This is a genomic window from Pseudorhodobacter wandonensis (genome assembly GCF_001202035.1).
GTDB classification, from domain to species: Bacteria; Pseudomonadota; Alphaproteobacteria; order Rhodobacterales; family Rhodobacteraceae; genus Pseudorhodobacter; species Pseudorhodobacter wandonensis.
Genome location: NZ_LGHT01000036.1, coordinates 228073 through 284029 on the forward strand (window position 1 = coordinate 228073; position 55957 = coordinate 284029).

Here is a 55957-nt window from a genome sequence, read left to right on the forward strand (position 1 = left end):
GCCAAAGCCCGAGGTAAAGCGAAAGGCGGTTTTGATCGGAATCGCAAAGGGTGCTTTTGCCGCCGCCAGTTGGTACAGGTTCATCCGGTCAAGCCCCTGCAAAATCGCATTGGCGCGGATTTCGTCATTGCTCAGAACTTGGTTCTTGGTCGACAGCGAGAAGGGTGACAAAGGCCCGCCTTGGCCCGAATACCCCCGCTTGACCGATTTCAACAGCGTATCGGGCGACAAACCTGCCGAGCGGAACATCTTGTCCAGCGGCTCCATCGAAATGGTCATCGCTTCTTCCAGCTTAGAGAAAATCACGTCATTCTTGGCTTCCATTGCCCGCTTTTCGGCGGCCAATGCATCTGTTTCATTCTTGGCAGCCAGCGCGGCCACTGCCATGCTGTCGCGCTGCTCTGCGGTGCCGCTTAGCGCGCTCGATAATATCTCAACGGTTTTTGCCGCATCGTCGGCGCGGCCCTCGCCTGTACGGACAGAGCCGGTCTCGGCCTGCAAAGAGGCGGTCAGCGCTGCGTTCTCGCCGCGTGCCTCGTCCCGTTCCTTGATTGTGCGGCGCAGTGTGTTCTGGATCACCTCAATGCCGGTTTCCATTTCGCGGCGGCCATCTTCGGATGACAAAAGCCGCCCCTGCATGTCGCTGACTTCTTTCAGTGCAAGGTTAAAACGTTCTTGCGCCCGTGCGGCTTCTTCGGCCCGCAAATCGCGGTCGGCTGATAGCGCGTTCAACCGCGCCTCATACAAGCTTTGCTGGCGTTGCGCTTGGTCGCGCCCCGATCCGGCCGAAATTGATTCCATCAACAGAATTGATGTCGCAAGAATCGTCCAGCCCAGAAACAAGGCTGCACCGGTAACCGCCACCGCCTGCGTCAACGGCGGAAGCCGGATGTAGCGCGTATCGGAATCGGATTTCAAAAACAGTCTCTGTTCCGGGAAGTATCGCCCTACAAACCCATTAATCCGATAAGATAGTCGCTTCAGCACTGAACAATTCCGGTCTTGTTTCCCCACACGATGCCGCCACCCGAAAAAAATTCGGGCCACAAGACATCCCGGCATGGATACAAAGCCAGGTCCAAGCGTGCAAGAAATTTGACCCGCCCTGCCAAAACCAAGCGGAAATCCGAGCAAAACAGGCAGAAAGCCGCCGATAAACCGGATTACTCCGGCTTACCGACATAGCTTTCCATGCTGTCGTCCCGCTCGGTCAGGGGCCAGTAAAAATCGGGGGGAATCCCTGCCTCGGCGCGTTTTTCCTCATTGAATGGCGGTTTTAGCACGCCATGAAAATAGCGCCGCACAAGGCTGTGAAAGGCATCTTTCGGGTCCAACCCGTCGCGCCCGCACAGCCAGTTGAACCATTTGGACCCATAGGCCACATGGCTGACCTCTTCGGCATAGATGGTTTTCAGCGCGGCAATCGGCTCTGCCTCACCGGCCTTTTCAAACACCTCGATCATACCCGGCGTCACATCCAGCCCCCGCGCCTCCAGCACCATTGGCACCACAGCCAAACGGCCAAACAGGTCGGTCGCGGTGTCTTCGGCGGCGCGCCACATGCCTTCATGCGCGGGCAGGGCGCCGTAATGACTGCCCATTCCCTCCAGGCAATCGCACATCAGGTTGAAATGCTTGGCCTCATCATCGGCGGCGCTGACCCAATCGTCATAAAACCCCAAGGGCATCGGCACATCTGTAAACCGCGCGATAATATCCCAATGCAGATCAACGGCGTTCAGCTCAATATGCGCCACCGCATGCAGCAGCGCGATGCGGCCTGTGGGTGATCCGGGTCTGCGCCGCGGCATATCGCGGGGCGACAGCAGTTCCGGCGCATCCGGGCGGGCAGGGCGCATCGGTGGCAAGGCTTGCCCGACCGGCAAAGGCGTGCCCGCCTTGCGTGCGGCCTGCCAAGTTGCAGCATGTTGCCGGCCAAGCGCGGTTTTGCGACGGCCATCGGCGGTGGTTAGCACCTCAACCGCCATCTCGGCCAGCGTTGGGGCCTCCGTCACGCTTTTGCCGTTGCGGCTGCCAGTACTTCCTCGGCGTGGCCCTTGGCCTTGACCTTACGCCAGACTTGCTGCACCCGACCATCGCCGCCAATCAGGAACGTCGCGCGCTCTATCCCCATATAGGTTTTGCCATACATCTGCTTTTCAACCCAGACACCATAATCCTCAACCGTTTTTCCGTCTTCATCCGCGCCAAGGATCACACCCAACCCGTGTTTGGCGACGAATTTATCATGTGATTTGACGCTGTCTTTGGAAATGCCGATAACTGTGACGCCCGCCGCTGCAAATTCGGCGGTCATTGCGGTGAAATCCTTGGCCTCAATCGTGCAGCCGCTGGTATCATCCTTGGGGTAAAAGTACACAACCACGCGGCCGGGCCGCAGGTTGGACAGTGTAACAGTCTCGCCACCATCGCGTGGCAGTGTGAAATCGGGGGCCATATCGCCAATGTCGGGCATTGTATCAATCCTTCTTGCAACACGCGGCTTTGTGTTTGGGTTGCCTTTGGGCTTAGATAAAGGCAATCCCCCCCAACACAAGCCTTTTCAGGGCAAACATGCAAATCGCAATGGGCAGTTGATTTATGGATGATCCGAAGCCGGATCCTATCGGCCCGCCAGTTGCAGATGGGCGGCCACCTGAACCGCCACTGGTGCTGACCGCACCTATCCTGGCCGATTCCGATGCAGAAGGGCCAGATGGGCCGCCACTTGGCATCAAACCTGCCCGCATCAAACGCTATCACCGGCCGCACCGGTTTGGCACCTATTGGCTGGTGCCTGCGGTGCTATTCCTTTCGCTAGCCCTACTATTTGCAGGGCTTGCACTGTCAGAGAAAAATATTCGCATTCCGGTTTGGGCGGTGGTCGAGGCAGAACAGCGCGTCAACCGAACCTTGCAGGAAATCACGGGCGACGCCACCTCGCTGTCGATTGGCAGCGCTGTGTTTGTGGTTGATAAAGATTGGGTCCCACGCCTGCGCCTCGAAGATATCCGCCTGATCGAAGCGAATGGCGCGACGTTGCTATCCTTGCCCGAGCTGCGCGTGGCGATCGATCCGGGCTCGCTTGTCACTGGCAAAATCCGCCTGCGCAGCTTGCGGCTGATCGGTGCCAATATCAATCTGCGCAGGCTAGAGGACGGGCAGTTTGACATCGCGCTGAACTTGAACATGAAGCCGCGCCCCATCGTCGGCCTGTCGGACGTGCTGTATACACTTGTCACCTTGTCCAACCACTCGGCGCTGTCCAGCCTGCGTGTGATCGAGGCGCAGGCCCTTACCCTGACCATCGACGACCGCAAATTGGGCCGCGTCTGGGAATTGGGCGACGGCCGTTTGCAAATGACCAACCGCCCCGATCAGCTTGCGGCAGAACTGGGCGTCTCGGTCAGCGGCGGGGTCAGCGACTCTGGAACCGCGGTTGTTACCCTGATTGCGGCCAAGCCGGATGCCAGCGCCAGTATCTCTGTATCCGTAGACCGCGTTGCCGCCGCCGATATCGCGGTACAGGCAGCCCCTTTGGCATGGCTTGGCGTGCTGGATGCGCCCATCTCTGGCCAGTTCACCACCACGCTGGCGCAAAACGGCGGCTTGGCCGCGATTGAAGCCTCGCTGACTTTGGGGGCAGGGGCGCTGCAACCCACACCGCAAACCGAACCTGTGCCGTTTGAAGCGGCGTCGCTGTTCTTTGGCTATGACCCCGGCCGTGAACGGCTTGACCTGCGCGAAGCCACAGTGACCAGCAAGGAAATCTCGCTCAAAGCGTCCGGCCACGCCTATATGCCGGGGGTAAGCAGCCGGATGCCGACGGAAATCCTGTCCCAGATCCAAATCGACAACCTGCAAATCGACCCCCCCGGTGCGCTAGAAGGGCCGGTGCTGTTTGAACAAGGCGCGCTGGATTACCGTGTGCGGCTACAGCCTTTCGGTATCGATATTGGTCAGGCCACGCTGACCCACCAAGGCCAGCATCTTGTCGCCTCGGGGCGGGTGGATGCCGGGCCTGATGGCTGGACCGTCGGGGTCAATGCCCAGCTTGACCAGATCGACCGCGACCGGTTGATGGCAATCTGGCCGTCTATGATCGTGCCCAAAACCCGCCTGTGGGTTTCGGAAAATGTGCAATCGGGCAGCCTGTCGAACGTGCGCGCAGGCTTTCGGCTTGCCCCCAAGGCAGATCCACTGTTTTCCCTTGGCTATGATTTCACCGGTGCTGATGTGCGGTATTTGAAATCTCTGCCACCGATAGAGGGTGGGCGCGGTTATTCGGTCGTCCAGGGCAAATCCTATACGATGGTGCTGGAACAAGGCCATGTCACCGCGAAAACGGGTGGGCAAATAGATGCCGCAGGCACCGTATTTTCCGTTCAGGACGTGACGCAAAAACCGGCGCAAGCCAAAATCGCGCTCAGGGCCAAGGGCGGCATGACGGCGGCGCTGTCGATCCTTGATGAGGCACCGTTCAACTTTATGACCAAAGCAAACTTGCCCGTCGACCTCGGGCAAGGTCAGGCCGATGTCACCGCGACCATACACACACCCCTGCGCAAAGGGGTGAAAATTCAGGATGTCGATTTTGATGTCAAAGGCATCGTGACCGGCGTTTCATCTGACCGGCTGGTACCGGGCCGCGTCATGCGCGCCGATCGCCTAAACCTGCGCGTCACACCAAAGGGGATGGAAATCGGCGGCAAAGGCTTTTTGCAAGATGTGCCTTTCGATGGCAGCTTTACCAAACAGTTCGGCCCCGAATTCAAAGGCCTATCGCAAGTCAAAGGCAGTGCCGAGCTCAGCCCGAAAGCCGCCGCAAATTTTGGTATCAACCTGCCTGATGGCTTGCTGGGCGGCAAAGGCAAGGCGCAGGTCACGGTAGATCTGAACCAAGGCACAAGCCCGCGTCTGGCGCTGCGGTCCGATTTGTCGGGGGTGTCGATGGAAATCCCCTCGCTTGGCTGGTCAAAACCTGCATCTGGCACGGGCCAGCTTGCCGTTGATGTCACCTTGGGCAAACCCGCCGCCGTTGATGCGATCACGCTTGACGCAGCAGGCCTGAAAGCCAGCGGCGCGATCAGCTTGAATCCCGATGGCAGCATGAACGAGGCGCGGTTTTCTTCGGTCAAGCTTGGCACTTGGATGGATGTCGCGGCCACGTTGACCGGGCGGGGCAAAGACCAAACACCCGCCATTGCCGTCACGGGGGGGCGCGTTGATCTGCGCGGCTTGCCCTTAGGCGGCCCCGGCGCAGCGGGCAGCACAACTTCCGGCCCTACGATCTCGCTTGCGCTTGACCAGTTGACCGTCGCCCAAGGCCTTGACCTTACAGCGTTTCGCAGCAACATCACCCCCAACGCAGGCGGGGTGCTGGGCGAATTCAGCGGCCGTGTCAACGGGCAGAAATCTGTCGCGGGCATTCTTGCCCCTACGCCATCAGGCACCGCCGTGCGCCTGCAATCGGATGACGCCGGCGCGGTATTTTCCGCCGCCAAAATCTTTCCCAATGCCCAAGGCGGCGCGATGGATCTGATCTTGAACCCCACCGGCACCAAGGGCAGCTATGACGGCAAGCTGACCATGGGCGATATCCGCATCCGGAAAACCCCAACGGTGGCTGGCTTGATAAACGCCATTTCCGTCGTCGGTCTGCTTGATCAGCTGAACGGCTCTGGCATCTTGTTCAACACGGTCGAGGCCAGCTTCCAACTTGGCCCGCAGGCGGTCGCAATCACCCAAGGCTCGGCGGTTGGCAACTCGTTAGGGGTATCACTGACGGGGCTTTATGTGTTTAACGGCGCGCGGCTTGATCTGCGCGGTGTGGTCTCGCCGGTGTATTTCCTGAACGCGATCGGCTCGCTGTTCACCAATAATAACGAGGGGCTTTTCGGCTTTAACTATTCAATCACCGGTACCGCCAAAGAACCGTCTGTCTCGGTGAACCCTCTGTCAATTCTTACCCCCGGAACGTTCCGCGACATCTTTCGCAGCGATCCCCCAAAACTGGAGCCAAGCGAGTGAAGCTTGACGATTTCGACTTTGATTTGCCTGAAACCCTGATCGCAACGCGCCCCGCGCGGCCCCGTACTGCTGCCAGGCTGCTGGTCGTCCAAGGCGATGCACTGTCTGATTTGCATGTGTCCGATTTGCCCGGCCAGCTGCGCGCAGGCGACCGCTTGGTGCTAAACAATACCCGCGTTATTCCCGCACGGCTGATCGGCCAACGCCACCGCGACAGCGCCCAAGGCCCGGTTTCCGCCAAAATCGAAATTACCCTGATGGAACCTCACGCCGCAGGCGGCTGGCGGGCACTGGCAAAGCCCTTGCGCAAACTGTTGGTGGGCGAAGATATCCTTTTCGCAGGCGGGCTGACCGCCACCGTGGCCGAGAAAACCGAAACCGACCTGCGCCTAGCCTTTAACCATGAGGGCAAAGCGTTTGAAACAGCGCTTCTGGCTGCAGGCACCATGCCGCTGCCGCCCTATATCGCCGCCAAACGCGCGCCCGATGCCCAAGACAATGACGATTATCAAACCGTATTCGCCCGCACCCCCGGCGCCGTTGCCGCCCCCACAGCGTCACTGCATTTCGATGCCGCGCTGCTGGCCCAGCTTGCCGCGATGGGCGTAGAAACCACCGAAGTTACGCTGCATGTCGGCGCCGGCACCTTTCTGCCCGTCAAGGTCGAGGACGTTACCACCCATAAAATGCACGCCGAATGGGGCGAGGTCACACCCCAAGCCGCCGCCGAAATTGCCGCAACCCGTGCCGCAGGCGGGCGTATCATTCCGGTTGGCACAACGGCCCTGCGCCTGATCGAATCTGCGGCCCGCGCCACAGGCAAAGTAGAACCTTGGGTGGGCGAGACCGATATCTTCATCTATCCTGGTTTCAAATTCCAAACCACCGACGCGCTGATGACCAATTTTCATCTGCCAAAATCGACACTTCTGATGCTGGTCGCGGCACTTATGGGCCAGAAACGGATGCAAGCCGCCTATGCCCACGCTGTCACAGAAAATTATAGATTCTTCTCTTACGGTGACGCATCTTTGCTGATACCTGACAGCGCTTGACCGACAGGATTTGTCGTTAAATTGCTGCCCCGGGCGGAAAGGTTGGACCAGATGCTAACAGTATTGCGAAACTCTTGGGCGCTGCTTTTGGGCATGATGCTCTTGATGCTTGGCAACGGGATGCAGGGCACGCTGCTCGGTATTCGCGGCGGGCAAGAAAACATGTCCACCTTCCAACTGTCGATCGTCATGTCCTGTTACTTCCTCGGCTTTCTCTTTGGCTCGCGGATGGTGCCCGATATGATCCGCCGCGTCGGCCATGTGCGGGTGTTTGCAGCACTCGGGTCGATGATTTCGGCTGTGCTGATCCTGTATGCTGTCGCCCCGAACTGGATTGCTTGGTCCCTGATGCGCGTCGTCATCGGTTTTTCGTTCGCGGGGGTCTATATCACCGCCGAAAGCTGGCTGAATGACGCGTCGAGCAATGAAAACCGCGGGCAGGCGCTGTCGCTATACCTGATCGTGCAAATGATCGGCATCATCGCCGCCCAAGGCCTGCTGAACCTTGGCGATCCGGGCGGGTTTATCCTGTTTATCATCCCCTCGGTGCTGGTCTCTATCGCCTTTACACCGATCCTGTTGTCTGTGGCCCAAGCGCCGGCCTTTGCCTCGACCAAACCGCTTAGCTTTAAGCGGCTTTATCAAACCTCGCCTTTGGGCTGCGTGGGCATGTTCTTGCTGGGCGGCATTTTCTCGGCGCAATTCGGTATGGCTGCGGTGTGGGGCACCCAAGCAGGGCTTTCGGTAAAGGAAATCTCGATCTTTGTTGCAGGCATCTATGTCGGCGGCATGGTTTTCCAATACCCGATCGGCTGGCTGTCGGATCGTATCGACCGGCGTAAGGTGATCCTGGGCGTGTCGGCGATGGGTGCGCTGGGGCTGTTGATACCGGTGTTTTGGGATGTTCCGTTCTGGGTGCTGTGCGGGGTAGGGGCGCTTGGTGGCGCAGTGTCGAACCCGCTCTACTCCCTGCTGCTTGCCTATGTGAACGACTATCTGGACCGTACAGATATGGCTGCCGCTTCGGCAGGGCTGCTGTTCATTAACGGGCTTGGCGCGATCAGTGGCCCAGTCATCACAGGCTGGATCATGGGTGTGTTTGGCCCGTCCGGGTTTTTCCTCTTTATGGCGCTGCTGTTTGCGGCGCTTGCGGGTTACGGCCTCTGGCGCATGACGCAGCGCAAACATGTCGCTGATCCGACCTCCAGCTTTACCGCTGTGTCGCCCTCGGGCACGCTGGTCGCGCTAGAGGTCGCAATGACCGAAGCTGATGGCGAAGGCCCCGAAGGCCACAGCCACGCCGCGCCCAAGCCATAAGCGCTCGCGTGTTCAATGCCCGTTCTGGGGCATTGAAACCACGGTATAAACCTGCCACGCTGACCTGAATGGAAAGCGAGGCAGGACCATGTCTGATCCCGTAACAGTGTTGGAATACTGGCTGGAAACCATCGGCCCAAAAGGCTGGTATGAGGTAAACCCCGAGGTTGACGCGCAAATCACCGATCAGTTCGGCGCGCTGTGGCAAGCCGCCCTTGACGGCGGGCTGGAGCATTGGGTCAATGGCGCCACGGGGTGCTTGGCCTATCTGATCGTCACCGACCAATTCCCCCGCAACATGTTTCGCGGTCAGGCCCGCGCCTTTGCCACCGACCCGCTTGCGCGCGATGCAGCCCGCCACGCCCTTGCGCAAAACTGGGATCAAGACGCACCCACCCCTGCGCGCCAGTTCTTTTTCTTGCCGTTCGAACATTCCGAGGATTTGACCGATCAGGCCCTCGCCGTTGACTGCTTTCAAACCCGCATGGACAGTGCCGAGAACGCGCTTCATGCCCGCGCGCATCAGGCAATCATCCAGCGCTTCGGCCGCTTTCCCTTTCGCAACGTGGCCTTGGGTCGCGCCTCAACCCCCGAGGAAGAGGCCTTTATGGCCGAAGGGGGCTACGGCGCGATTGTCAGGGCTTTGCAGCAAGATCAGGTTTAGCTATGCGCTGATTGCATAGGCCAAGGGCGGCGGTAATGTTGCTCGCGTTCTAAAACTGGTTTAATGCCAAACTACTTTTTCGGAGGAGAAAATCATGGCAGCCAAGAATTTCGATGTCGTCGTTATCGGCGCAGGGCCGGGGGGCTATGTGGCCGCCATTCGTGCCGCACAATTGGGTAAATCGGTCGCAATTGTCGAACGCGAAAACCTGGGCGGCATCTGCCTGAACTGGGGCTGCATCCCGACCAAGGCGCTCTTGCGCTCGGCCGAGGTATTCCACCTGATGCGCCGCGCCAAAGAATTCGGCCTGTCTGCCACCGGTCTTTCCTATGATCTTGACGCCGTTGTTGCCCGTTCGCGCGGTGTTGCCAAACAACTGTCGGGCGGCATCGGCCATTTGATGAAGAAAAATAAAGTGACGGTGTTTATGGGCGAGGCCACGCTGCCCGCCAAGGGCAAAGTCAGCGTCAAAACCGACAAAGGCACCGAGGATCTGACCGCCCCTGCGATCATCCTTGCCACTGGCGCGCGCGCCCGCACCTTGCCGGGGCTAGAGGCCGATGGCGATCTGGTCTGGACCTATCGCCACGCGCTGCAACCCAAGCGGATGCCGAAAAAACTGCTCGTGATCGGTTCCGGCGCGATTGGCATCGAATTTGCCAGCTTTTTCAACACGCTGGGCGCCGATACCACAGTGGTCGAGGTGATGGACCGCGTGCTGCCGGTTGAGGATGCTGAAATCAGCGCCTTTGCGAAAAAGGCATTCGTCAAACAAGGCATGAAAATCCTTGAAAAGACCACCGTCAAGAAACTGGACAAAGCCGCCGGCAAGGTCACCGCGCATCTGGAATCCAACGGCAAGACCGAGACGATGGAATTTGACACCGTGATTTCCGCTGTCGGCATTGTCGGCAATGTTGAAAACCTTGGGCTGGAGGCCCTTGGCGTGAAAATCGACCGCACGCATGTTGTCACAGATGAGTTCTGCCGCACCGGCGTTGACGGCCTCTATGCCATTGGTGACATCGCCGGCGCCCCATGGCTTGCCCACAAAGCAAGCCACGAAGGCGTAATGGTGGCCGAGCTTATCGCAGGCAAACACCCGCACCCGATCAAGCCAAACTCGATTGCCGGCTGCACCTATTGCCACCCGCAAGTGGCATCCGTGGGCCTGACCGAGGCAAAGGCCAAAGAAGCAGGTATCGCGATCAAAGTTGGCCGTTTCCCCTTTATCGGCAACGGCAAAGCGATTGCGCTGGGTGAGGCCGAGGGCATGATCAAAACCATCTTTGACGCCAAAACCGGCGAGCTGTTGGGCGCCCATATGATCGGCGCCGAAGTGACCGAGTTGATCCAGGGCTATGTGATCGGCCGTCAGCTGGAAACCACCGAAGAAGACCTGATGCACACGGTTTTCCCGCATCCGACCCTGTCGGAAATGATGCATGAGGCGGTTCTGGACGCCTATGGCCAAGTGATCCACATGTAATGAACGCAGCCCTACGCCAACATGCCATCGCCGTCTGTGATGCCAAAATCGCCCAAAAGGGCGAAGGCGTAGGGCTGTCATTCTATGCATTTTTTGCCAACAAAAACACCGATCCCGTGGGGTTGATGCAAGCTGCCGAATGGTGGATCAAAACCCATCAGCTTGATCATTTCGAAAAGGCTGTAAAAATCCGCGAAATGATCGCAAGCGGGGCCTGATGCTAAATAATGCGGTTTTTTAGATCATCCTGATCCTCTGGGGCGTGGTCATTCGCTGCCTGCAAACGCGCCGCTGCCGGTTTCGGGCCTACAAATTCCAACAGAATCGCATTTGTTCACCAATCGTTCACGTTTTCTGATTGGAGACTCAGACAAAACCCCCTATCTATACGGCGTGGAAATTGGGGGCGATCATGGCCGAGCAGAAATTTATCGAAGTACGCGGCGCACGGGAACATAACCTGAAAGGCGTCGATGTCGATATTCCGCGCGATCAGCTTGTGGTCATCACCGGCCTGTCCGGCTCGGGCAAATCCAGCCTTGCCTTTGATACAATCTATGCCGAGGGCCAGCGCCGTTATGTCGAAAGCCTGTCGGCCTATGCCCGCCAATTCCTTGATATGATGGGAAAACCCGATGTCGACCATATCTCGGGCCTGTCGCCCGCGATTTCGATCGAGCAAAAAACCACCTCGAAAAACCCGCGTTCCACCGTGGGCACCGTGACCGAGATTTACGATTATCTGCGCCTGTTATTCGCCCGTACCGGCACCCCCTATAGCCCGACCACCGGCAAGCCGATCACCGCGCAGCAGGTGCAGGACATGGTTGATATCATCATGGCGATGGAGGATGGCACCCGCGCCTATCTGCTGGCCCCGATCATCCGCGACCGCAAAGGCGAATATAAGAAAGAGTTTCTGGAACTGCGCAAACAGGGGTTCCAGCGCGTCAAAGTCGATGGCCAGTTCTATGAGCTGGAAGACGCCCCCACGCTGGATAAAAAATTCCGCCATGACATTGACGTGGTGGTTGACCGGATTGTGGTTAAGGAAGGCATTGAAACCCGCCTTGCCGACAGCCTGCGCACTGCCTTGAACCTTGCCGATGGCATCGCCATTCTGGAACTGGCAAACGAGGAGGCCACGCGCACCACGTTTTCCGAAAAATTCGCCTGTCCGGTTTCGGGCTTCACCATCCCCGAAATTGAACCCCGTCTGTTTTCCTTTAACGCCCCCTTTGGCGCTTGCCCCGTGTGCGATGGCTTGGGGGTTGAGCTGTTCTTTGACGAACGCCTCGTCGTGCCAGATCATAACCTGACACTGGCCCAAGGCGCGCTGGCCCCTTGGGCTAAATCGAAAAGCCCCTATTTCATCCAAACCATTGATGCCATTGCCAAACATTACGAATTTGACAAAAAGGCCAAATGGAAAGACCTGCCCGAAAAGGCGCGTGAGGTGTTTCTGCGCGGCTCGGGCGAGGAAGAAATCAACTTCCGCTATGACGAAGGTGGCCGGATTTATCAGGTGTCCCGCGTGTTCGAAGGCGTCATTCCCAATATGGAGCGCCGCTTTCGCGAAACCGACAGCAACTGGGTGCGTGAGGAGTTCGAGCGTTACCAGAACAACCGCAACTGCGGCGCTTGCGGCGGTTTCCGCCTGCGACCTGAGGCCTTGGCCGTAAAAATCGCCGGCCTGCACGCGGGCCAAGTGGTGCAAATGTCGATCTCCGAGGCGCATGACTGGATTTCCGGCGTGCCTGCGCATCTGACCAATCAGAAAAACGAAATTGCCCGCGCGATTTTGAAAGAAATCCGCGAACGGCTTGGGTTCTTGGTGAATGTTGGGCTGAATTACCTGTCGCTCTCGCGCAATGCGGGCACGCTTTCGGGCGGCGAAAGCCAGCGTATCCGGTTGGCCAGCCAGATCGGTTCGGGCCTGACCGGCGTGCTTTACGTGCTGGATGAACCGTCAATCGGGTTGCACCAACGCGACAATGACCGCCTTCTGACCACGCTGAAAAACCTGCGCGACCAAGGCAATTCGGTGCTAGTCGTCGAACATGACGAAGACGCAATTCGTGAGGCGGATTATGTTTTTGACATGGGGCCCGGCGCGGGTGTGCATGGCGGCACTGTAGTCTCGCATGGCACACCTGCGCAGGTGATGGCCGACCCCGCCAGCCTGACAGGGCAGTATTTGCAAGGCACCCGCGCGATTGAAATTCCAAAGACCCGCCGCAAAGGCTCGGGCAAAAAGGTCACGGTGGTGGGCGCCACAGGCAACAACCTGCAAAACGTTACGGCTGATTTCCCTTTGGGTAAATTCGTCTGCGTCACAGGCGTTTCGGGAGGCGGCAAATCAACGCTGACCATTGAAACCCTGTTCAAAACCGCCGCCACCCGCCTCAATGGTGCGCGCGAAACGCCTGCGCCTTGCGAAACCATCAAAGGCTTTGAACACCTTGATAAGGTTATCGATATTGACCAACGCCCCATCGGTCGCACACCCCGTTCCAACCCCGCTACCTATACCGGCGCCTTTACCCCGATCCGTGACTGGTTTGCGGGTCTGCCCGAATCCAAGGCGCGCGGCTATGCGCCGGGGCGGTTCAGCTTTAACGTCAAAGGTGGGCGCTGTGAGGCCTGCCAAGGTGACGGCCTGATCAAGATTGAAATGCACTTTCTGCCCGATGTCTATGTGCAATGCGAAACCTGCAAAGGCAAACGCTACAACCGCGAGACATTGGAAATTAAGTTCAAAAACAATAGCATCGCAGATGTTCTTGATATGACGGTTGAAGATGCGCAAAGCTTTTTCCAAGCCGTGCCGAGCATCCGCGAAAAGATGGATGCGCTGGTGCGCGTGGGCCTTGGTTATATCAGCGTCGGCCAATCCGCGACCACCCTGTCAGGCGGCGAGGCGCAGCGCGTCAAACTGTCCAAAGAACTCGCCCGCCGCGCCACAGGTCGCACGCTGTATATTCTCGATGAACCCACCACCGGCTTGCATTTCGAAGATGTGAAAAAGCTGCTCGAGGTGCTGCATGAACTCGTCGATCAAGGAAACACCGTGATCGTGATCGAGCATAACCTCGATGTCGTTAAAACCGCCGATTGGGTCATCGACATCGGCCCCGAAGGCGGTGATGGCGGCGGCAAGATCGTCGCAACCGGCACCCCCGAACAGGTGGCCGAGGTCGAGGCCAGCCACACAGGCCGCTATCTGCGCGCAATGCTAAAGCCGCGCAAAGTGGCGGCCGAATAGCCAAAGGCCAAGGCCCGACCAACCCGTCGGGCCGCTGCTTGTGCCAGCTTTACCCTTTTTTCATCGGGCAGCTTGAAAACCCAAAGACTGAATAGAGCGGGCAGGTTTTCATCAGACCTGTAAACAACGCGATCAAGCCCAGCACCACCAGAACCCAGCGATAGCCAAACCCCGGCATCAGGAAAAACGCAGCCAGCAAAGCCACACCAATTGCGATACGGACGACGCGGTCAATCCCGCCAACATTTGTTCCAAACATGTCATTCTCCTAGCGAAAGGGGCGGTTGCCCATCCGCTAAGTATAAGACATATTCCGATATTTGAAATTGATCTGTATCAGCCTTATGCCTCGCGATGGCGCTTTTCAAACCTCGGCAGCATGGCGCTAAAATCGCGGCCCTTGCCGTCTTCAACCTCGACAAACCGCGCGTATAGCGCCGCCGCCAACTGCCCCATCGGCGTATCGGCATCGGCCGCCTCGGCCGCTTGCTGCGACAGGCGCAAATCCTTTAACATCAGTTCCGCAGCAAAGCCTGGCGCATAGCCGTTGTCAGCCGGGCTTTTGGGGCCGATTCCGGGGGCAGGGCAATAGGCGTTCATCGTCCAGGAATAGCCCGACGAAGTGCTGACCACATCAAACATCTTTTGCCGGTCCAGCCCCAATTTATCTGCCAAAGCAAAGGCTTCGCAGGTGGCAATCATCGTCACGCCCAAAATCATGTTGTTGCAGATCTTGGCCGATTGTCCGGCCCCCGCCGCGCCACAATGCACCGCCTTTTGGCCCATGATGTCAAACAGCGGGCGCACAGTGGCAAAGGCCGCATCCGGCCCACCCACCATGAACGTCAGCGTGCCCGCCGTGGCCCCGCCAACACCACCCGAAACCGGCGCATCCAGCGCAGCCAATCCCAAAGCTTCGGCCTGCTCGGCCACCGCGCGCGCACTATCCACATCGACGGTCGAACAATCACACAGTACTGAACCCGCCGCCATCGCTGGCAGCACCTCGGCCGCCACGCTGCGCAAAATCGCCCCGTTCGGCAGCATGGTAATCACCACCTCGGCCCCGTGTGCCGCCTCAGCCGCCGAGGCCACTGTTGTCACGCCCGCAGGCATTGGCGCCGTCAGGTCATATCCCGCAACAGCATGCCCGGCCGCTGCCAGATTGGCCGCCATCGGCCCCCCCATATTGCCCAGCCCGATAAATCCGATCTTCATGCCTCATCCTCCACTGTCCAGGCCTGCGCCCCCAATGGCGCCAACATCGCCGCAACTGCCGCAGCGCTGACGCTTTCGATACTGTCATGCAACCATTTCGGTTGCCGGTCCTTGTCAATCACAGCCGCCCGAATACCTTCCAGAAAATCGCCCCATTCCTGCGCCCGATGGGTGAACCGGTACTCCAATTCCAGCGCGCGGGGCAGGGTAGGGTTGTCACCCAAGCGGTGCTGCATCTCAATCGCCGCACAGGCCGCCAGCGGCGATACCCGCCCCAACACCCGCAGCGCCGCCTGCGCAAAATCGCTGTTGTCATTGCGCAAAGACCTGACAATATCGCCCAAAGTCTCGCCGCCGAAATGCGCATCAATCTGCGCCTGTTGCTGCGCCAAAACGCCTGCGGGCGGCGTGACGGCAAACCGCTCCAGCGCGGCCACGCCTTCGGTTCGCAAGGCTACAATCATCGCAGGCCACACCGCCTCGGGCACAAACGCATCGGCAAAGCCCGCATAAATCGCATCTGCAGCCCCCATCCGCATACCGGTGCTGCCCAGATACTCGCCCAGCCGCCCCGGCCCCAGTGCCAGCAGCCAGGACCCGCCAACATCCGGCACCAATCCAATCCCGCATTCCGGCATCGCAATCTGGCTGCTTTCCCCAACAATCCGGTGACTCGCATGGCATCCCACACCCACACCGCCGCCCATGGTGAACCCCTGCATCAGGCTGACCACCGGTTTGGGGTAACCCGCAATCCGCAGGTTCATCCGGTATTCCTTGCGCCAGAAATCCTGCCCATGGGCAAAATTCCCGGCCTTTCCCTCGGCATAAAGCCGGGCAATATCGCCCCCCGCACAAAAGGCGCGCTCGCCCGCCGCATCGATGACCACCAGATCGACAGCCTCATCCGCGGCCCATGCCACCAGCGCCGCATCCAGCGCCACGCACATCGGCTCGCTCAGCGCATTCAGCGCCTCGGGCCGGTTCAACGTCACTCGCCCACAGCGCCCCTCAACCCGGATCAAAATATCGCTCATCTGGCGGCCAACATCTGGCGGGCAATAATCACACGCATAATCTCATTCGTGCCTTCCAAAATCTGATGCACACGCAAGTCGCGCACGATTTTCTCAATCCCGTAATCGGCCAAATAGCCATAGCCGCCATGCATCTGCAAACAACCATTGGCAACGTCAAAACACACATCGGTCACGTAAAGCTTTGCCATCGCACAAAATTTCGTGGCCTCAGCCGACTTTGCATCCAGCAACGCCGCCGCATGGCGCAAAAATACCCGTGCGGTTTGCAGCTTTACTTCCATATCGGCCAGCCGAAACTGCAAGGCCTGAAACCGGTCGATCGTCTGGCCAAAAGCCTGCCGCTCGCCCATATAGGCCAGCGTTGCATCCAGCGCCGCCTGCGCCCCGCCCAAAGCACAGGCCGCAATGTTCAATCGCCCACCGTCCAATCCCGCCATCGCATAGGCAAAACCGCGACCTTCTTCGCCCAAAAGGTTCGCATGCGGCACCACACAGCCATCCATCTGCACCGCACGGGTCGGCTGCGACCGCCAGCCCATCTTGTCTTCAAGCCCGCCAAAGGAAAGCCCCGCGGTGCCATCCTCGACAATCACCGCCGAAATCGCATCGCCCATGCGGCACATCACGATATAGGCATCCGAATAGCCGCCCCCCGAGATGAACGCCTTGCTGCCCGTCAGTGCAAACCCGTCATCGCCGCGCACAGCCCGCGTTTTCAATGCCGCCGCATCCGACCCCGATCCGGGCTCGGTCAAACAATAGGAAAAAATCGTCTCCATCGTGCAAACACTCGGCAACCACCGCGCCTTGGCTTGCGCATCGCCAAAGTGGTCAATCATCCCGCCGCACATGTTATGGATCGATAGAAACGCCGCCACCGAAGGGCAGGCCATGGCCAGTGCCTCAAACACCAACACCCCGTCAAGCCGCGATAGGCCTGATCCGCCATGCTCTTCCGACACATAGATCCCGCCCAAGCCCAAAGCCGCAACTTCGGGCCAAAGGCTTTTGGGTATCTCGCCGGCCTGTTCCCAAGCCCGCGCAAAAGGCGCGATCTTCTCGGCCCCGAACCCTTGGGCCATCTCGAAAATGGCCCGCTGTTCCTCGCTCAAAAAAACACTCAAAACCTGCCCCTCATCATCTATCTATAAATATCCACAGGGGGGTGAATTGGCCATCAGGCCAAGAGGGGGGCGCGTGCGCCCCCCTAGCTGCCGTTCAACTTAATCCATCGCCTTAAAGTTAAACTCGCCACCTTCTTTAATCCCCGATGGCCAACGCGAGGTCACCGTCTTGGTCCGGGTATAGAACCGGAAGGCATCCGGCCCGTGCTGGTTCAAATCGCCAAAGCCCGACTTTTTCCAACCACCAAAGGTATGATAGGCCAGCGGCACCGGAATAGGCACGTTGATGCCCACCATCCCCACATTGATCCGCGCCGCGAAATCGCGTGCCGTATCGCCGTCACGGGTGAAAATCGCAGTACCATTGCCATATTCATGGTCCATGGCATAGCCAATCGCCTCTTCATAGGTCTTGGCCCGCACGGTCGACAAAACCGGACCAAAGATCTCTTTCTTATAGATGTCCATATCCGTGGTCACATGGTCAAACAGATGCGGCCCAACGAAATAGCCGTCCTCATACCCTTGCAGGCTAAAGCCACGCCCATCAACCACCAGTTTCGCACCCTGCGCGACACCAGATTCGACCAGCTTCAAGATGTTCGCCTTGGCCGCCGCTGTAACAACCGGCCCATAGTCAATGTCATTGCCCGCCGTATAGGGGCCAACCTTCAGCTTCTCGATCCGCGGGATCAGCTTTTCGATCAACGCATCGGCCGTTGCTTCACCCACAGGCACTGCAACCGAAATCGCCATGCAACGCTCGCCCGCCGCACCGTAACCCGCACCAATCAGCGCATCCGCTGCTTGGTCCAGATCGGCATCCGGCATAATGATCATGTGGTTTTTCGCACCGCCAAAGCACTGCACCCGCTTGCCGTTCGAACAGCCACGGCCATAGATATATTCGGCAATCGGGGTCGAGCCAACAAAGCCGATCGCTTGAACAACCTCGTTGTCCAAAATCGCATCCACCGATTCCTTATCGCCGTTGATCACCTGCAACACGCCATCCGGCAGGCCCGCTTCTTTGAACAACTCGGCCAGCATCAACGGCACCGAGGGGTCACGCTCGGATGGCTTCAAAATAAAGGCGTTACCACAGGCCAGCGCCGGGCCCATTTTCCACAGCGGAATCATCGCCGGAAAGTTAAAGGGTGTAATGCCCGCTGCGACGCCCAAAGGCTGACGCATCGAATACATGTCAATGCCGGGGCCGGCTGCATCTGTAAACTCGCCCTTCAGCATTTGGGCGGCGTTGATGCAATACTCAATTACCTCCAGCCCGCGCTGCACATCGCCCTTGGCATCGGGAATGGTCTTGCCATGCTCACGCGACAGCGCCTCGGCCAGCTTGTCCATATCGCGGTTGATCAGACCAACCATCGCCATCATCACGCGGCCACGCTTTTGCGGGTTGGTTGCAGCCCATGCCACTTGCGCCTTGGCAGCGTCATTCACCGCCGCATCCAGCTCGGCTTTGGATGCCAGCGGCACGCGTGCCTGCACTTCACCTGTTGCCGGGTTCATCACATCGGCAAACCGTCCCGATGTGCCTTTGACGTGCTTGCCGTTAATCCAGTGGGTAAGTTCCTGCATGGCATCCTCCTGATATGAATTTGCCCTACAGTAGCCTTGCAAATTTGCCCGATAAAGGGGCAATATTCCAAAAGGGTTTTGCAAAAATGCAAAACCGTGAAATGGGGGCCGGCGATGGATTGGGATGACTTGCGCATATTTCTGGCCGTCGCACGCGCCGAAAGCCTGTCACGCGCCGGCAAATCCTTGCGCATCGACCCCGCGACCGTGGGCCGCCGCATCGCAAGACTTGAAACCACATTGTCCGCACGCCTGTTCACCAAAACCCCGCAAGGCTATGCCCTGACCGAACACGGCCACCGCCTGATGGACCCGGCACGCGCCGCCGAAACCGCCTTTGCAACGGCGCAGGACAGCCTGCATGCCGGTACCGAGGGGCTGACCGGCCAAATCCGAATCGGTGCACCCGACGGCAGCGCAAACTACCTGCTACCTCAAGTCCTCACCCAGATCAGCGCCGAAAATCCGGGGCTGGAAATCCAGCTTGTGGCCCTGCCGCGCGTGTTCAACCTGTCCAAACGCGAGGCCGATATGGCCATCGCCGTCTCGCGCCCCGAAACCGGCCGCCTGACCGTGCAAAAGCTAAGCGACTACCAGCTCCACCTCGCGGCCTCACGCAGCTATTTGGCGCAAAATCCGCCCATTACCTGCCGCGATGACCTAAAGGCGCATCGCATCATCGGCTATATCCCCGATATGATCTTTGACAAAGAGCTGGATTATCTTGGTGAATTCGGCACCACCGCGCCTGAGATTTCGTCCAATTCCGTCTCGGTCCAAACGCAGTTGATGCGGGCGGGGGCAGGGGTCGGCATGGTCCATGATTTCGTTCTGCCCTTTGCCCCCGAACTGGTGCGCGTCTTGCCCGAAACCGTGGCACTGACCCGCAGCTTTTGGCTGGTCCGTCACGCCGATGACGCGCAGATCGAGCGCCTGAACCGGTTTGCCGCCCTGCTGACCCAAGGCCTGCGCCGCGAATTGCAGCGCCTTGAGGCCCTAAGTCTAACGGCAGCCTAACACAAAGACTTGACAGACAGCCCTTCGCAAGACGACCCTGAAACTATTGGTCAAATGGAGGTACCTATGCTGGTTCAACAAATTCTGACATCAAAACCTGTTGGCGAAGTGTTCACACTTGCCCCCGGTGCCACGCTGAGTGAGGCCGCCGCTTTGTTGTCCGAAAAGCGGATCGGCGCGATTATCGTCTCAAAAGATGGCAAACACCCTGCAGGCATCCTGTCCGAGCGCGACATCGTGCGCGAACTCGGCAAACGCGGCGTTGCCTGCATGGCCGATAGTGTTGACAAAGTCATGACCGCCAAGCTGGTCGGCTGCGGCAAAGCCGACAGCGCCGATGACGTCATGCAAAAAATGACGGACGGCCGGTTTCGCCACATGCCGGTCATGGATGGCGATGAAATGATCGGCCTCATCTCAATCGGCGATGTGGTCAAAGCGCGGCTGTCCGAGCTGGCAATGGAAAAAGACGCGCTGGAAGGCATGATCAAAGGGTTCTGACCACCTGCGGGTTTTCGCCGAAACCTTAGAAATTTCGGCGAAAATTCGGGGCGCGCGGATTCCCGCAATAGGGCTTGCATTCCGCCGCGCAATAATGTTGCGTGTTTGTGCAATTATAGGAGCAGCCATGCGCATCGGTCTTTACCCAGGAACCTTTGACCCGATCACCCTGGGGCATACCGACATCATTCAACGTGCGATGGGTCTTGTTGACAAACTGGTCATCGGTGTCGCCATCAACCGCGACAAAGGCCCTTTGTTCAGCCTTGAGGAGCGCGTGGCGATGGTAAAGGCCGAATGCGCCCCGATCCTTGCCAAAACCGGTGGCGAGATTGTCGTTCACCCGTTCGAAAACCTGCTGATTGATTGCGCCCGCGATGTCGGCGCCTCGGTCATTGTGCGCGGCCTGCGCGCCGTTGCCGATTTTGAGTATGAGTTTCAAATGGTTGGCATGAACCGCGCAATGGACGCATCGATTGAAACGGTGTTCATGATGGCCGATGCGCGGCGTCAGGCGATTGCATCAAAGCTGGTCAAGGAAATTGCCCGGCTCGGTGGGGATGTCACGAAATTCGTGCCCCCCGCCGTAAATCTTGCTTTGATTGCGCGGTATAAATCGTAATCAGTGCCAAACCGCATTGCGGGCGATTTTGTCTGCATCGCCGCGAAACAGGCCCAGATCCAGCGCTATATCCAGCGGCAGGCGGGCAATCTCGTTGCGGGTTTTGATATACATCGCATAGTTGGCGATTGCGGTTTTCACGCGATTGATAAGTGTGTTCATGATTTTTCTCTCACATCCATCTGACGGTTGGCCCCATGCCAATCGTCCTGCCCCCAATATCGGGCATGATGGTTGCGCTAACAACGGTTAGCTTTGGCTTCCCGATATGCGTCTGATGCATATCTATCTAAAATGCGGCGATCACGCCCAGCACGACAAAGCCTTTAAGTATCGCATCTACCGCCACAGCCGCCAAAATCATCCCCATCACACGGCTCACAATAGAGGCACCGGTGGCTCCGATTACCCGGTGAATAGGCGTGGCAAGCAGCAAGATCACCAGCGTAATTGCCAGCACCACCGCCATCAGCCCCGCCGTCATCGCCTGATGCGCGACTGAAAACCTGTCGTTATCGGTCAGAACCACCACCGCCAGCATCGCGCCGGGCGACGCAATCGACGGCATCGCCAGCGGATAGACGGCCGAGGCGTGATGATCCCATTCCGCCACCTCCGCCTCGGGTTTGGACGTGCCGAAAATCATCGACAGCGCAAACAACAGCAGCACCAAGCCGCCCGCAATTTGAAAAGACGGAAGCCCCAGCCCCAGCGCATCCAGCACCAATTGCCCAAACACCACAAAGGTCAGCAGAACCGCAAAGGCAATCAACACCGCCCGCACCGCCACCCTGCGCGCGGTCGCGGCCGAGGCCCCGAACGTCACCGCCAGAAACACGGGCAAAGTGCCAATCGGGTCAATCACCACCCAAAGTGTGATAAACTCTTGCAGCAAAGTGGTCGAAATCGCCATCGAAATTTCCTTGAACGGGGCAGGGCTTGTTACCCAACTTGGGGCCTACGCACCAGTATTACCAATAAAAAAGGCACCCCGCAGGGCGCCTTTTTCCCGTCTTTCATGCAGTGATGATTAAATCAGCTTGCCCATCGCCACGGCTGTATCGGCCATGCGGTTGGAAAAGCCCCATTCATTGTCATACCAGGTCAAAATCCGCACCATGTTGCCATCCAGAACTTTGGTTTGGTCAAGGTGGAAGATCGACGAGCGCGGGTCATGGTTGAAATCTGACGAAACGTTCGGCTGGTCTGTATAGCCCAGAACGCCTTTCAGCGGACCATTGGCGGCGGCGATAATCGCAGCATTCACTTCTTCAACCGTCGTCGCGCGGCTTGCTTCAAACGTCAGGTCAACAACCGATACGTTCGGCGTTGGCACGCGAATGGCCACACCGTCCAGCTTGCCGTTCAGCTCGGGCAGAACCAGCCCAACAGCCTTGGCCGCCCCGGTCGAGGTCGGGATCATCGACAGCGCCGCAGCGCGTGCGCGGTACAGATCCTTGTGCATGGTGTCCAGCGTTGGCTGGTCGCCGGTATAGCTGTGGATCGTGGTCATAAAGCCTTTGGTGATGCCGATGGCATCGTTCAAAACCTTGGCCACCGGCGACAGGCAGTTGGTGGTGCAAGAGGCGTTCGAAACAATCACATCCGCTGCGGTCAGCGTGTCATGGTTCACACCGTAAACGATTGTTTTATCGGCACCTTTCGACGGCGCAGAAACCAGAACCCGGCTCGCGCCGTTTTCCAGATGCACTTTTGCCTTGTCCTTATCGGTGAAAATGCCGGTGCATTCCATCACGATATCAATATGGTTCCACGGCAGTTCGGCAGGGTTGCGGATCGCTGTTACAGCGATAGGGCCGCGACCCACATCGATTGTGGTTTCGGTCGTCGTCACTTCGGCAGGGAAACGACCATGCACCGAATCAAAGCGCAGCAAGTGGGCGTTGGTTTCAACCGGCCCCAGATCGTTGATGGCGACAACTTCAATATCTGTGCGTCCCGATTCAATGATTGCGCGCAGCACGTTGCGGCCGATACGACCAAATCCATTGATGGCAACTTTAACGGTCATGGCAGATTCCTTTGCGTTGCGGGGAAAACCCCCAGTTTGCTAGCGCTAACATCACGATTTCAGCGAAAAGTTCAAGCACTTACAGCCTGTCTTAACGCCAGAACGAGATGAATTCTATGAAAACTGCGAATTTCCGCAACAGAAACAGCAAGGCATCGCCGCCATTCAAAAGGATATCCCCCAGAATAGCGGCGGCAACGATTACGCCCAGCCATATCGCCAATCTATCCGTCATACGGCCCCGAACTGTGCAGGCCGCATCCGGCTTGCCTTATTGCAACAGCCGCCCCATCGCGCCGGCCACATCGGCCATCCGGCAGGAAAAGCCCCATTCATTGTCATACCACGCCAGTACCCGCACGCAATTGCCCACGACCTTGGTCTGATCGGGCGCAAAGATACAAGAGTGAGGCGTGTGATTGAAGTCAATAGACACCTTCGGCTCGGGGTCATAGGCCAGAACCATCCCCATATAACCCGCAGCCGCCTCACGCATGATTTCGTTTACATCTGCAACCGTAACCGATTTGCGTGCAACAAAGGTTAAATCCACAGCCGAAACATTCGGCGTCGGCACCCGCATCGCAGTGCCATCTAGCTTGCCTGCAAGCTCGGGCAACACTTCACCCAACGCCTTGGCCGCCCCGGTCGAGGTTGGTATCATCGCCATCGCCGCGGCCCGCGCGCGGTACAAATCCTCATGCCGACGGTCCAGCGTTGGTTGGTCGCCGGTATAGCTGTGGATCGTCGTCATGATCCCGCTTTCAATCCCGATCGCATCGTTCAGCACCTTGGCCATCGGCGCCAGACAGTTCGTGGTACAGGACCCGTTGGAAACCACATGATGCTCGGTCGTCAACTGCCGGTGGTTCACGCCATAGACGATGGTTTTATCAGCCCGTTTCGCCGGTGCCGACACCAAAACCCGCTTGGCCCCGCGCGACAGATGCACCGCCGCCGCTTCGCGGTTGTTGAACTTGCCGCTGCACTCCAGCACCACATCGACGCCGTCCCAGTCCAGCTCTTCGGGGTTATAAGTGCTCATCACCCGCATCGGCCCACGGCCCAGATCCAGCGTATCGCCCGAAACCCGCACCACGCCCGGAAACCGCCCATGCACGGAATCGTATTTCAGCAAATGCGCATTTGTCGCAATCGGCCCTGTGGCATTGATCGCCACCACCTGCACATCATTGCGCGCGCTTTCCGCAATATGCGCCAAAGTGCAGCGCCCGATACGTCCAAACCCGTTGATCCCGATGGTAATTGTCATTCCAAAGCCTCAAACTGAACCCGATTTAGGCTGGGGATACACAGAGAATCGTACATTTCAAAGGCAAAAATGGGCACTAATTCAGAGTGTTAGCGCAAACCTCCCATGTTTTCGCTAACGTTTCCGCTAACACCTTGTCCCTCGCGCAAACTTGACTAGGTTAAGGCCAAACCAACAAAGGATGTGGGATGAGCGGTCTTTTAGCCCTATTGGATGATGTCGCCGCGATTGCCAAAGTCGCGGCCAGCTCGGTTGATGATATCGCCTCTGCCGCTGCCAAAGCCGGCGGGCAAACTGCGGGCATCCTGATCGATGATGCCGCCGTCACGCCCACCTATGTTACCGGCCTCGCCCCCAGCCGCGAATTGCCGATGATCTGGCGCATCACCAAAGGCAGCCTGAAAAACAAACTGGTTTTCCTGCTCCCCATCGCACTCTTGCTGTCCAACTTCGCGCCTTGGGCGATCACACCTTTGCTGATGTTCGGCGGCGCCTATCTCTGCTTTGAAGGCGCCGAGAAAATCCTGCACGCGATTTTCCCCCATGCCAGCCACGCGGTCGAACAGGATATGTCGCCGCGTGATCCCGTTCACCTCGAAGAGGCCCGCGTTGCAGGGGCGATCAAAACCGATTTTATCCTCTCGGCTGAAATCATGACCATCTCGCTTTCGGTTATCGAGGCCCCGAGTATCTATATGGAAACCGCTGTTCTGGCCGTGGTCGCCATCGGCATCACAATCGCGGTTTATGGCGTGGTGGCGCTGATCGTAAAGATGGATGACATCGGCCTGCATATGGCCGCCGAGGGCCGCTTTGCCGCCACCCGCAGCCTCGGGCGCGGGCTTGTGCAGTTCATGCCGCATCTGCTTGCGGGCCTTACGTTTATCGGCACGGGCGCTATGCTTTGGGTCGGCGGCAATATCCTGACACACGGGTTGGATGTGCTGGGCCAGCCATGGATCTATGACCAAATCCACCATCTGGCCGAGGCCGCAGCCCAGGCCGTCACCACCGCCCAAGGCGCTGTAAAATGGGCGGTTACGGCGGGTCTTGATGGCGTGGTCGGGCTTGGTGTCGGGCTTGTCCTTATCCCTGTCGTCACCAAAATCATCGCCCCGCTAATCGGTGCAATTACCGGCAAACCGGCTGCGCATTAATCATCCCTAACTGTTTAAGGAACCTGAATGTCATCTCCCAAACCCCAAGTTGGCGCTGTCATCGCCCCGCTAACCCTTGCCGTTGCGGGCAGTTCCAAAACCATCACCCTTGGCCAGCCGACCGCGCGTTGGACCATGTTGTTCGTCTATCGCGGCAAGCATTGCCCGCGCTGCAAACGCTTTCTGAACAAACTCAACGCCGCACTGCCTGCTTGGACAGATGTGATGGATGTCGTCGTTACCTCGGCCGATTCCGAGGCCAAGGCATTGGCCGACAAGGCCGAATTTGGCTGGAACTTTGATCTTTGCTATGGCCTTACCGTGCCGCAAATGCGCGCCCTTGGCCTCTATGTGTCCGATCCCTTGTCCGAGGCCGAAACCACCGACCTCTTCGCCGAGCCGGGCGCCTTTGGCCTGCGCCCCGATGGCACGCTGATGCTGGTTGACATCTCGAACGGCCCCGCCGCCCGCCCCGATCTGGAAGAACTTCTCGACGGTATGAAATTCAACATCACCAACAACCGCCCCGTCCGCGGCACGGCCTAGCATTCGGCCTTGCGCAAAACGCGTGGTCGAGCAGGGCCGCAGGCCCGACCATTTCCCAGCGAAGCCGGGCGCTCTCAGTCGCCGATAGGCGCCGCTCCGTTGGGGCATCAAAGCTTCTTGCGGAAAAGCAATCTGAAAACAGCCCTATTGGCTCGGTCGCACTCTGTGCTGCCGTGTCAGGTCGCCTTTTCCGTAAAAAGTGACGCGTCGGCAGCCTTTGCTAGACTATGTCGACAGCTACTGTCGCCTTAAATTCGTACAACTGTGTTGTCCGGCCAACTAATCCTTCAAGAAAAAACCTTCAACATACCTTACCGTCGCCACGGCAATTTCAAGATTTCGGGTGAAGTTGAGTCATCCGCAAATGGATAATTTCAGTACTTTCGGCCCGTCGATCGCACAGATCGGCGGGTCTATTCTTTTAAAATGTCGGTCAGGCGCATCCCCTTTTGGCGTGGTGCCGATGATCGGCCCCAAGCTGCGCCCAACTGCCCGCGCAAAATAAAAGCGAGGGCTGATGCCCCCGCTTTCCCGCAGTGCGGAACCTGTTAATTTCAGGTTAATTTTGCAAGCAAAACAACCTGAAATCAAGGACTTGCAAAAATGACCGCACGCGGACAGTGCAGTATTTACAGACCCAACAAAGCCTTGGCCTTTGCCACAGCATTTTCAGCCGTGATACCAAATTCCTTGTAAAGCCGTTCAGCAGGGGCCGAGGCACCAAAGCCCTCCATCCCCACAAACGCCGCCTTTTGCTCGCGCCCGCGCTCACCCAAAAGCCAGCGATCCCAGCCGGTGCGAACCCCCGCCTCAATCGCGACCCGAACCGGACCGGGTGGCAGAATTTTGCGGCGGTAGGCATCGTCTTGCTCGGCAAAGAGTTCCATACATGGCATCGAAACCACGCGGCAGCCAATCCCTTCGGCCTCAAGCAGGGCGCGGGCTTTCACCGCGATCTCAACCTCGGTCCCGGTCGCCATGATGATGACCTGACGTTTGGCCTCGGCTTCCTCCAGCACATAGGCACCCTTGGCGACCATATTCTGATTGACGTGTTTTTTACGCACCGCGGGCACACCTTGCCGCGACAAAGCCATCACCGAAGGCGTCTTGGTCTGGCTGAACGCAACTTCCCACGCTTCGGCGGTTTCAACCTGATCAGCAGGCCGCAAAACCAGCGTATTCGGCGTGGCGCGGCTGATCGCCAAATGCTCGACCGGCTGGTGGGTCGGGCCATCTTCACCCAGACCGATGGAATCGTGAGTCATCACATAGACCACCGGAACCCCCATCAGCGCCGACAAACGCATCGAAGGCCGCGCATAATCGGTAAAGCACATGAAAGTGCCCGAATAGGGCCGCACACCGCCATGCAGGGCCATACCGTTCATCGCGGCGGCCATGCCATGTTCACGGATGCCATAATAGACGTAGCGGCCCGAACGATCCTCGGCCGAAAACATGCCCAGGTCGCCGGTTTTGGTGTTGTTCGATCCGGTCAAATCGGCCGACCCGCCGATGGTTTCCTTCATCACCGGGTTGATCACTTCCAACGCCTTTTCCGAGGCCGAGCGGGTGGCCAGCTTTGGCATGGTCTCAACCGCCTGCTTTTTCAAGGCGCGCACAACCGATGCCAATTTGGCCGGTGCCTCGCCTTTGAAAATACGGTCAAACTCACCTTTGCGCTGATCTGACAGCGCGGCCAGGTTCAACTCCCACGCCTTGCGCGTATCCATCCCACGGGCGCCAATCGCTTCCCAAGCCGACTTAATCTCGGCCGGAATTTCAAACGCACCGTAAGGCCAGCCGTAGACTTTGCGGGTCTCGGCGATCAAATCGGGCGAGGTCAGCGCGCCGTGGCCTTTGGACGTATCCTGCGCCGAAGATCCCAGCGCGATATGGGTCGCACAGGCGATCATCGCAGGGCGGGTCGAGGCCTTGGCGGCGGTGATCGCATTGTCGATATCAACCGGATCATGGCCATCACATTCGAACACATCCCAACCGCTGGCGGCAAAACGGGCCTTTTGATCGGTGATGTCAGACAAGGATACCTTGCCATCAATCGTGATGCCGTTGTTATCCCACAGCACGATCAAGCGCGACAACTGCTGCTTGCCGGCCAAGGCAATCGCCTCTTGGCTGACGCCTTCCATCAGGCAGCCGTCGCCCGCAATAACATAGGTGTGGTGATTGATCAGCTTTTGGCCCCAGACAGAGCGCAAATGTTCCTCGGCCATCGCAAAACCGACAGCGTTGGCGATGCCCTGACCCAAGGGGCCAGTGGTGGTTTCGATACCGGTTGCGTGGCCAAATTCGGGGTGGCCCGCCGTGATTGCGCCCCATTGACGGAAGTTCTTGATCTGATCAATCGTCATGTCGGCATAGCCGGTCAGGTGCAGCAGCGAATACAGCAGCATCGAGCCGTGGCCCGCAGACAGGATGAAACGGTCACGATCAGGCCAGTTTGGTGCAGTCGGATCAAATTTCAGATGCTTTTCAAACAGCACGGTCGCGACATCGGCCATACCCATCGGCATGCCGGAATGCCCCGAGTTGGCAGCGGCAACGGCATCCAGCGTCAAGGTGCGAATGGCGCAGGCTTTGTTCCAATGGTCAGGGTGCTGGGCGCGCAGAGTGGCAATTTCCAAGGCTATGATCCTTCGTTTTGATTGGGTCAGGCTGCGCAAATTGCGAATGCCCAAACGCCGAGTTCGCTCGGCAGGGACGCGCCATAGGGCTGCCCTTGCTAAACAGTTCAAAAGCTGCATATCAGGCTTGTCGGCAAGATCAAGCATCTCTGGCAAGGGCTTGATCCTAAAGGGCAAGCAATTCATTATCGCATCAGGATAAGATTGCCAAAAGTTGTATAGTTGGCGATTCGCCTTTTTATATGATGCTGTGCTATTGAGGGCCTTGAGGCTACAAAAACAATCGACGCCCGATCTCTCGGGCGCGGAAAGACAGGCAAAGGGGCATTTGAATGAGTGACCAACGCAATATTGCAGAGCTAGAGCGGCGGATCACCGCAGCTTTGGGTCGCATCGGGGCTGGATTGGACAAGTGGGAAGCCGAGCCACGTTCAATGCCCCAATCCGAGCCGAGTGCAGAAACCCGTGACGAGCCCAGAGACGAGTCCCGTGATGATCCACGTGAGGGGCGCCGGGCCGAGCGAGGGACCGACTTGGGGGCCGAGTTGGGCGCCATCATCGCGGCGCTTGATACTGGCAAAGCTGCGCCTGCCAAGGTTGACACAGCCGATGTGCCCTCGGACGTTGCGGCACAACTGGCGGAAAGCAAGGGCATGATTGCCGAGTTGGAGGCCGAAGTTGCCCGGCTGAAAACCGAGCTTGCCACCGAAAAATCCACAGTCGCGCAGCTGAACGAGCATGTGAAAGCGATCAAAGAGGCCGAGAACATGTCGCAAGGGCAGGTGGATGCCAAGGTTGAAAAGATGACGCAGCAATTGGACGTGCAAGGGTTGGAACTGCAGCGGATGCGCAAGTCTTCTGTGCAGCTGCGCGAAAACCTGCGCGTGTTGCATGAAGCCGCGACCAAAAACATGGTCGAGCCGCAGTTGATCAACCGGGCAATGCTGGCCGAGTTGGAAAACCTGCGCGCCACCCGCCACACGGAAACCGCCGAAATGGACGAGATTTTGGCAGAGCTTAAACCTTTGATCTCGGAGGCGCGTAGCAATGGCTGAACTTGAAATCACAGTCGGTGGCCGCAACTTTATGGTGGCCTGCCAAGAGGGCGAAGAGCATTATCTGCGTACTGCGGCAGCGATGATGGACAGCGAAGCGCAGCCTTTGGTCACCCAGATGGGGCGCTTGCCCGAGGCGCGGATGCTGTTGATGGTTGGCCTGATGCTGGCGGATCGCGCGGCGTCGGTCGAAGATCAGATCAAGGTGCTGAAAGGCCAGATCGAAGAGCTGCAAAACCGCCCGCTGCCCGAGCCGCAGAAAATTCAGGTTTCGGTTATCCCGCCGCAAGTTTCTGAAACGCTTGCTGAAATTGCTGCGCGGGCCGAGGCTTTGGCGGCAAAAGTGGATGACAAGGTGAAAGCGGCTGGTTAAGCCTTTTCGGAAGTAAGAAAGGGGGGCTGTTTGCCCCCCTAACGGTATCTTGCGGGGCGCAAATTGGCTGCCCTCAGATCATATTTTCGCCAAACAGTAAACAGATCAGGCGTTGGCTTCGCGGATTTTGTCTGCGGCTTCTTTGTTAAAGGCCACGCCCTTGGCTTCGAACATTTGATCCAATTCGCCATTCAGCGTCATTTCGGTGACGATGTCACATCCGCCGACAAACTCGCCTTTGATGTAAAGCTGCGGAATCGTTGGCCATTCGGAAAAATCTTTGATGCCTTGGCGGATGTCGGCGTTTTCCAGAACGTTCACATCGGCAAAATCGACGCCCATGAAATTAAGCACCCCTGCGACGCGGCTTGAAAACCCGCATTGCGGCGCCATTTTGGTGCCTTTCATAAACAGAACGACATCGTTCTTGTCGATGGTTTCTTGAATTTTAGCTTTTGCATCAGTCATTTGGGTGGTCCTTGGCTTTGGTTCCCTAGGGGAAGATCGTTTCAGCGCGGCAAAGCCCGAGGCGTGGCCCCGGTGGCCGCAAATTTCAGTCTGGCGCTTTGGTGGTCAGTGCCAGTGCGTGCAATTCACCATTGGCCCCATCCATCTTGCCCTTAAGGCTGGCATAGACCGCACGTTGTTGTTGCACGCGGTTCATGCCTTTGAAGCTGGCGTCAATCACTTCGGCGGCCCAATGGTTGCCATCGCCTGCAAGGTCAGTGATCGTGATCTTGGCGGTGGGAAAGCTGTCGCGGATCAGGTTTTCGATGTCTTGCGCTTGCATGGCCATAGGGTGCGTCCTGTTGGGTTATTCAGGTTCAATTTAGGGCGGGCGGATGCTGTGTGCAAGATCAGCCAACAGCCGCTGCAAAGGCAGAGTGATAGAGCGCTGACAGTTCGCCCAAATCAGCGGAATCGGTGCCAAAACAGACCGAAGAGCCGCCGAACTGACCCATTTGCGCAACTTTAACACCTGCTTTTTCGCCCGCTTCAATCAGCGCAGCCGCGTTTGCGATGTCACATGCGACCAGATAGCGCGCCTGATCTTCGCCAAACAGCGTCGGAATCCAACTGCTTTCCAGCCAAACGCCGGTTTTTGCAGCATCAGCCATTTCAAACGCGGCCAAAGCCAAGCCGCCATCGCCCAGATCGGTTGCGGCACGCAGCAATTTGCGGTGCTTGCGCAGGAATTCACCATGTTTGCGCTCGGCTTTCAGATCGACCTCAGGCGCGTCGCCGCTTTCCATGCCGAATGCCTCGGCCAACAGCGCCGATTGGCCAAGATGGCCGTTGGTTGTACCGATAACCAGCAGCATGTCGCCGCTTTGGGCCACGCCTGAAATCAACTCATCCGCATTGGCCAGCAAGCCTACTGCACCAATGGTAGGTGTGGGCAAAATGCCGGTGCCATCGGTTTCGTTGTAAAGCGAGACGTTGCCGGAAACGATCGGCATATCCAACGCCTCGACCGCCGCACCGATGCCTTTGATCGCGCCAACAAACTGGCCCATGATTTCAGGTTTTTCGGGGTTGCCGAAGTTCAGGTTGTCGGTTGTCGCAAGGGGCAGGGCACCCACGGCGCAAAGGTTGCGGTATGCTTCGGCCACGGCTTGCTTGCCGCCTTCAAACGGGTTCGCCTTGACATAGCGCGGCGTCACGTCCGAGGTGAAAGCCAGTAGCTTCGGCGTGCCATGCACCCGCACCACACCCGCCCCAAGGCCGGGCGCGCGGACGGTATCGGCCATAACCATGCTGTCATATTGCTCATACACCCACGCCTTATGGGCATAGTTCGGGCTGCCAATCAGGGCGCGCAGGCCGTCGATCGCACCAATCGCAGGCACATCCCCCAATGGGGCTGCGGCAGGCGTTTCCACCCAAGGGCGGTCATATTCGGGGGCCGAGGACGCAAGCTTTGACAAAGGCAGATCGGCCTTTACCTCATTGCCATGCATAATCAGGAAGCGGTCTTCGGCGATGGTTTCACCAACGATAGCGAAATCGAGATCCCATTTCACGAAAATCGCCCGCGCTACCTCTTCCAGCTCGGGGTTCAGAACCATCAGCATCCGCTCTTGGGATTCGGACAGCATCATCTCGTAAGCGGTCATATTGGTTTCGCGCTGCGGAACATCGTTCAGTTGCAGCTTGATACCCAGCTTGCCCTTGTCGCCCATTTCTACGGCGGAACAGGTCAGACCTGCCGCGCCCATATCCTGGATCGAATTGACGGCGCCGGTTTGCATCAGCTCCAAACAGGCCTCAAGCAAACGCTTTTCGGTAAAGGGGTCGCCTACTTGCACGGTGGGGCGCTTTTCCTCAATCGTGTCGTCAAATTCGGCGCTGGCCATGGTGGCACCGCCGACACCGTCACGGCCGGTTTTGGCCCCCAGATAGACCACGGGCATACCAACGCCGCTGGCGACCGAATAGAAAATCTTGTCGGCATCGGCCAAGCCCGCCGCAAAAGCGTTCACAAGGCAGTTGCCGTTATAGCTGGCGTGAAAGCGCACTTCGCCGCCGACAGTTGGCACGCCAAAGGCGTTGCCATAGCTGCCCACACCTTCGACCACACCTTTGACCAGATGCGCGGTTTTGGGGTGGTTCGGCAAACCAAAGGACAATGCGTTCATCGCGGCAATCGGGCGCGCGCCCATCGTGAACACGTCACGCAAAATGCCGCCAACGCCGGTGGCAGCGCCTTGGTGGGGTTCAATATAAGACGGGTGGTTGTGGCTTTCCATTTTGAAAATCACGGCCTGACCGTCGCCAATATCAACTACGCCGGCGTTTTCGCCCGGCCCGCAAATCACCTGCGGCCCGGTGGTTGGCAAGGTGCGCAGCCATTTCTTGGACGATTTATACGAGCAATGCTCGTTCCACATTGCCGAAAAGATGCCCAGTTCGGTGAAAGTCGGTTCACGTCCGATGATCTCTAGCAGACGCTCATACTCATCGGGTTTCAGCCCGTGTGCGGCGATAAGCTCGGGGGTGATCACTGGCTCGGTCATGGCATTTTCCCATCGGTCAATTGATGACGCGTCCTTAGGACAAACGCGCGCAAAGGGGAAGGGGAAACGCAGGGCATTTATCGGCCTTACCCGTTCGGGACAAAAAAAAGGCCGAGCTTACGCTCGGCCGAAGTCCAACAGGGAGGTGAAGGAAACAAGAGATACTCATTGCCGCCTTCGAGGATGCAGATAGGCCTATGGTTTCAATCGTGCAAGATTTTTGACCGTGCAGTTCAGGAATGCCCGATATGCGTTTGCTGCATGGCTATCCTAAGTTATTGATAGAACGCATAATTTTTACCTAACCGTCGGAATCCACGCTTTCGCGCTGGCGTTTGCGATAGGCGAAAATTTCCTCGGTTACGAAATCACGAAAGGCTGCGACACGTTTCGATTGACGCAATTCCTCGGGGTAGGCCAGAAAAACCGGCACTTCGCCCGATTCGACATCGGGCAGCACCCGCACCAGATTGGGGAAATCTTCGGTCAGATAGTCGGGCAACACACCTATACCAAGGTGGTTAAGAACACCTTGCAGCACGCCAAAGTAATTGTTCACCGTCAGCGTAGAGGGAATATCATGCACCATCAGCTGCTGCACCAATAGCGCCCCGGCCGCGACCTGCGACGTGCCGATGTTCTGGCAAATCAGGCGGTGATGCGCAAAATCCTCCATCGAGGCGGGTGTGCCGGCCTGCGCAAGATACTCTGGCGTTGCATAAAGCCGCATCCGGATATTCATCAGACGGCGGCGGATCAGGTCGGCCTGGCTTGGCTCTTTCATTCGGATCGCAACATCGGCTTCGCGCATCGGCAAGTCCAAGACCCGCTCTTCCAGCATCAGATCGATCTTGAGGCTGGGGTATTTTTCGTAAAGCTTGGGCAGGCGTGGTGCAAGCCAGAGCGTGCCAAAGCCGGTGGCCGTGGTCACACGCAATTCGCCGAACACCTCATCCTCGCTGTCGCGAATCCGGGCTGCTGCAGCGTCCAGCCGTTTGGCCATGGATTTGGTCGCTTCAAAAAGCAGCTCGCCCTGTTCGGTCAGAATCAGCCCGCGCGCATGGCGGTGGAACAGGGTCACGCTCAGGCTTTCCTCCAGCGATCTTATCTGCCGCGAGACCGCTGATTGCGACAAATGCAGCGTATCGCCGGCATGGGTCAAACTGCCCGCATCCGCAACCGCGTGAAAGATTCTTAGTTTATCCCAGTCCATACTGTCACTCTTTTAAATTTGACGCACGCTAACACGAATTGTTCTATGTATCGACTATCATCGCTAAGTAAACATTTCGTCGGGTTAAAAATTCCGCTTTGTAGGTCAGCCTTTTTGACCTATAATGTCTATTAACTAGGCATCGAAGGGGGAAAGCTGTGACCAAACCTGAAATTTCCTTGCACGATCGGTTTGATTTAACAAAATCTCCGGTGCTGATGAACGGCACGCAAGCCTTGGTGCGGCTGATGTTGATGCAAAAAGCCCGTGATACGCAGGCTGGGCTCAACACTGCGGGGTTTTGTACGGGGTACCGCGGCTCGCCTCTGGGGGCGGTTGATCAGCAGATGGCGCGTGCGCATGCCGATCTGGCTGCGGCCGATATCACCTTTCAGCCGGGTCTGAACGAAGATCTTGCCGCCACGGCGATCTGGGGCAGCCAGCAGGCAGAGCTGCGCGGGCAGGGCAAATTCGATGGCGTTTTTGGCCTGTGGTACGGCAAAGGGCCGGGGGTGGACCGTTCGGGCGATGTTATGCGCCACGCCAACATGGCTGGCACCTCGCCGCATGGTGGGGTGATTATGGCCTTGGGCGATGACCATACCGGTGAAAGCTCGACCACCTGCCACCAATCGGAATGGGCGGCGGTGGATGCCTCTATTCCCGTCGTTTCACCCGCCGGCGTACAGGAAATTCTGGACTATGGTCTATATGCCTATGCCTTGTCGCGGTTTTCGGGCCTTTGGGTCGGCCTGAAACTGATGAAAGACACGGTCGAGGCGACAAGCGTGGTTGACGGGCGGCTTGACCGGATGGCCTTTGTGCAGCCCGATTTTCCGATGCCCAAAGGCGGGCTGAACATCCGGCTGGGCGACCATTGGATCCCGCAAGAGGAACGTCTGGTCAACCACAAGCGTTTTGCCGCCGAGGCATTTTCGCGGGCCAACGGTATGGATCGCCGCGTTTGGGGTAAGCCGGGGGCCAAAATCGGATTGGTGGCGGCGGGCAAGAACTGGCTTGATCTGGTGCATGCACTGGCGCTGCTGGGGATTGACGAGCCCGAGGCCGAACGGTTGGGCATTACCACCTATAAGGTCGGCCAGCCGTGGCCGTTGGATATGCACGGTTTTCACGATTGGGCCGACGGGCTGGACCTGATCATCGTGGTCGAAGAAAAGCGCAAGCTGATCGAAGTGCAGATCAAAGAGGCGATTTTTGACGACCGCCGTGGCCGCCGTGTCTGGGGCGGGCGCAAAGGCTCGCCCGAGGCCGAAGTGCTGTTTCCGGTGCCGATGTCGCTTGACCCGATGATGATCGCGGCCAAGCTGGGCGGCATTTTGATCGATGAAGGGCGCGGCAGTGACCACCTAAAGGACGCATTACAACGTATTGATAAGGCGTCAAAATCAGATAATGCCCAAGACATCGTGGCGCGGCTTCCTTATTTCTGTTCCGGTTGCCCGCATAACACCTCGACCCTGCTGCCCAAAGGCGCGCGCGCGGGGGCTGGTATCGGCTGCCACACCATGGCTTTGTGGATGGATCGCGGCACCTCTGGCCTGACCCATATGGGCGGCGAAGGGATGAACTGGGTTGGTGAGGCGCCGTTTTCGAATACCGAGCATGTGTTTCAAAACCTCGGCGATGGCACCTACAACCATTCGGGCATCCTTGCCATTCGCGGTGCGCTGAACGCGGGCACCAATATCACATATAAAATCCTGTTCAACGATGCTGTGGCGATGACCGGCGGCCAGCACAATGAGGGCGACCTTACTGCCTATCGTATCGTCGCCGAAGTGCAGGCCATGGGGGTGAAAAATATCGCCGTGGTCTATGACCCGAAAGAGGCGGTAGACCTGTCGCGCTTTCCGGCGAATGTTGAAAAATACACCCGTGATGCGATAATCGATGTGCAAGAGAAGTTCAGTAAAATCAGTGGCGTATCAGTCATTGTTTACATTCAGACCTGTGCTGCCGAAAAGCGCCGCCGCCGCAAGCGGGGTGAGTTTCCCGATCCGGACAAGCGCGTGTTTATCAATACCGACATTTGTGAGGGCTGCGGTGACTGCGGGGTGCAATCCAACTGTGTGTCAATAGTGCCGGTAGAAACCGAGTTGGGCCGTAAACGGGCGATTGACCAGTCAAGCTGCAACAAGGATTATTCATGTGTTTCAGGGTTTTGCCCGTCATTCCTAACGCTTGAAGGGGCGAGGGTTAAAAAGGCGGCCACCGCCGAAGTGGTCTTGCCCGACCTGCCCGAACCCGCACTGCCGAGCATCAACGGTACTTTCAATGTCGTAATTACCGGCGTTGGCGGGACAGGCGTGGTGACCGTTGGCGCCATTCTGGCGATGGCCGCGCATGTTGATGGCAAGGGCGCCGGCATGATGGAAATGGCGGGCCTTGCGCAAAAAGGCGGCGCGGTGCACATCCATTGCCGCCTCGCAAATTCGCCTGCCGATATCTCGGCCATCCGTGTCGCCGTGGGCGAGGCCGACACAGTTATCGGCGGTGATCTGGTGGTAACCGCGGGGGCCAAAACCCTGGGGCTGATGACCACGGGCCGCACAGGCGCGGTGGTGAATTCGCATGAGATCATCACAGGTGATTTCACCCGCAATACCGAATTTCGCATTCCTTCCGATAGGTTAAAGCTGTCTATTGAGGCACGTTTGCAAGACAGGGCTACGTTCTTTGATGCGACCGAGTTGGCAAAATCGACGCTAGGTGACAGCATTTTTTCCAACATGTTGGTCTTTGGTGCTGCGTGGCAACAGGGGCTTATCCCTTTAACGTATCAGGCGATTTCACGCGCGATCACCCTGAACGGTTCGGGCCCCGAGCAAAACTTGCGGGCCTTCAACCTTGGGCGTTGGGCGGTTTTGCACACCGACGAAGTGCAGCGCATCCTGACGCCAAATTCGGCCGAACCGGTTGATCCAATCGCCTATCGCGCCACGCTGTTGCGCGCCTATGGTGGGGAAAACCTGGAACAGCGTTTCTTGGCGCTGGTCAAATCTGCCCCCGCAGCATTGCAAAAAACTGTGGCAAAGTCTTATCACAAGTTATTGGCAATAAAGGACGAATACGAAGTCGCGCGCCTGCATCTGGACAGCGTAAGCAAAGCACAAGCCGAATTTGATGGCACCCTGCGCCCCACATTCCACCTTGCGCCACCCTTCATGCCCGGCCATGACGCCCTTGGCCGCCCGAAAAAGCGTGCATTCGGGCCGTGGATCATCCCTGTGTTCCGGTTGCTGGCCAAGATGGCCCCGCTGCGCGGCACTGCGTTTGATCTGTTTGGCCGTACCGCCGAGCGCCGGATGGAACGCCGCCTGATTTCCCAATATGAGGCTGATATCGCTGAAATTATTGCCAGCTATACCCCGGCCAAGCAGGCCCTTGCCACCGAGATTGCCGAGTTGCCGCTTGCCATTCGCGGCTTTGGGCCGGTGAAACAGGCCAATGTCGAGAAAACCGAAGCACGGCGCACGGCCTTGATGGCAAAGTGGCGGGATTCCGGCGGCGATGGTGCGGTTTTGGCTGCCGAATAGCGCAAAGCCAAAGCAGGCCTTTCGCGCCCTTGCAACAGGGTCTATGCTCAGTCGATCCATTGGGGGGCGCGGTTCCCCCAAACCATAAAGGGCAAGACGATGGCAGTTGGGGTTTTTGATAGTGGTCTGGGCGGTCTGACGGTGTTGGATGCGTTGGTAAAACGTATGCCGGATCAGGCGTTTATCTATCTGGGCGACAATGCCAACGCGCCCTACGGTACCCGCACCGCCGAGGACATTTATAACCTGACCTGTGCTGCGACCGAACGGCTTTGGGCCGAAGGCTGTGATCTGGTGATCTTGGCCTGCAACACCGCATCAGCTGCGGCGCTAAAGCGGATGCAGGAAACATGGCTGCCCGCAAATAAGCGCGTCTTGGGGGTTTTCGTTCCAATGATTGAGGCTGTGACAGAACGCCAATGGGGTGACAACTCGCCCCCGCGTGAGGTGGATGTGAAACATGTAGCGCTTTTTGCCACGCCTGCCACTGTGGCCAGTCGCGCCTTTCAACGCGAATTGGCCTATCGCGCGATTGGTGTGGATGTCGAGGCGCAACCCTGCGGCGGTGTGGTCGACGCGCTAGAGCAAGGCGATGAGATGCTGGCCGAGGCCTTGGTACACAGCCATGTCGAGGCATTGCTGCGCCGGATGCCCAAACCGCAGGCGGCCGTTTTGGGGTGCACCCATTACCCCTTGGTCGAGGCCGCCTTTGCCGATGCTTTGGGTAAGGATGTCAAAGTCTATTCGCAGCCGAAACTGGTTGCCGACGCGCTTGCCGATTATCTGAACCGCAGACCCGAAATGAAAGGGGCGGGGGGCGAGTCAAAGTTCCTGACCACAGGCGACCCGAAACGTGTAAGCAGCAAGGCCACCCAATTCCTGCGCCGGAAGATCAGTTTTGAGGCGGCATAGGCGGCTGCTACACTACGCCCCATGCCCCCCTGTGTTCGGATGTGGTAAATTCCTGTCAATGAATCAGTGCCGAATCCCGGAGAGACTATGAAAAGCCTGAAGAAAAAGCGTCGGATACAAGTTATCGTATTGGCCTTTGTTGCACTGGCCATTTCCACGGGTCTGATAGGCTACGGCTTGCGCGACGGTATCAATTTCTTTCGCGCGCCGGCTCAGGTGGCCTCTGACCCGCCGCCAGAAAATGAAACCTTTCGCCTTGGTGGGCTGGTTGCCGAAGGGTCAATTGTGCGTGGGCAGGGCGAAACAGTCACCTTTAGCGTGACCGATGGCGCGGCGACGATTCCGGTGTCCTTCACCGGTATTCTGCCCGATCTGTTTGATGAAAACCAAGGCATGGTTGGCACGGGCAAGCTGGTGAACGGCGTGTTTCAGGCCAGCGAGATTTTGGCCAAGCATGATGAAAGCTATATGCCCAAAGAGGTGATTGACGCGTTGAAAGACCAAGGTGTCTACGTAGCACCGAACGGTTGATTTGCGCGGATTTAAGCAAGATTAACCCACTCTGACCGCCAAGCCGGGGGCTGTTTCCCCGGCGTAGGAGGCCAGAGATGCAAACAGTCCAAGAGATTGCCCAAGACATCATCGCCCGAGAAGGCGGTTTTGTGAATGACGCCGATGATCCGGGTGGTGCCACGAAATACGGTGTAACCATTCACACGTTGCAACGGTTGGGCGTCGATGTGAATGGCGATGGCGCGGTAGATGTGGCCGATGTCAAAGCCCTTGATCACGTTCAAGCCGTTGATATTTATATAGAACACTATTTCAAACGCCCTGGCATCGGCCAACTGCCCGAGGTGCTGCAAGCCTCGGTCTTTGATATGATGGTGAATGCCGGCAATAACGCAGTAAAGCTGCTGCAACGCTTGCTGACCGATATGGGGTTTGCGTGCATTCCCGATGGCGCAATCGGGCCACAAACCATCAGTGCCGCCCAACGCGCGTTTGAGGCCGCCCCCGGCCATATCGCCGATGCCTATGCGATCGCGCGGCGCAATTACTACTACCGCCTTGCCGATGCCCGCCCCGCCAGCCGCAAATATGCGCGCAAGTTGGATGGCGGCAAAGGCGGCTGGATCACGCGGGCCGAGGAATTCATGGACCCGAAATACCGGCTGACCAATGCCGAACACAGCAAACGGGTGGCGGCATGGGGGTGATTTCAAACCTGTTCGGCGGCGCAAATGCGGTGGCATCAATTGGCGGCGCGGTGCGTGATGTGGCCGAGGTGTTCACGCCCTCCGCCACCAAACAATTGGAGCTTTCGGCCGAGGCGCAAATGGCGGCGCTCCGCCAGCTTGGCGCCGAATATGCCGATCCGGGGTTGGGCTGGTTTGACCGGATGGTGAACGGGCTGAACCGCCTGCCGCGGCCCATGCTGGCCTTTGGCACTTTGGGGTTGTTCGTCTATGCGATGGTTGAACCTGTCAGTTTCGGCGAACGTATGATCGGGCTCAATCTGGTGCCAGACCCGCTGTGGTGGTTGCTGGGCGCAGTCGTCGGGTTTTACTTTGGCGCGCGCGAGGCACATTATTTTCGCCGTACTGGCCCCGCCGTTCCTGCGCCATCCGATCCGGTGACAATCGACGCCGAGCCGAACCCGGCCCTGGCCGATTGGCGCGGTAAAACCTAGACCGCCGCGATATTTCATCGAAATATCCCTTGCTGACCCCTGTCGCACCTATGCTTGGTGCGGCGGGGCATTGACCCTGCGCTTGGGCTCTGGCATCCCAGTCCTGATCCAAAGGACGGGACTGATGAACCTTTTTTCTGATATTCGCACGCTTGTACTGGCTGAACTTGACTCAATGATGCAGGCGGGCGACTTGCCCGGCGGGCTGGAACTGGCTGCCGTAGCCGTTGAACCACCGCGCGATGCCAGCCACGGCGATATGGCGACCAATGCCGCGATGGTACTGGCCAAACCCGCAGGCATGGCCCCGCGTGCGATTGCTGAAAAACTGGCAGCGCGCCTGAAAACAGACCCGCGCATCGCATCGGTTGAGGTGGCAGGACCGGGGTTCTTGAACCTGTCCTTGGTGCCAGCCATTTGGGCCGATTTGCTGGCCGCTACCTTGCAAGAAGGGGCTGATTGCGGTCGCGGCGCTATTGGCGCGGGCGTCAAGGTCAACATCGAATTTGTCTCGGCCAACCCGACCGGCCCGATGCATGTGGGCCATGTGCGCGGTGCAGTGTTCGGCGATGCGCTGGCACGGCTTTTGGATTTTGCCGGCTATGACGTAACGCGCGAATATTACATCAACGATGGTGGCGCGCAGGTCGATGTTCTGGCCCGTTCCGCCTATGAACGCTACCGCGAGGCGATAGGGCTAGAGCCTGAAATCCGCGAAGGTCTTTACCCCGGTGATTACCTGATTCCCGTGGGCGAGGCGATGAAGGCCAAATGGGGCGAAAGCCTTTTGGACCAACCCGAAGAGGTCTGGCTGGAAGACGTGCGCAACTTTGCGACCGAAATGATGATGCAGATGATCCGCGAGGATCTGGCCGCCTTGAACGTGCAGATGGATGTCTACTCATCCGAAAAGGCGCTCTATGGCACTGGCCAGATCGAAGCCGCGATCAACACCCTGCGCGACATGGGCCTGATTTATGAAGGCACGCTAGAGCCGCCAAAAGGCAAGTTGCCCGATGATTGGGAAGCGCGTGAACAGACCTTGTTCCGCAGCACCGCGCATGGTGATGATGTTGACCGTCCGGTGATGAAATCGGATGGCGCGTGGACCTATTTCGCACCTGATATTGCCTATCATTACAACAAGGTACAGCGCGGCTTTGATCAGCTGATCGACATTTTCGGCGCCGATCATGGTGGCTATGTCAAGCGGATGAAGGCAGCCGTGTCGGCCCTGTCGGGTGGCAAGGTTCCGCTGGATATCAAGTTGATCCAGCTGGTGAAACTGTGGAAAAACGGCGAGCCCTTTAAAATGTCGAAACGGGCAGGGACGTTTGTCACCCTGCGCGATGTCGTTGAACAGGTTGGCGCCGATGTGACCCGCTTTGTCATGCTGACCCGCAAAAATGACGCGCCCTTGGATTTCGACTTTGCCAAGGTGCTGGAACAATCCAAAGACAACCCTGTGTTCTACGTCCAATACGCCAATGCGCGCATCAACTCGGTCATGCGCAAGGCGATCGCGGCCGGCGTGGCTGTCGATGATGCCAGCCTTGCGGCTGCTGATCTGACACAACTGAACAACGCGGCCGAGATCAATCTTGCGAAAAAGATTGCCGAATGGCCGCGTCTGGTAGAAATCGCCGCCCGCGGGAATGAGCCGCACCGTGTCGCCTTTTACCTCTACGAGCTGGCCTCGGACCTGCACGGATTGTGGAACCGCGCCAAGGATGAACCGGAATTGCGCTTTGTTCAGGATGATCCTGCAACAACACAAGTAAAAATTGCCCTTGCGCGGGCAACAGGCGTTGTGATTTCTGCCGGACTCGCTATTTTGGGCGTCACACCGGTTGAGGAAATGCGCTGATACAAGCGGCCGCTGGTGTGCAAACAGGCAAGACAGCGTAGGTTAATCCCTGCGCAGTGAGGCAAGAGCATGGCAGACTTTGAATTCGACAGCGGTGAGGGCGCACCAGTTGGGTTGGCCGGGCGCACGACCCGCATCATGTCCATTGTGGGGGCGTTAACCTCAGTCGCATTGGTGGTGGGGATGGCCTATTGGGGCTATCGGCTTGCTGTGCGCGATGTGACCGGTATTCCGGTTGTGCGCGCGCTTGAAGGGCCGATGCGGGTTTCGCCCGATGATCCGGGGGGCGTGATTGCCGATCACCAAGGGTTATCCGTCAACGCAGTCGCAGCCGAAGGCGGTGCCTCGGCACCGGCAGATCAGCTTGTTCTGGCTCCGGCTCCGATTGGCCTTAGCGATGATGACCCGACTGCCAGCATGGTGGCGACGGCCCCCGATGGTTCGGCCCCCTTGCAGACGGCGGATGCGCCGCCCGTCACCGATGTCGACGAATCCGGTGCCAACACATTGCAAATAGTCGGCTTCGATGAAAACACCGATGTTTCGGCCCTTGCCGATGCGCTGAGCGAAGGTGCCGTACCGCTTTCTGCAGATATTGATATCACGCTGAATACCGATCCTGCGCCGGTCGTTTCCTTGCCCAAAGGGGCATTGGCCGAATCGCCAAGGCCACGCGCGCGTCCGTTTGGCGTGGTCGTCGCGGCAGCAGCAGCGCCGGTCAGCAAGGAAATCAGCGGCGAGGGACTGGCCTCTGGCACGCGGCTGGTGCAACTCGGCGCTTTTGACAGTGAAGAGATTGCGCGCAACGAATGGGATCGGCTTGCCGGCAAATTCGCGGATTTGCTGACCGATAAAACGCGCATCGTACAGGCGGCGCAAAGCGGGGGGCGAACCTTCTACCGTTTGCGCGCATTGGGCTTTGAAGACGAAGCAGATTCCCGCCGCTTTTGTTCGGCCTTGGTGGCAGAACGCGCGGCATGTATCCCCGTGGCCGTGCGATGAGCGCGTCAATTTGCGCGACCATTCTGGGGTGTCTCGGGCCAGTGCTGACCGCGCGTGAGGCTGCGTTTTTTCGCGCGGCCAATCCGTGGGGCTTTATCCTTTTTGCCCGAAATGTCGAAAGCCCGGCGCAGCTGCGCGATTTGACAGCAGATCTGCGGGATAGCGTTGGCCGCGATGCCCCGATTTTCATCGATCAGGAAGGTGGGCGCGTACAGAGGATGCGGGCGCCGCATTGGACCGAATGGTTGCCGCCGCTGGATATGGTTGAAATCGTGACCGCGCACGCACCACAAGGGCAGGGCCTTGCTGCCGCCTGCCGCGCTATGGAATTGCGCTACCGCATCATCGCAGCCGAGCTGCGCGGCGTCGGCATTGACGCAAACTGCGCGCCTTGCCTTGATGTCGCCAGCGCCCAAACTCATGATTTTCTGCGCAACCGCTGCTTTTCAGATAGCGCCGAAGTCGTGGCACAGCTTGGCCGTGCCGCGGCCAATGGCCATTTGGCGGGCGGCGTGTTGCCGGTGGTCAAACATATGCCGGGCCACGGCCGCGCGCAGCTTGACAGCCACAAGGCCTTGCCCACCGTGACGGCCACGCGTGCTGAGCTGGAGGCCCATGATTTTGTGCCCTTCAAGGCGCTGAATGACCTGCCGATGGCGATGACCGCGCATATCATCTACACTGATATTGACGCCGGACAGCCCGCTACGACCTCGGCCAAAATGGTAGATGTTATGCGCAATGAGATCGGCTTTGGTGGTCTGATCATGTCGGATGACCTGTCGATGAACGCGCTTTCGGGCAGCTTGGGCGAACGCGCAAGCGCGACCATTGCGGTCGGCATCGATCTTGCGCTGCATTGCAACGGTGACCCTGCCGAAATGGCGGCAGTTGTTGCCGGTGCAGGCACGATGACCACCGCTGCCATGGCCCGTGCTACCCATGCCCTTGCCGCCCGCCGCATCCCCGAAACAGTTGACATTGCCGCCCTGCAAGCCGACCTTTCGGGCTATATCAGCGGGTAGGGCGATGGCAGAGGATTGGGCCGAAGGGCAAACTGGGGCGCAAGAAAAGCTAAGCATCGCCGAACGGCTTGCCGCCGAGGCGCTGATCGTTGATGTCGACGGTTTCGAAGGCCCGCTTGACCTGCTGCTTACCCTGAGCCGCACCCAAAAGGTTGATCTGCGCAAAATATCTGTGCTGCAGCTGGCCGAACAATATCTGCTTTTTGTCAACAAAGCCGGTGCTTTACGTATTGAGCTTGCTGCGGATTATCTGGTGATGGCGGCCTGGCTTGCCTATCTGAAATCACGGTTGTTGCTGCCGCCCGATCCCACCGACGAAGGCCCCAGCGCCGAAGACCTCGCCGCGCATTTGGCCTTTCAGCTGGAACGCCTGCAAGCGATGCGCGAAGCCGCCGCACAGTTGATGGCCCGCGACCAAAAGGGCCGCGATTTCTTTGCCCGTGGCCTGCCCGAAGATGTAACCCGCCGCAAAAAGATCAGCTATTCCGCAACCTTGCTTGATTTGATGCAGGCCTATGCCCGCATCCGAACCCGCGATGATTTCCGCCCCTTTGTCATGGATCGCAAGAATATCTTTACCATGGAAGAGGCGCTTGAACGTCTGCGCGGCATGCTTGGCTATGCTGGCCAATGGACCGACCTGACCAGCTGGCTGCCCCCGGGCTGGGAAACCAACCCGGCACGCCGCCGTTCGGCCACCGCTGCGCATTTCGCCGCCATTCTGGAACTGGCCAAAGCGGGCCAGCTAGAGGTGCGGCAAGGCGAAACCTTTGCGCCGATTCAGGTACGCAAACGCGAAGGGGGCCGCGCATGACGACCAATGACAGCCTGTTTGCTGCCCCGCCACAGGCCGAACAGGAACGCATGATCGAGGCCGTGCTTTTTGCCAGCGCCGAGCCTGTGACACTGGCCGAACTGATCGCCCGCCTGCCGCATGGCTGTGATGCCGCCGAGGCGCTGGTTACGCTGCGCAGACGCTATGAAGGGCGCGGCGTGCAGCTGGTAAAGGTGGGTGATGCCTATGCCTTTCGCACTGCGCCAGACCTAGGCCACCTGATGCACAAGGAATCGGTCGAGGCGCGCAAACTGTCACGCGCAGCGATCGAAACGCTTGCCATCGTTGCCTATCACCAACCCGTCACCCGCGCCGAGATCGAGGAAATTCGCGGCGTCGCCGTATCGCGCGGCACCGTCGATCAGTTGATCGAGCTGGAATGGATTCGCTTTGGCCGCCGCCGTATGACGCCGGGCCGGCCGATTACCTTTGTCGTGACCGAGGGGTTTCTTGATCATTTTGGCCTCGAATCCGCCCGCGATTTGCCGGGGCTCAAGGAACTGCGCGCGGCAGGCTTGCTCGATAACCGCCCAAGTTTCGCGCCTTCCAACCCACAAGATGACGATGACGAAGACCAGTCAGGCCAAAGCGAATTGTTTGAAGATTAATCCGTGGACCGCATCATAAACATGCTTATCAATCAGGTTGTTCGCCGCTTTGTGACTATCGGTGTGAAAAAGGGCATCAACCATTTCGCAGCAAAGGGTAAACCTGTGCAACCTGGCCAACCGCACACCAATGCGGCGCGCGAAACTGCCAAGCGTGCCCGCCAAGCCGCCAAAATTACGCGTCGTTTAGGGCGTTAAGCGCATCCCGAAAATCTGGTCTTGCACTGCAAGCACTTCGGGCGGCAACGCGTCCAGCGGGTACAGATTGGACCCACGCGAAAAGCTGTTAACGTTGGAAATGCTCCACTCTACCTGAACTTGGTGGCCGGCATGTGGCGCGCCTTGCTGCAGGCTAAGGTCTGTCGCTACGGCCTTAACCGCCGCCCCGATCAAACCAATTTGCGCCGGATCCAATGGCACAACCTTATCCTCTTCCTCTGGCGTGGCCGAGGTGAAAATCCGCATTCCGTCCTCAAACATCTCCATAACTTGCGCAGATTTGGGCTCGTCCTCCTCACCCTCAGGCCAAAGCATGAAATACAGGTTCAGCTCGGCCGGCGCATCGGGTGCGGGCAAATCATCCGTTTGCGCCGCAAGGGGCAGGGCGCTGGCAAGCAAAAGGCAAAGGGCGAATATGTGTTTCATAACGCCACATTTGCCGAGGCGATGCGAAAAAGCAAATGACAAATCGCGTCAGCGGGGCATCTGGAAATGTTTGGACAATTTCAGCCCTTGGCCCTGATAATTCGACGCAATTCCAGTGCCATAGAGCGCCTCGGGCCGTGCGGCCATACGCTCGTACACCAGCCGCCCCACCACCTGCCCGTGCTCAAGCACAAAGGGCGCCTCGTGGCAGCGTACCTCTAGCACGCCGCGCGACCCCGCACCGCCTGCTTGCGCCCAACCAAAACCGGGGTCAAAAAAGCCCGCGTAATGCACCCGAAACTCGCCCACCATCGCCAGATAGGGCGCCATTTCGGCAGCATAATCCGGGGGGATCGTCACAGTCTCGCGGCTGACCAAAATATAGAAGGCACCGGGGTCAAGGATAATGCGGCCGTCACGGCTGCGCACATCTTCCCAGAAATCACGCGCAGGGTAATGGCCGATACGGTCAAGGTCGATCACACCGGTATGCGGTTTGGCGCGAAACCCGATCAGATCATCGTGGCCCGCCTGCAAGTCGACCGAAAAGCCCAAACCCTCAGAAATCACCGCATTACCCGAAACCAGCGGCTCGGATGCGTGCAGCGCGGTCAGCGCAGCGTCATCCAGCACCGATTGACCGTCGCGAAACCGGATCTGGTTCAGCCGCATTCCGGGGCGCACCAGCACGGAAAAGCTGCGCGGGCAAACCTCGGCATAAAGCGGGCCGTCATAGCCGGGCGCAATTCGGTCAAACTCCACCCCGCCATCGGTGATCGTGCGGGTCAGCAAATCCAACCGGCCGGTTGATGATTTTGCATTCGCCACCGCCGTCAGCCCTTTTGGCAGCGTAAAACGCTCCATCAAGGGAATCACATAGACGCAGCCTTTTTCCAACACAGCACCATTCGACAGGTCAACGCGGTGCATCTCAAACTCGGCTATCCGCTCGGCCACGGTGCGACCGTGCCCTGCCAGAAATGACGCGCGCACGCGGTAAGCCACAGTACCCAAACGCAAATCCAGGCTGGCAGGTTGAATCTGGTCGGCCCGCACATCTGGCGTTGCGGCAATCGCGCCACTGTCGATCAACCCGCGCAGGGTTTGGGATGGCAAAACTCCGGTCATCGTCATCTCCTCCGCAAGGTCGCCAGAAACAGAACCGCCCGCGCCTGTATTAAACAGGGCGGGCGGGCTCTGGTAAATGGTCGGGCTAGCGAGATTCGAACTCACGACCTTTCGTCCCCCAGACGAACGCGCTACCATGCTGCGCTATAGCCCGACACTGGCGCTTTCATACCGATATTCCGGGCAGGGGCAAGCCTGAAAGTGCCATTTGCGCGGATTTAGCGGCGCGGTACCCGACCCAAATCACCGACCCGATTGCGCAGCGCCTCTAATCGCTGGACCAGCACCTTCACTTGCGGAGCGCGCGCACCAAACGCACCCCGATACAAAGGGCGCAATTCGGCAGGCAACCATTCGGCGTGGATTTCCGAGACATCCATCGCGGGCAATTCGGGTATGGCAGGCTTTGCCTCCGGCGCGGCGTCGGGGCTAGGCGTGTCATCTGGTGGGGGGGCATCCGGCATTGCGTCTTGATCCAGCATTTCCGCCACAGCCTTTGTGGCTAGGTCTTGGCCTGCGTCATCCTCAGCATAGGTACTATCCTCGGCATCCAGAAAAATATTGTTGGCCTCTGCAGCGTCCTCTGCCTCACCGTCCGATTCTACCTCTGGCAAAGTATCTGGCTGCGGCTCGTCTTCCGGCGCAAATGGCAGTTCTGGTGCAGCATCGTCTGACGTTGCCGAAACGGCAACAGGTTCTGCAGGCGTGGCGCTTGGCGCAGGTTTTTTCTTTGGAAACAACGGAATAGGCTCGGCCACCCGCGGCTCTGGTTCTGGCTCGGGCGCGATGTCCAATTCGGCATCGTCATAGCCATCTTCGTCGGATAGGCCCGAAACATGCCTGACCCCTTGCTCGCGCAGTACTTTTTGCACCCCGCGAATGGTCAGCCCTTGGTCGTGCAACAGCTTGCGAATGCCGGTCAGCAGATCAACATCAGCAGGCCGGTAATACCTGCGGCCTCCCGCACGCTTTACAGGTTTGATTTGTGGAAAACGACTTTCCCAAAACCGCAGAACATGGGCCGGTGTGTCCAGAAGTTCCGCCACCTCGCTGATTGTGCGAAAGGCATCGGGCGATTTATCCATCAGTTTTCCTCAGTCTCGGGTGCGCTCAGGCCTTGGCGCCAGCCGCGACTCGATCTTTCATCAGATGCGAGGGGCGGAAGGTCAAAACGCGGCGCGGGCTAATCGGCACTTCGTCACCCGTTTTGGGATTGCGGCCCACACGTGCGGTTTTGTCACGAATGGAAAACGTTCCAAAGGATGAGATCTTAACTGTTTCACCGGATGCCAAAGCATCTGACAAATGTGCCAAAACGCTTTCCACCAATTGCGACGATTCATTGCGTGACAAGCCTACTTCGCGAAACACAGCTTCGCTCAGGTCCATACGCGTTAAGGTTTTTTCACTCATTCTGTTCCCCCGGGTTTTTCAAAAGGATGCGCGGTTTGAAAACTCAAGTCAATATCAGAGACTTGCACCAAGGTCTTGCAATGCGAAATTAAGGTAAAACCTTACCAGCGCAGAACCACGGCGCCCCACGCCAGGCCACCGCCAATCGCCTCGGCCACCAACAGGTCGCCTTGCTTGATCTGGCCACGCGCCACCCCGACCGACAGCGCCAGCGGAATCGACGCGGCCGAGGTGTTGCCGTGATCTTGCACGGTCAAAACCACCCGCTCCATCGGTACTTCCATACGGGCGGCGGTTGCCGAAATGATCCGCAGATTGGCCTGATGCGGTACAATCCAATCCACATCGGGGCCGGAAAGCCCAATTTTTTCCAACGCGGCATGGGCGGTTTCTGCCAGTTTTTCAACGGCTTGCCGGAATAGCGGGTTGCCTTGCATCCGCAACTTGCCCGATTGACCGTTCGTCGAGACACCACCATCGACATAAAGCATATCTTTGTGGCGCCCGTCCGAATTCAAATCGGCCGCCAGCACACCCCGGTCGCTGATCGCGCCGGTGCCGGTCTCGGCCTCTAAAATCAAAGCCCCCGCACCATCGCCAAACAGCACACAGGTGGAACGGTCGGTCCAATCCATAATCCGGCTAAAGGTTTCGGCGCCGATCACCAAAACGCGTTTGGCCTGACCGGCAAGAATCAGCGCATTGGCGGTGCTCAGCGCAAAAACAAACCCCGCACAAACCGCCTGCACGTCAAAGCCAAAGCCCCGCGTCATGCCCAATTTGCCCTGCACCATCGTCGCGACTGACGGAAATGTCAGGTCGGGGGTCGAGGTTGCAACCACAATCGCGTCAATATCATCGGGCAAAAAACCGGCACTTTTCAGCGCCATTTCAGCAGCTTTGGTGGCCAGATCAGACGTGGTTTCCCCCTCGGCCGCGAAATGCCGCCGCTCAATGCCTGACCGGCTGCGAATCCATTCGTCCGACGTGTCAAGGCTCGCCTCGAACTCGGAATTCGGCACAACGCGTGCAGGCAAGTAATGCCCGACGCCTTTTACAACGGCACGAATCGTCATGTTAGCTCACCATCCTTTGAAACCACGTCCCGACCCTCAGGCTGCCCTGTGCGGCCTGCCGTTGCAACACGTGCGGCCAAACGTTCGGTAAACCCCGATTTGGCCAGATCAAAGGCCAGCTTCAACGCCGCCGCAACGCCGGTCGCATCGGCCGAGCCATGCGATTTAACCACTGTGCCATTTAGCCCAAGGAAAACGCCGCCATTCACCCGCCGCGGGTCAATCCGCTTTTGCAGCCGCCGCAGCGCTCCCATCGCCAGCAAAGCCCCGATTTTGGACAAGATAGAAGAGCCAAGCGCCTCGCGCATGAAATCCGAAATCAGCTTTGCCGTGCCTTCGCCGGTTTTCAACGCGATATTGCCGTTGAACCCGTCGGTCACGATCACATCCACGCGGTCACTGGGAATATCGCCGCCTTCAACGAAACCGACGAAATCGAAATCGCCCACAGCAGCCAGCGCGGGCATTTGCTCAAACGCTTGCTTCAGCTCGGGGCGGCCTTTGTTTTCTTCGGTGCCGACATTCAGCAACCCGACGCGCGGACGCTTCAGGTTTAACCCGTTGCGGGCATAAGATGCCCCCATCGTCGCAAATTGCAGCAAGTCTTCGGGGTCGGCCTTAACATCGGCGCCAACGTCTAACATTACGTTAAACCCGCCGGGGTTGCGCGACGGCCAAAGGCAGGCAATGGCCGGCCGTGTCACACCGGGCAAGCGGCGCAAGCGAATCATCGAAATTGCCATCAGCGCACCGGTATTGCCGCAAGAAACGGCAACCGTCGCCTCACCTTGTTTAACGCTTTCAATGCAAGACCACATCGAGGTGCCTTCACCATTGCGCATCACCTGCGATGGCTTGTCCTCCATTGTCACCACACGCGGGGCGTGGCGCAACGTACAACGCCCGGCAAGGGCCGGGTGTTTGGCAACCAAAGGCGTTAAGACGGCCTCATCGCCATGCAAAATGAACCCGATTGCCGGGTTCTTTTCTGCAGAGAACACAAGACCTGCAACAACAGCTGCAGGTCCACGGTCGCCGCCCATAGCATCAACTGAAATAACAATAAGTTGACCGCTTTGCCCCAAGGGGGATGTACCGGTCGCCACGTTTGTGTGGGTGCTTATCGTCATACGTCAGGCGAGTGACAAACGGCTTACGCCGCGTCCTCGTCAAGATCGATTTCTTCGGTCGAGGCAATAACTTCGCGTGCGTCATAGTGACCGCATGCGCCACAAACGTGGTGCGGGCGCTTCAACTCGCCGCAGTTAGAGCATTCTGCTGGGTTAGACGCTACCAAAGCATCGTGTGCACGACGCATGTTGCGCTTGGATTTAGTGACTTTGTTCTGCGGGACAGCCATGTCTCGACCTCGGGTTACTGAGGGCTAATGCCCTGATTTTCCTTTGGGATCTGGCAGTAACTCACATGTATGAGCGCGTCTGATCCACGATGTAAACGAGCGCGGAACATACTGGGATTCTGCGCATGTGCAAGCCCTTTCTGTCGCACAAGTCAAACCTGCGCGGCAACCGCTTTATTCTGCTTCATTTTCAGGCTTTTCCAGCTTGGCCTTCAGCGCGGCCAGCCCGGCAAACGGCTTTAGATCAGAATCACGCAGTGGCGCCGTGCCGGGGGCCGTAAACTCGGACACGTCCAAAACCGCCCCTTCGGCACGTGGAAACGGGGGGAGGGCCAGCGACAACGCCTCAACCGCCACATGGCCTACATCAATCACCTCGGTCAGTGCCTCGGTGGTGTCGTCGTCGATTTCGACCTCGTCGCCTTTGGGGTTTTCCCAATTCGCCAGATAAACCCGCGCCACCGGCTCGCTGATCGTCGTTACCACAGGGGCAAGGGTCACGGCGCAGGGTTGCTCGACCACAGCCGTCAACACGGCCTCAAGCGCGAAATCATGCCGGCCTTTTGGCGCAATCATTCCGGCAAACTGTAACTTGCTGATGGCAGTAATGCCCAGATACTCGGCAATCGCTGCCCGCATCTTGGCATTCGGGGTCAGGTCAAACCGGCTGGGCTTGCGGCTTGACAGGCTGGCCACCCGATACTCTTCGCTGAACGGAATGGCCGCAATGCCCTCGTCGCCGGTCCGATGATGGTTTTGTGTCATTCTGGGTCCTTTTCTGTAATCTGGCAGCTTTTACATGCCCGATTGGTATTCGGCGGCATCCTTAATGCGTTCCTTTCTTGAACAGAAGCCTATCCTTCTGTAAGCCAAAGGCAACGCCGGAAATCCGGATCGGGATACGGGGCTTGTGCCTCATAGGCAAGAGGGTGCGATGGAAGTGCAGGCAGGCAAGATGAAAACGCGGTTCGTGCAAGTGGTCATGGCAGGGTGCATTGTTCTGCTATCGGCATGTTCCGCGATCTATCGCAACCACGGATATGTGCCAACCGACCTAGAGTTGGAGCCGGTAAAAGTGGGTGTATCGACACAAGAAGATGTCGCCGCGACAATCGGTCGGCCCTCGGCTGCGGGTCTTTTGAACGATACCGGCTGGTACTATGTTCAAAGCCGTTTCATGCAAAAAGGCCCCAACGCGCCCGAAGAAATCGACCGTAAAGTCCTTGCGATTACGTTTGATAAGCGTGGAGTCGTTGAAAATATCGAGCGTTTTGGTCTGGCCGAAGGCCGCGTCGTTGCCTTGTCACGCCGCGTGACCGACACCAATATCAAAGGTGTTGGCTTCTTGCGTCAGCTGTTCAGCAGCGTCGGCAGGCTGCGTGCCAAAGACATCGTGAAATAACAACCCCGTCAGGGCGGTTCATTCTGAAAAGGGCTGACGCGCTACCGCTTCAGCCCTTTTTGCTGTCTGCTGCAAGGGCGATGCAACCGACAACGCGAAATGCGGCTGCATCGTTGCCCCGATTGCGTCCATTCCGCTTGGGCAAATGATTCGCCATCGCACCGGCCGCGCCTGCCATTTTGCAGCCCCGCGGCGCGACTCTGCCTTGCATCACAGCGCGGCTGCCCGCATATTTGCACGCACCGGCGCCATTATTTACCAGGAACGGCAAACCAATTTCGGGCCAAAGGATTCTCTCGGTGCTGCAGCTGCGCAAAGGCCACTACCTAAGTCGGGCAGCCACAAGCCACACCGACCTGGCAGCGGCCCTTGCCTTGCGTCAACGCTGTTTTGCCCCGTCTGCCGCAGTAATCGACGCGCCCGCCGAACCTGACAGCTATGATGCCCGCTGCAGCCAGATCATCGTCGAAGATATCCGGACGGCTACGGTAGTTTGCTGCTTTCGGGTGATGTATCTGGAAACCGCCGCCAGCCTGCCGAACAGCTATTCGGCGCAGTTTTACGATTTATCCGCGCTTGCGCAGTTTCAAGGGCCGATGCTGGAAATTGGCCGCTTCTGTTTGCACCCCGATCATCATGACCCCGATATATTACGCATGGCTTGGGGTGCGCTGACCCAATGGGTCGATGCTGCAGGGGTGCGCCTGCTGTTTGGTTGCAGCTCTTTCGCAGGGGATGATCCGCGCCTGCACTTGAATGCCTTTTGCTTGCTGCACGCAAAACACGCGGCCCCCAGCCAGTGGCGGCCCAAGGCCAAAGCCCCCGAGATTTTCGATTTCGCCAAAGAGCTGAAAGGCCTAGCGCCAGTCACTGGCCAAAATGGCGTGCCGCCGCTGCTGCGCACCTATTTGCTTATGGGCGGCTGGGTCAGCGATCACGCGGTTTATGACCGGCAGATGCAGACCATGCATGTCTTTACCGCTGTCGAGATCGCGGCAATCCCGCCTGCACGCGTGCGGCTGCTACGGGCTGTCGCGGGTTAGGGCTTGGGCTTGGGCTTGCGCTCAACCACGCCCAAGAAATCCAGTGCCGCCTCAAGCGCGCTGTTTCTATCGCCCGCGCTTGCAGCTTGCGCCTTTAAACCATCAAAAATTTTGCGCAACGCGGCTTTTTCGGCGCCGGCGCAATCATTCCACGGGCGGCCTTGCAGCCCCATCACCATTGCATAATAGCCAATGAAATGCGGCCTGACGCCTGTGCGCAGCAACGCCAGATAGGCGGTATCGGCCCCCATGGCCCGCAATTGCGCGGCCGAGGTGATGCCCGCCTTGGCAAAGGCCGCTTCGGTTGCTGGCCCCAGATTCGGAATGCTGGAAATTGAAGTGCTGTCTGTGACATGTGCTGGCGGCAAGGTCATTCCCCGTTTTCCGCCAAGGTTAGCCTGACCCGAAGGTCAGGCCAACTGATTTAAGTGGGGCTTAGATCGACGCCCAGTCGCGAAAGACCGTCTGGCCTTGTTGCTGGCTGCCGCTTGGGGTTTGACCCTGCTGCTGCGAAGTCGGGGCAGGGGTGCTGCCTTGTTGCGGGGTCACTGGTGATTTCGTCATGCTCTGTTTCCATCTGTGACGACTGTCTTGCAACAGCCAGATCACTAAAGTTTTAAGGGCTCTCGCGGCCGATCAATGACCACAAAAAGGCAAGTTTGCGGCGACTTAATCCGGCCAAACCAAAGCCGCAAGGGGGAGTTTTCCCAAAAAACAAAAGCACTCTGAAACCGGTTGGAAATAGGCGAAATCCAGCCGTGCCCGATGCAAAAACGCAACAGACCGTCAGGCCCGGTATTTAGGCCACCATCAACAAGCGCTTCAGCTCGGTGTTGTTTTTGGTAAGGTCGGCTACAGTATAGCGGTTCAAGGCAGTGTAAAACGCATCCAGCGCCTCGGAAAAAGCGGATTTCAGGCTGCAGCAATCTACCAACGGGCAATTGCCCTTATCTGCTTCCATACATTCGGTCAGCGGCACATCGCCTTCAAAGGTACGCACAACCTCGCCCACCTGCAGTTCCGCCGGATCGCGTTGCAGCACCAACCCCCCGGACCGGCCGCGCACCGTGGTAATCAGCCCCGCCAGCGCCAGCTTGTGAATGACCTGCGCCAAATGGTTTTCCGACGCATTGCACGCCTCGGCGATTTCGTTTTTGCGCACCACGCGGCCTTTGTTCACGGCGCAAAACATCAAAGTACGCATTGCAAGGTTTGTCCGAACGGTCAGTCTCATCATTTGCCCCCATCTGATCCGCTGCAAGGCTAACGTGGTCCAATCGGGGCTGCCATGATCTAGATCAGTGAGTCTTTGCTGCAACATTATTGGACCGCTTGCCCAAATTTTGGCTCAGTTTTGGGCTACGAGGCATCATGCGTTGACAATGTTAGCGCTATCATACAACAGAGCAATGAAACATTTGGCAGTGTTGCTGCGACCTCTTGTCCAATTTGGGGCGAATGTCCACTCTGCAGCAGCACAGCAATTGCCCCCCAGAAGGGCGATCAATACAGGATACGACACGTGAACAAGCCATTGAACCCTCAGACAACCGCCGTGCCCAGCCTCAAGGCCGGCGCTCTGCGTGACGATGTGTTGCGCCATCTTATCTTTACGCTTGGCAAAGATGCCGACCACGCCAGCCGCTATGATTGGCGTATGGCCCTGTCCTTTGCCATTCGCGATCATGTGGTGGCGCCTTGGTTCACCTCGACCCGCCGAACCTGGGCCGAGGGGCGCAAGCGGGTTTACTATCTGTCGATGGAATTTCTGATCGGCCGCATCCTGGAAGATGCTGCAATGAACCTTGGTCTCGACCAAGAGGCGCATGACGTCATGGCCTCATTCGGCCAGGACTACCGCGCCTTGATCGAGGATGAGCCGGATGCGGCCCTTGGCAACGGTGGCCTTGGCCGCTTGGCCGCCTGCTTTATGGAAAGCATGGCCACCGTCGGTTGCCCCGCTTACGGTTACGGCATTCGCTATGAACACGGTCTGTTCCGCCAGCGGTTTGAAAGCGGCTATCAGGTTGAAACCCCCGAAGACTGGCTTTCGCAATCCAACCCGTGGGAATTTGCTCGCCCCGAGGCCGCCTATACCATCCCCTTCAAAGGCCATATGAACGGCAATGTCTG

Annotated in this window: 58 protein-coding genes and 1 tRNA gene (2 of these 59 running past the window's edge); 29 read left to right on the top strand and 30 right to left on the bottom strand. The window is 58.2% G+C overall.

Annotated elements, in window-relative coordinates:
• From AKU79_RS12005 to bcp, 3 genes are all read right to left on the bottom strand, one after another.
• Positions 1 to 987, bottom strand: partial view of a M23 family metallopeptidase gene (locus AKU79_RS12005; protein WP_050523821.1) — the 5' portion only. The gene continues 354 nt to the left of window position 1, outside the view; the window shows 987 of its 1341 coding nt (coding positions 1-987); its start codon is at positions 985 to 987; the stop codon falls past the left edge of the window.
• Between the two features lie 176 nt (positions 988 to 1163).
• Positions 1164 to 1988 (bottom strand): ferritin-like domain-containing protein, encoded by an 825-nt coding sequence (locus AKU79_RS12010; RefSeq protein ID WP_050523909.1) that lies wholly within the window; start codon positions 1986 to 1988, stop codon positions 1164 to 1166.
• 23 nt (positions 1989 to 2011) lie between these two features.
• Positions 2012 to 2476 (bottom strand): thioredoxin-dependent thiol peroxidase, encoded by a 465-nt coding sequence (gene bcp / locus AKU79_RS12015; protein WP_050523822.1) that lies wholly within the window; start codon positions 2474 to 2476, stop codon positions 2012 to 2014.
• 125 nt (positions 2477 to 2601) lie between these two features.
• Between bcp and AKU79_RS12020 the strand changes: the two genes are divergently transcribed.
• From AKU79_RS12020 to uvrA, 7 genes are all read left to right on the top strand, one after another.
• Positions 2602 to 6030, top strand: a complete 3429-nt coding sequence (locus AKU79_RS12020; protein WP_050523823.1) for a YhdP family protein — start codon at positions 2602 to 2604, stop codon at positions 6028 to 6030.
• A complete protein-coding gene (gene queA, locus AKU79_RS12025; protein WP_050523824.1) occupies positions 6027 to 7085 on the top strand; it encodes a tRNA preQ1(34) S-adenosylmethionine ribosyltransferase-isomerase QueA in 1059 nt (352 codons plus the stop codon). The genes AKU79_RS12020 and queA overlap by 4 nt, the downstream gene beginning before the upstream one ends.
• 51 nt (positions 7086 to 7136) lie before the next feature.
• Positions 7137 to 8402 carry an MFS transporter gene (locus AKU79_RS12030; RefSeq protein ID WP_050523825.1) on the top strand — a complete coding sequence of 422 codons (1266 nt, stop codon included), beginning with the start codon at positions 7137 to 7139 and terminating at the stop codon, positions 8400 to 8402.
• An 88-nt stretch (positions 8403 to 8490) separates the two neighbouring features.
• Positions 8491 to 9066 carry a DUF924 family protein gene (locus AKU79_RS12035; RefSeq protein WP_050523826.1) on the top strand — a complete coding sequence of 192 codons (576 nt, stop codon included), beginning with the start codon at positions 8491 to 8493 and terminating at the stop codon, positions 9064 to 9066.
• 94 nt (positions 9067 to 9160) lie between these two features.
• A complete protein-coding gene (gene lpdA, locus AKU79_RS12040; RefSeq protein ID WP_050523827.1) occupies positions 9161 to 10555 on the top strand; it encodes a dihydrolipoyl dehydrogenase in 1395 nt (464 codons plus the stop codon).
• Positions 10555 to 10773 (top strand): DUF6500 family protein, encoded by a 219-nt coding sequence (locus AKU79_RS12045; RefSeq protein ID WP_050523828.1) that lies wholly within the window; start codon positions 10555 to 10557, stop codon positions 10771 to 10773. The genes lpdA and AKU79_RS12045 overlap by 1 nt, the downstream gene beginning before the upstream one ends.
• A 194-nt stretch (positions 10774 to 10967) precedes the next feature.
• Positions 10968 to 13820, top strand: a complete 2853-nt coding sequence (uvrA, locus tag AKU79_RS12050; protein ID WP_050523829.1) for an excinuclease ABC subunit UvrA — start codon at positions 10968 to 10970, stop codon at positions 13818 to 13820.
• A 49-nt stretch (positions 13821 to 13869) separates the two neighbouring features.
• On the opposite strand, the gene AKU79_RS12055 is transcribed toward uvrA, so the two are convergent.
• From AKU79_RS12055 to AKU79_RS12075, 5 genes are all read right to left on the bottom strand, one after another.
• Positions 13870 to 14079 carry a YgaP family membrane protein gene (locus tag AKU79_RS12055; protein ID WP_050523830.1) on the bottom strand — a complete coding sequence of 70 codons (210 nt, stop codon included), beginning with the start codon at positions 14077 to 14079 and terminating at the stop codon, positions 13870 to 13872.
• A gap of 83 nt (positions 14080 to 14162) precedes the next feature.
• Positions 14163 to 15038, bottom strand: coding sequence for a 3-hydroxyisobutyrate dehydrogenase (gene mmsB, locus AKU79_RS12060; protein ID WP_050523831.1), 876 nt, complete (start codon positions 15036 to 15038; stop codon positions 14163 to 14165).
• Positions 15035 to 16075 (bottom strand): enoyl-CoA hydratase/isomerase family protein, encoded by a 1041-nt coding sequence (locus tag AKU79_RS12065; RefSeq protein ID WP_050523832.1) that lies wholly within the window; start codon positions 16073 to 16075, stop codon positions 15035 to 15037. The genes mmsB and AKU79_RS12065 overlap by 4 nt, the downstream gene beginning before the upstream one ends.
• Complete coding sequence (locus AKU79_RS12070; RefSeq protein WP_156209694.1) at positions 16072 to 17202, bottom strand: acyl-CoA dehydrogenase family protein; 1131 nt, start codon at positions 17200 to 17202, stop codon at positions 16072 to 16074. The genes AKU79_RS12065 and AKU79_RS12070 overlap by 4 nt, the downstream gene beginning before the upstream one ends.
• Positions 17203 to 17301: 99 nt before the next feature.
• Positions 17302 to 18801, bottom strand: coding sequence for a CoA-acylating methylmalonate-semialdehyde dehydrogenase (locus AKU79_RS12075; protein ID WP_050523833.1), 1500 nt, complete (start codon positions 18799 to 18801; stop codon positions 17302 to 17304).
• A gap of 114 nt (positions 18802 to 18915) precedes the next feature.
• On the opposite strand from AKU79_RS12075, the gene AKU79_RS12080 reads away from it, so the two are divergent.
• The 3 genes from AKU79_RS12080 (at position 18916) to coaD (ending at position 20941) form a co-directional block, all read left to right on the top strand.
• Entirely contained in the window at positions 18916 to 19818 is a 903-nt protein-coding gene (locus AKU79_RS12080) for a LysR family transcriptional regulator (RefSeq protein ID WP_050523834.1), read from the top strand.
• A 66-nt stretch (positions 19819 to 19884) separates the two neighbouring features.
• Positions 19885 to 20319 carry a CBS domain-containing protein gene (locus AKU79_RS12085; protein WP_050523835.1) on the top strand — a complete coding sequence of 145 codons (435 nt, stop codon included), beginning with the start codon at positions 19885 to 19887 and terminating at the stop codon, positions 20317 to 20319.
• Between the two features lie 127 nt (positions 20320 to 20446).
• Complete coding sequence (coaD, locus tag AKU79_RS12090; RefSeq protein ID WP_050523836.1) at positions 20447 to 20941, top strand: pantetheine-phosphate adenylyltransferase; 495 nt, start codon at positions 20447 to 20449, stop codon at positions 20939 to 20941.
• On the opposite strand, the gene AKU79_RS19510 is transcribed toward coaD, so the two are convergent.
• The 5 genes from AKU79_RS19510 to gap (AKU79_RS12110) form a co-directional block, all read right to left on the bottom strand.
• Positions 20942 to 21103, bottom strand: a complete 162-nt coding sequence (locus AKU79_RS19510; protein ID WP_197087307.1) for a DUF1127 domain-containing protein — start codon at positions 21101 to 21103, stop codon at positions 20942 to 20944.
• A 127-nt stretch (positions 21104 to 21230) separates the two neighbouring features.
• Positions 21231 to 21854 (bottom strand): MarC family protein, encoded by a 624-nt coding sequence (locus tag AKU79_RS12095; protein ID WP_050523837.1) that lies wholly within the window; start codon positions 21852 to 21854, stop codon positions 21231 to 21233.
• A 117-nt stretch (positions 21855 to 21971) separates the two neighbouring features.
• Complete coding sequence (gene gap, locus AKU79_RS12100) at positions 21972 to 22973, bottom strand: type I glyceraldehyde-3-phosphate dehydrogenase (RefSeq protein ID WP_050523838.1); 1002 nt, start codon at positions 22971 to 22973, stop codon at positions 21972 to 21974.
• 91 nt (positions 22974 to 23064) lie between these two features.
• Positions 23065 to 23208: a hypothetical protein gene (locus tag AKU79_RS19515; protein WP_050523839.1), complete on the bottom strand. Its 144-nt coding sequence runs from the start codon at positions 23206 to 23208 to the stop codon at positions 23065 to 23067.
• A gap of 36 nt (positions 23209 to 23244) precedes the next feature.
• On the bottom strand, positions 23245 to 24246 hold the full coding sequence (gap, locus tag AKU79_RS12110; protein ID WP_050523840.1) for a type I glyceraldehyde-3-phosphate dehydrogenase: 1002 nt from the start codon (positions 24244 to 24246) through the stop codon (positions 23245 to 23247).
• A gap of 188 nt (positions 24247 to 24434) precedes the next feature.
• Between gap (AKU79_RS12110) and AKU79_RS12115 the strand changes: the two genes are divergently transcribed.
• The 3 genes from AKU79_RS12115 (at position 24435) to AKU79_RS19310 (ending at position 26454) form a co-directional block, all read left to right on the top strand.
• Complete coding sequence (locus tag AKU79_RS12115) at positions 24435 to 25403, top strand: DUF808 domain-containing protein (RefSeq protein ID WP_050523841.1); 969 nt, start codon at positions 24435 to 24437, stop codon at positions 25401 to 25403.
• 27 nt (positions 25404 to 25430) lie between these two features.
• Complete coding sequence (locus tag AKU79_RS12120; RefSeq protein WP_050523842.1) at positions 25431 to 25949, top strand: redoxin domain-containing protein; 519 nt, start codon at positions 25431 to 25433, stop codon at positions 25947 to 25949.
• Between the two features lie 364 nt (positions 25950 to 26313).
• Positions 26314 to 26454: a hypothetical protein gene (locus tag AKU79_RS19310; RefSeq protein ID WP_156209696.1), complete on the top strand. Its 141-nt coding sequence runs from the start codon at positions 26314 to 26316 to the stop codon at positions 26452 to 26454.
• Positions 26455 to 26578: 124 nt separating this feature from the next.
• On the opposite strand, the gene tkt is transcribed toward AKU79_RS19310, so the two are convergent.
• Positions 26579 to 28600: a transketolase gene (gene tkt, locus AKU79_RS12125; protein WP_050523911.1), complete on the bottom strand. Its 2022-nt coding sequence runs from the start codon at positions 28598 to 28600 to the stop codon at positions 26579 to 26581.
• Positions 28601 to 28932: 332 nt separating this feature from the next.
• On the opposite strand from tkt, the gene AKU79_RS12130 reads away from it, so the two are divergent.
• Together AKU79_RS12130 and AKU79_RS12135 are read left to right on the top strand one after the other, a co-directional pair.
• A complete protein-coding gene (locus AKU79_RS12130) occupies positions 28933 to 29655 on the top strand; it encodes a hypothetical protein (RefSeq protein ID WP_050523843.1) in 723 nt (240 codons plus the stop codon).
• Positions 29648 to 30028: a cell division protein ZapA gene (locus AKU79_RS12135; RefSeq protein ID WP_050523844.1), complete on the top strand. Its 381-nt coding sequence runs from the start codon at positions 29648 to 29650 to the stop codon at positions 30026 to 30028. The genes AKU79_RS12130 and AKU79_RS12135 overlap by 8 nt, the downstream gene beginning before the upstream one ends.
• A 105-nt stretch (positions 30029 to 30133) precedes the next feature.
• On the opposite strand, the gene grxD is transcribed toward AKU79_RS12135, so the two are convergent.
• From grxD to AKU79_RS12155, 4 genes are all read right to left on the bottom strand, one after another.
• Positions 30134 to 30496: a Grx4 family monothiol glutaredoxin gene (gene grxD, locus AKU79_RS12140; RefSeq protein ID WP_050523845.1), complete on the bottom strand. Its 363-nt coding sequence runs from the start codon at positions 30494 to 30496 to the stop codon at positions 30134 to 30136.
• Between the two features lie 85 nt (positions 30497 to 30581).
• Positions 30582 to 30824, bottom strand: a complete 243-nt coding sequence (locus AKU79_RS12145; protein WP_050523846.1) for a BolA/IbaG family iron-sulfur metabolism protein — start codon at positions 30822 to 30824, stop codon at positions 30582 to 30584.
• A gap of 61 nt (positions 30825 to 30885) precedes the next feature.
• Entirely contained in the window at positions 30886 to 33045 is a 2160-nt protein-coding gene (gene purL / locus AKU79_RS12150) for a phosphoribosylformylglycinamidine synthase subunit PurL (RefSeq protein ID WP_050523847.1), read from the bottom strand.
• Positions 33046 to 33346: 301 nt separating this feature from the next.
• Positions 33347 to 34258 (bottom strand): LysR family transcriptional regulator, encoded by a 912-nt coding sequence (locus AKU79_RS12155; protein ID WP_050523848.1) that lies wholly within the window; start codon positions 34256 to 34258, stop codon positions 33347 to 33349.
• Between the two features lie 158 nt (positions 34259 to 34416).
• Here AKU79_RS12155 and AKU79_RS12160 point away from each other — a divergent pair, with 158 nt between their 5' ends.
• The 11 genes from AKU79_RS12160 (at position 34417) to AKU79_RS19520 (ending at position 45955) form a co-directional block, all read left to right on the top strand.
• Positions 34417 to 37815 (top strand): indolepyruvate ferredoxin oxidoreductase family protein, encoded by a 3399-nt coding sequence (locus AKU79_RS12160; protein WP_050523849.1) that lies wholly within the window; start codon positions 34417 to 34419, stop codon positions 37813 to 37815.
• A 99-nt stretch (positions 37816 to 37914) separates the two neighbouring features.
• Positions 37915 to 38727 carry a glutamate racemase gene (murI, locus tag AKU79_RS12165; protein WP_050523850.1) on the top strand — a complete coding sequence of 271 codons (813 nt, stop codon included), beginning with the start codon at positions 37915 to 37917 and terminating at the stop codon, positions 38725 to 38727.
• An 87-nt stretch (positions 38728 to 38814) separates the two neighbouring features.
• Positions 38815 to 39258 (top strand): cytochrome c maturation protein CcmE, encoded by a 444-nt coding sequence (gene ccmE / locus AKU79_RS12170; RefSeq protein ID WP_050523851.1) that lies wholly within the window; start codon positions 38815 to 38817, stop codon positions 39256 to 39258.
• Between the two features lie 77 nt (positions 39259 to 39335).
• Complete coding sequence (locus AKU79_RS12175) at positions 39336 to 39947, top strand: holin-associated N-acetylmuramidase (RefSeq protein ID WP_050523852.1); 612 nt, start codon at positions 39336 to 39338, stop codon at positions 39945 to 39947.
• On the top strand, positions 39938 to 40420 hold the full coding sequence (locus AKU79_RS12180) for a holin family protein (protein WP_050523853.1): 483 nt from the start codon (positions 39938 to 39940) through the stop codon (positions 40418 to 40420). Before AKU79_RS12175 ends, AKU79_RS12180 begins: the two co-directional genes overlap by 10 nt.
• Positions 40421 to 40544: 124 nt before the next feature.
• A complete protein-coding gene (gene argS, locus AKU79_RS12185) occupies positions 40545 to 42287 on the top strand; it encodes an arginine--tRNA ligase (RefSeq protein ID WP_050523854.1) in 1743 nt (580 codons plus the stop codon).
• 69 nt (positions 42288 to 42356) lie between these two features.
• Positions 42357 to 43289, top strand: a complete 933-nt coding sequence (locus AKU79_RS12190) for an SPOR domain-containing protein (protein ID WP_050523855.1) — start codon at positions 42357 to 42359, stop codon at positions 43287 to 43289.
• Positions 43286 to 44314 (top strand): beta-N-acetylhexosaminidase, encoded by a 1029-nt coding sequence (gene nagZ / locus AKU79_RS12195; RefSeq protein ID WP_050523856.1) that lies wholly within the window; start codon positions 43286 to 43288, stop codon positions 44312 to 44314. Before AKU79_RS12190 ends, nagZ begins: the two co-directional genes overlap by 4 nt.
• 4 nt (positions 44315 to 44318) lie before the next feature.
• Positions 44319 to 45128, top strand: coding sequence for a segregation and condensation protein A (locus AKU79_RS12200; protein ID WP_050523857.1), 810 nt, complete (start codon positions 44319 to 44321; stop codon positions 45126 to 45128).
• Complete coding sequence (gene scpB, locus AKU79_RS12205; protein WP_050523858.1) at positions 45125 to 45757, top strand: SMC-Scp complex subunit ScpB; 633 nt, start codon at positions 45125 to 45127, stop codon at positions 45755 to 45757. Before AKU79_RS12200 ends, scpB begins: the two co-directional genes overlap by 4 nt.
• 21 nt (positions 45758 to 45778) lie before the next feature.
• A complete protein-coding gene (locus tag AKU79_RS19520; RefSeq protein WP_197087309.1) occupies positions 45779 to 45955 on the top strand; it encodes a hypothetical protein in 177 nt (58 codons plus the stop codon).
• Here AKU79_RS19520 and AKU79_RS12215 read toward each other — a convergent pair.
• The 9 genes from AKU79_RS12215 to AKU79_RS12250 all read right to left on the bottom strand — a co-directional run bounded on the left by AKU79_RS12215 (position 45944) and on the right by AKU79_RS12250 (position 52144).
• Entirely contained in the window at positions 45944 to 46402 is a 459-nt protein-coding gene (locus AKU79_RS12215) for a hypothetical protein (protein ID WP_050523860.1), read from the bottom strand. The two genes, AKU79_RS19520 and AKU79_RS12215, sit on opposite strands and share 12 nt — an antisense overlap.
• Before the next feature lie 48 nt (positions 46403 to 46450).
• Complete coding sequence (locus AKU79_RS12220; RefSeq protein WP_050523912.1) at positions 46451 to 47530, bottom strand: 2'-deoxycytidine 5'-triphosphate deaminase; 1080 nt, start codon at positions 47528 to 47530, stop codon at positions 46451 to 46453.
• Positions 47531 to 47607: 77 nt separating this feature from the next.
• A tRNA-Pro gene (locus AKU79_RS12225) sits at positions 47608 to 47684 on the bottom strand.
• Positions 47685 to 47748: 64 nt separating this feature from the next.
• Positions 47749 to 48615: a MerR family transcriptional regulator gene (locus AKU79_RS18970; protein ID WP_082224019.1), complete on the bottom strand. Its 867-nt coding sequence runs from the start codon at positions 48613 to 48615 to the stop codon at positions 47749 to 47751.
• Positions 48616 to 48640: 25 nt separating this feature from the next.
• Positions 48641 to 48943 carry an integration host factor subunit alpha gene (ihfA, locus tag AKU79_RS12235; RefSeq protein ID WP_050523861.1) on the bottom strand — a complete coding sequence of 101 codons (303 nt, stop codon included), beginning with the start codon at positions 48941 to 48943 and terminating at the stop codon, positions 48641 to 48643.
• A gap of 101 nt (positions 48944 to 49044) precedes the next feature.
• The gene (locus tag AKU79_RS12240; protein ID WP_050523862.1) at positions 49045 to 50019 is read right to left on the bottom strand and encodes a beta-ketoacyl-ACP synthase III; all 975 of its coding nucleotides are present in this window, start codon (positions 50017 to 50019) and stop codon (positions 49045 to 49047) included.
• The gene (gene plsX, locus AKU79_RS12245; protein ID WP_082224020.1) at positions 50016 to 51149 is read right to left on the bottom strand and encodes a phosphate acyltransferase PlsX; all 1134 of its coding nucleotides are present in this window, start codon (positions 51147 to 51149) and stop codon (positions 50016 to 50018) included. The genes AKU79_RS12240 and plsX overlap by 4 nt, the downstream gene beginning before the upstream one ends.
• Before the next feature lie 23 nt (positions 51150 to 51172).
• Positions 51173 to 51379, bottom strand: coding sequence for a 50S ribosomal protein L32 (gene rpmF / locus AKU79_RS18975; RefSeq protein WP_082224021.1), 207 nt, complete (start codon positions 51377 to 51379; stop codon positions 51173 to 51175).
• 174 nt (positions 51380 to 51553) lie between these two features.
• The gene (locus AKU79_RS12250) at positions 51554 to 52144 is read right to left on the bottom strand and encodes a YceD family protein (RefSeq protein WP_050523864.1); all 591 of its coding nucleotides are present in this window, start codon (positions 52142 to 52144) and stop codon (positions 51554 to 51556) included.
• Between the two features lie 169 nt (positions 52145 to 52313).
• On the opposite strand from AKU79_RS12250, the gene AKU79_RS12255 reads away from it, so the two are divergent.
• Both AKU79_RS12255 and AKU79_RS12260 read left to right on the top strand, forming a co-directional pair.
• On the top strand, positions 52314 to 52781 hold the full coding sequence (locus AKU79_RS12255) for an outer membrane protein assembly factor BamE (RefSeq protein ID WP_082224022.1): 468 nt from the start codon (positions 52314 to 52316) through the stop codon (positions 52779 to 52781).
• A 299-nt stretch (positions 52782 to 53080) separates the two neighbouring features.
• Positions 53081 to 53824 (top strand): GNAT family N-acetyltransferase, encoded by a 744-nt coding sequence (locus AKU79_RS12260; RefSeq protein ID WP_156209698.1) that lies wholly within the window; start codon positions 53081 to 53083, stop codon positions 53822 to 53824.
• On the opposite strand, the gene AKU79_RS12265 is transcribed toward AKU79_RS12260, so the two are convergent.
• The 3 genes from AKU79_RS12265 to AKU79_RS12270 form a co-directional block, all read right to left on the bottom strand.
• On the bottom strand, positions 53821 to 54198 hold the full coding sequence (locus AKU79_RS12265; RefSeq protein WP_050523865.1) for a TfoX/Sxy family protein: 378 nt from the start codon (positions 54196 to 54198) through the stop codon (positions 53821 to 53823). The genes AKU79_RS12260 and AKU79_RS12265 overlap by 4 nt on opposite strands.
• Before the next feature lie 61 nt (positions 54199 to 54259).
• The gene (locus AKU79_RS19885; RefSeq protein WP_269430776.1) at positions 54260 to 54388 is read right to left on the bottom strand and encodes a hypothetical protein; all 129 of its coding nucleotides are present in this window, start codon (positions 54386 to 54388) and stop codon (positions 54260 to 54262) included.
• A gap of 235 nt (positions 54389 to 54623) precedes the next feature.
• Positions 54624 to 55058 carry an Rrf2 family transcriptional regulator gene (locus AKU79_RS12270; protein ID WP_050523866.1) on the bottom strand — a complete coding sequence of 145 codons (435 nt, stop codon included), beginning with the start codon at positions 55056 to 55058 and terminating at the stop codon, positions 54624 to 54626.
• A gap of 288 nt (positions 55059 to 55346) precedes the next feature.
• On the opposite strand from AKU79_RS12270, the gene AKU79_RS12275 reads away from it, so the two are divergent.
• Positions 55347 to 55957, top strand: the 5' end (the start) of a protein-coding gene (locus AKU79_RS12275; RefSeq protein WP_231580160.1) for a glycogen/starch/alpha-glucan phosphorylase. It continues 1798 nt past the right edge of the window; 611 of the gene's 2409 nt are visible here — the first part of the coding sequence; its start codon is at positions 55347 to 55349; its stop codon lies off the right edge, out of view.

Bases quoted from the DNA above. Each gene is read 5' to 3' on its own strand.
- AKU79_RS12010 (WP_050523909.1), bottom strand. From the start codon at position 1,988: ATGGCGGTTGAGGTGCTAACCACCGCCGATGGCCGTCGCAAAACCGCG.
- bcp (WP_050523822.1), bottom strand. From the start codon at position 2,476: ATGCCCGACATTGGCGATATGGCCCCCGATTTCACACTGCCACGCGAT.
- AKU79_RS12020 (WP_050523823.1), top strand. From the start codon at position 2,602: ATGGATGATCCGAAGCCGGATCCTATCGGCCCGCCAGTTGCAGATGGG.
- AKU79_RS12030 (WP_050523825.1), top strand. From the start codon at position 7,137: ATGCTAACAGTATTGCGAAACTCTTGGGCGCTGCTTTTGGGCATGATG.
- AKU79_RS12035 (WP_050523826.1), top strand. From the start codon at position 8,491: ATGTCTGATCCCGTAACAGTGTTGGAATACTGGCTGGAAACCATCGGC.
- lpdA (WP_050523827.1), top strand. From the start codon at position 9,161: ATGGCAGCCAAGAATTTCGATGTCGTCGTTATCGGCGCAGGGCCGGGG.
- AKU79_RS12045 (WP_050523828.1), top strand. From the start codon at position 10,555: ATGAACGCAGCCCTACGCCAACATGCCATCGCCGTCTGTGATGCCAAA.
- uvrA (WP_050523829.1), top strand. From the start codon at position 10,968: ATGGCCGAGCAGAAATTTATCGAAGTACGCGGCGCACGGGAACATAAC.
- AKU79_RS12055 (WP_050523830.1), bottom strand. From the start codon at position 14,079: ATGTTTGGAACAAATGTTGGCGGGATTGACCGCGTCGTCCGTATCGCA.
- mmsB (WP_050523831.1), bottom strand. From the start codon at position 15,038: ATGAAGATCGGATTTATCGGGCTGGGCAATATGGGGGGGCCGATGGCG.
- AKU79_RS12065 (WP_050523832.1), bottom strand. From the start codon at position 16,075: ATGAGCGATATTTTGATCCGGGTTGAGGGGCGCTGTGGGCGAGTGACG.
- AKU79_RS12075 (WP_050523833.1), bottom strand. From the start codon at position 18,801: ATGCAGGAACTTACCCACTGGATTAACGGCAAGCACGTCAAAGGCACA.
- AKU79_RS12080 (WP_050523834.1), top strand. From the start codon at position 18,916: ATGGATTGGGATGACTTGCGCATATTTCTGGCCGTCGCACGCGCCGAA.
- AKU79_RS12085 (WP_050523835.1), top strand. From the start codon at position 19,885: ATGCTGGTTCAACAAATTCTGACATCAAAACCTGTTGGCGAAGTGTTC.
- coaD (WP_050523836.1), top strand. From the start codon at position 20,447: ATGCGCATCGGTCTTTACCCAGGAACCTTTGACCCGATCACCCTGGGG.
- AKU79_RS19510 (WP_197087307.1), bottom strand. From the start codon at position 21,103: ATGAACACACTTATCAATCGCGTGAAAACCGCAATCGCCAACTATGCG.
- AKU79_RS12095 (WP_050523837.1), bottom strand. From the start codon at position 21,854: ATGGCGATTTCGACCACTTTGCTGCAAGAGTTTATCACACTTTGGGTG.
- gap (WP_050523838.1), bottom strand. From the start codon at position 22,973: ATGACCGTTAAAGTTGCCATCAATGGATTTGGTCGTATCGGCCGCAAC.
- AKU79_RS19515 (WP_050523839.1), bottom strand. From the start codon at position 23,208: ATGACGGATAGATTGGCGATATGGCTGGGCGTAATCGTTGCCGCCGCT.
- gap (WP_050523840.1), bottom strand. From the start codon at position 24,246: ATGACAATTACCATCGGGATCAACGGGTTTGGACGTATCGGGCGCTGC.
- AKU79_RS12115 (WP_050523841.1), top strand. From the start codon at position 24,435: ATGAGCGGTCTTTTAGCCCTATTGGATGATGTCGCCGCGATTGCCAAA.
- AKU79_RS12120 (WP_050523842.1), top strand. From the start codon at position 25,431: ATGTCATCTCCCAAACCCCAAGTTGGCGCTGTCATCGCCCCGCTAACC.
- AKU79_RS19310 (WP_156209696.1), top strand. From the start codon at position 26,314: ATGGATAATTTCAGTACTTTCGGCCCGTCGATCGCACAGATCGGCGGG.
- AKU79_RS12130 (WP_050523843.1), top strand. From the start codon at position 28,933: ATGAGTGACCAACGCAATATTGCAGAGCTAGAGCGGCGGATCACCGCA.
- AKU79_RS12135 (WP_050523844.1), top strand. From the start codon at position 29,648: ATGGCTGAACTTGAAATCACAGTCGGTGGCCGCAACTTTATGGTGGCC.
- grxD (WP_050523845.1), bottom strand. From the start codon at position 30,496: ATGACTGATGCAAAAGCTAAAATTCAAGAAACCATCGACAAGAACGAT.
- AKU79_RS12145 (WP_050523846.1), bottom strand. From the start codon at position 30,824: ATGGCCATGCAAGCGCAAGACATCGAAAACCTGATCCGCGACAGCTTT.
- purL (WP_050523847.1), bottom strand. From the start codon at position 33,045: ATGACCGAGCCAGTGATCACCCCCGAGCTTATCGCCGCACACGGGCTG.
- AKU79_RS12155 (WP_050523848.1), bottom strand. From the start codon at position 34,258: ATGGACTGGGATAAACTAAGAATCTTTCACGCGGTTGCGGATGCGGGC.
- murI (WP_050523850.1), top strand. From the start codon at position 37,915: ATGGCAGTTGGGGTTTTTGATAGTGGTCTGGGCGGTCTGACGGTGTTG.
- ccmE (WP_050523851.1), top strand. From the start codon at position 38,815: ATGAAAAGCCTGAAGAAAAAGCGTCGGATACAAGTTATCGTATTGGCC.
- AKU79_RS12175 (WP_050523852.1), top strand. From the start codon at position 39,336: ATGCAAACAGTCCAAGAGATTGCCCAAGACATCATCGCCCGAGAAGGC.
- AKU79_RS12180 (WP_050523853.1), top strand. From the start codon at position 39,938: ATGGGGGTGATTTCAAACCTGTTCGGCGGCGCAAATGCGGTGGCATCA.
- argS (WP_050523854.1), top strand. From the start codon at position 40,545: ATGAACCTTTTTTCTGATATTCGCACGCTTGTACTGGCTGAACTTGAC.
- AKU79_RS12190 (WP_050523855.1), top strand. From the start codon at position 42,357: ATGGCAGACTTTGAATTCGACAGCGGTGAGGGCGCACCAGTTGGGTTG.
- nagZ (WP_050523856.1), top strand. From the start codon at position 43,286: ATGAGCGCGTCAATTTGCGCGACCATTCTGGGGTGTCTCGGGCCAGTG.
- AKU79_RS12200 (WP_050523857.1), top strand. From the start codon at position 44,319: ATGGCAGAGGATTGGGCCGAAGGGCAAACTGGGGCGCAAGAAAAGCTA.
- scpB (WP_050523858.1), top strand. From the start codon at position 45,125: ATGACGACCAATGACAGCCTGTTTGCTGCCCCGCCACAGGCCGAACAG.
- AKU79_RS19520 (WP_197087309.1), top strand. From the start codon at position 45,779: ATGCTTATCAATCAGGTTGTTCGCCGCTTTGTGACTATCGGTGTGAAA.
- AKU79_RS12215 (WP_050523860.1), bottom strand. From the start codon at position 46,402: ATGAAACACATATTCGCCCTTTGCCTTTTGCTTGCCAGCGCCCTGCCC.
- AKU79_RS12220 (WP_050523912.1), bottom strand. From the start codon at position 47,530: ATGACCGGAGTTTTGCCATCCCAAACCCTGCGCGGGTTGATCGACAGT.
- AKU79_RS18970 (WP_082224019.1), bottom strand. From the start codon at position 48,615: ATGGATAAATCGCCCGATGCCTTTCGCACAATCAGCGAGGTGGCGGAA.
- ihfA (WP_050523861.1), bottom strand. From the start codon at position 48,943: ATGAGTGAAAAAACCTTAACGCGTATGGACCTGAGCGAAGCTGTGTTT.
- AKU79_RS12240 (WP_050523862.1), bottom strand. From the start codon at position 50,019: ATGACGATTCGTGCCGTTGTAAAAGGCGTCGGGCATTACTTGCCTGCA.
- plsX (WP_082224020.1), bottom strand. From the start codon at position 51,149: ATGACGATAAGCACCCACACAAACGTGGCGACCGGTACATCCCCCTTG.
- rpmF (WP_082224021.1), bottom strand. From the start codon at position 51,379: ATGGCTGTCCCGCAGAACAAAGTCACTAAATCCAAGCGCAACATGCGT.
- AKU79_RS12250 (WP_050523864.1), bottom strand. From the start codon at position 52,144: ATGACACAAAACCATCATCGGACCGGCGACGAGGGCATTGCGGCCATT.
- AKU79_RS12255 (WP_082224022.1), top strand. From the start codon at position 52,314: ATGGAAGTGCAGGCAGGCAAGATGAAAACGCGGTTCGTGCAAGTGGTC.
- AKU79_RS12265 (WP_050523865.1), bottom strand. From the start codon at position 54,198: ATGACCTTGCCGCCAGCACATGTCACAGACAGCACTTCAATTTCCAGC.
- AKU79_RS19885 (WP_269430776.1), bottom strand. From the start codon at position 54,388: ATGACGAAATCACCAGTGACCCCGCAACAAGGCAGCACCCCTGCCCCG.
- AKU79_RS12270 (WP_050523866.1), bottom strand. From the start codon at position 55,058: ATGAGACTGACCGTTCGGACAAACCTTGCAATGCGTACTTTGATGTTT.